Raw genomic sequence first — 57,469 nt, forward strand, 5'->3', positions numbered from 1 at the left:
TTCGACATTGCCGAATGTTTCAATCGCACCACCAATCGCTGCGTACTGGCGCCCGACTGCCATCTGAAATCCATCCTGAATGAAGCCAATCTGGCCTTTCTCGCGGTACTCGATCGCTATACCATCGCCGACACGATCGCCGATCAGGCACTGCTGGTGAACTTGCGACCGATGCCACGCTGAACAGCAGATCGCTGTCAAGCGATCCAAGTAACACGGGGATCCGCCCGACCAAAGCAGTCAGCCGAGCACGCCTTGCCGTTTCAGGAATTCCTGGATGATCTTCAGGCGCATCAGGCTATCGTTCATTTCCAGCAGATCCTGTTTCGCGCTGGCCTTGATCGGCAAACTTTCCGCCAGACGATATCCCAGCCAGACCGCCTGCTCCGGATGCATCGGATTGGAAAAACGCGTCGTGCCGAGTTCCTGCACGATAGTCTCGAACACAGTGCTGCACAGGCTGAACTCGTCGGTCACGAGCTGCGTGGCTTCAGCCGAAATCAGACTCACCTCGGCCGTGATCAGGCCGTCCTTGCCGGTCTCGCTGGATTCGATCAGAAACCGCTGGCCGCCCTGAGCCGTGATATTGAGAATGCCCAGTTGCGGCATATCCCAGTCGGCGATGTGCGCCAGCGTGCCTACGGAATGAGGGACGGCCGGCGCACCCACCTCTTCGCCGGCCTGAATCAGACACACGCCAAATGGCGCATTGTCTTTCAGACAGGTTTTGGCCATGTCCATATAACGCGTCTCAAAAATTTTCAGCGGCAGCAGACCGTCGGGATACAGCACGGTATGCATCGGAAAGATCGGGATGCTTAGATGGCGTACGTTATGCAGCCGGTCGAACATCAGGGGCAGGCTGCGTTTGAACCAGCTCATGCCTGTCCCCAGCGCGCCATCAGTTGATGCGGGATATGCAATTGATCCAGAATGCGTGCGACGACGAAATCCACCAGGTCCTCGATCGTTTGCGGATGATGATAGAAGCCGGGATTGGGCGGCAGGATCACCACGCCCAGACGCGCCAGTTTCAGCATGTTTTCCAGATGCAATGCCGAATAAGGCGTCTCGCGCGGCACCAGGATAAGCTTGCGCTGCTCCTTGATACTGACATCCGCGGCGCGCTCGATCAGGTTGTCGGACAAGCCTTGCGCGATGGCTGCCAGCGTGCCCATGGTACACGGACACACCACCATGGCATCTGCCGGATTGGATCCCGACGCTACCGGTGCAAACCACTCTTCACGTCCGAACACTTTCAGCTGGCCAGGACGAGCGCCGTATTGCGCCGTCAGCATTTCCTCAAGCTCATGTGTACGTCCCGGCAAGGCCAGATCCAGCTCCTGCCTGGCCACGATCTGCGCAGCACTGGAAACCAGCAGGTAGACGCTGACATCGGCAGCCAGCAGGTATTCCAGCAGGCGCATACCGTACGGCATGCCCGATGCCCCGGTCAACGCCAGGGTGACACTATGCGGCGGATTCATGTTGGCTATTTCCCTGCAGATTATCCTGATGATTATGTAACAGGTAAGCGGCAATGAGGCCATTGCTCAGGCCGAATACCCACGCTGCCGCTGCAAAAGCAGGGCTCAGATAGAATACGTTGACGCCGGGCATCAGCCACACCGACACAATGAGCAATTGCGCGCTGATATGCGCAAAAGCGGCCGAGACACTCAAACTGACAGCGCCAAAGTAACGCTCAGGCAAATGCTGCAGCAGCCATAACGCGGCCAGACTGGCAGCCGCCCCGCCCAGACTCAACATGAAACCCGGGGTAAGGAAACTGCCCAGCAAGATACTGCCCGCCACCACCCGCAGCCCCGCCACCCATATCGCAGTGCGCAAGCCGTATTGCTTCAGCACCAGCAGCGTCACGATATTGGCCAGGCCCGGCTTTACCCCGGGCAGCGGCGACGGCAATGCCGCTTCCATCAGCATCAGTGCGATAGCCAGTGCTGCCAGATAGGCGATGCGATGATCTTCGGCGGTAGGTTTAATAGTTAAGACTGTCATAGCGCCGCACCTGCCCCACGATTTCCACGCTCACCTGATTGGGCAAACAGATCGCAGCTTCACCCTCATGACTGATCCATCCCTGATGCACACACAGCTGCCGCGGACTGGGATCGCTACGCACCCGCGCCCGATGACCGGCCACTTCCACTTGCGTGACGCCCAGAGGGCCCGGCACATCGACACTGAATGCACGCGCCAGCGATGCCGTCAGAAACACATCGCCGCCGCGCTTGATGATGAGACGCTGTCCGCCCGGACTCATCCAGTAATGCATACCCAGCGCCAGGATCACCATCACTCCCAGCGTCAATACGGCCCAATCGCCGCTTTTTATCGTCGCCATGACCGAACTTGGGGTGCTCACATCAACTCGCGGTGCCGCACCAGTGTTTGCACGTCAGCCGAGAACTGCGCCGCCAGACGCTCGGTCATGTATACCGAGCGGTGCTGCCCGCCAGTGCAACCGATCGCCACGGTCAGGTAGGCGCGATTATCGCGCATGAAACATGGCAGCCATTTGCGCACGTACTGTTCGATATCGGACAACATCTCGCGCACTTCCGGGATGTTTTCGAGGAAACTGATGACATCCCGGTCACGTCCGGTCTGCGGACGTAGCACGGGGTCGTAATGCGGATTCGGCAGACAGCGCACATCGAATACCAGATCCGCATCCAGCGGTATGCCATGTTTGAAACCGAACGATGCAAACAGCAACGTCAGTTGGGCGCCTTCCAGTGCAATCATGTCCCTGATCCAGCTGCGCAAGGTATTGGCGGACAAGTCGCTGGTATCGATACGATGCGCCAGTTGCGCAATCGGGTCCAGCAAATCCCGCTCCATCGCAATGGCTTCCGGCAATGCGTGATGCTCATCGCTGAGCGGATGACGGCGTCGGGTTTCGGAAAACCGCCGCACCAGCGTTTCTGTTTTCGACTCCAGAAACAGCAAGCGGAAATTCAGTTGCTGCCGCAACTTTTGCACCAGTGCCGGCAGATGCTGGCAGGAATCGCCGCTGCGTGCATCGACGCTGATGGCCACCTGCTGGTAACCGTGGCTGGCCAGAAACTGTATGCTCTCTTCCAGCAAGTTGGCGGGCAGGTTGTCGATGCAATAATAGCCCACGTCTTCCAGCACGTTCAAGGCGATGCTTTTCCCCGAACCCGACAGGCCGCTGATCAACACCAACTGCATTTTGTTCAGCGCGATTTCCATGGTTATTCGTTTGCTTCCAGCAGTTTCTGCTGACGCGCAATGAATTCTTCCGCACTGTTGAAACCGCGCATGCGCAGAATATGATTGCGCGTTGCCACCTCGACCAGCACTGCCAGATTGCGCCCCACCGCGACAGGAATAAGGACTTTGGGAATTTTCACACCCAGAATCGTTTCTGACGAGGCGTGCATATCCAGCCGGGAGATGGACTCCTGTGCCGGATCGGCGGGTGCTTTCAGATGCACGATGAGCTTGAGATTCTTTTTGCTTTTGACCGACAGCTCGCCGAACAGGGTACGGATATTCAATATCCCCAGCCCGCGCACTTCGAGAAAGTCCTGCAACATCGGCGGGCATTGCGCTTCCAGCGTATCCGGCGACACCTTGAACAAATCAACCACATCGTCCGCAATCAGGCGATGGCCGCGCGTAATCAGCTCCAGTGCCAATTCGCTCTTGCCCGCCGAGGATTCGCCAGTCAGCATCACGCCGATGCCGTTCACTTCGAGCATGACGCCATGCACGTTGACCGATTCTGCCAGCACATTGGTCAGATAGTGTGACAGCACCGCCATCAGCTCCGGGCTGGCTTGCGGCGAAGTAAACAGCGGCGTATGCGTGCGTTCGGAAGCTTCCAGCAGCTGGGACGGCACCGGCTCGCCATTAGCCACCACCACCGCGGCCAGCTCTGTCGAAAACAGATTGGTTACCGCATTCTGCAAACCGGCTTCGCCTAATTGGCGCAAATAGTCCATTTCCGCGCATCCCAGCACCTGTACGCGATTGGGATGCACAAAATTCAAATGCCCGACCAGCGCCAGCGAAGGCTTCTGCACCGTATCGCCCACCAGTTGCTTATCACCGCCCTCCTGCCCGGAAACCCAGGTCAACGCCAGCGTCTGGGCAAGTGCGGCAAACATCTGGCTAACGGGGATGGAGTTTGTCATGGCTGCCAATTACGGATCAGATCAAGCACGCCTTCACTGTCGGTGCTGGTCAGCAGCGCATCGCGCAAGGCTTTGTTGCTGAACAGCTGCGCGAGTTCGCCGAGTATCTGCAAATGCAGGTCAGTCGCCTGCATGGGAACGAACAGCATGAAAACAAGTTTGACCGGGAGGTGATCGGGAGCATCGAAATCAATCGCCGGCTCAAGCCGAACCAGCACGCCTGTTGCGGATTTCAAACCTTTGATGCGCCCGTGCGGTATCGCGATACCTTGCCCCAATCCGGTAGAGCCAAGCTTTTCGCGGGCGATCAGACTATCGAGAATAACATTGGGTGCGACACCCACTTCACTGCCAAATAATTGCCCAACATATTCAAAGAGACGTTTTTTACTCCCCATCCCGATATCGAGAAGAATATGCGAAATGGGGAGCAGCGGAACTATCTGATTCATTGCGGCTTATTCTTGCTCAACCACCGCTTGATGTTTGATGCCGCCACTGGCCTGATGCGAAGCGATGTTTTTTTCCTTGTGCTTCATGACCTGGCGATCCAGCTTGTCAGCCAGGCTATCGATCGCTGCATACATGTCGGACTCTTCGACCTGCACAAAGATATCCTTGCCGCTGAGATGCACGCTGGCTTCGGCGATATGCTTCAGCTTTTCTACCGTGAGCACGACATTGACGTCGATAACATGGTCAAAATGACGTTTCATGCGATCGGTTTTTGATATCACATACTCGCGAATCGCAGGGGTGATTTCCAGATGATGACCGGTAACTGTTAGATTCATGACATTCCCTTTCACTTGCTGGTTATAGCGCTTTGCGCTGGTTGGCGGGCGGAATTTGCATGGATTCACGGTATTTTGCAATCGTTCGACGCGCTACTACGATACCTTGCTGACCGAGAACCTCAGCAATTTGCCCGTCGGATAAAGGTTTCCTGGTGTTTTCCGCACTGATCAGTTGCTTAATTAACGCACGAATTGCAGTCGCCGAGCAAGCCCCGCCGGCGTCAGTATTCACATGACTGCCAAAAAAGTATTTCAATTCAAAGATTCCGCGCGGGGTCATCATGAATTTCTGGGTGGTCACGCGCGATACCGTGGATTCGTGCAATTCCACGACTTCGGCGATTTCACGCAATACCAGCGGACGCATCGCCACTTCGCCATGTTCGAAGAAATGGCGCTGCCTGTCGACGATACTCTGCGTCACCCGCAATATGGTATCGAAACGCTGCATGATGTTCTTGATCAGCCATTTCGCTTCCTGCAATTGCCCGGCCAGCTGCTGGTGATTGACATCGCGATTGCGCGACAGAATGTCTGCATACAGTTGATTGATGCGCAATTTGGGCATGGCATCCGGGTTAAGACTGGCTACCCATAAGCCTTTGACTTTCTTGACGATCACATCGGGAATGATATAACGCGTATCGGATGCGCCAAACGCCTCGCCAGGACGCGGATTGAGATGGGTAATCAGCTCGCGGGCGGCACGCAACGCCTCGTCATCACAATGCAACTTGCGCTTCAGTCCTGCATAATCATGCGCGCCCAGCGCCGCAAGATCATGTTCAACGATACGCTGCGCCAACGCCAGATGTGGAGTGCATTTCGGCAGGGTCTGCAGCTGCAATGCCAGGCATTCTGCGAGGTTACGCGCACCGACGCCCGTTGGCTCAAGATTCTGCAAATGCTTGAGTGCAATTTGCAGCTCATCCATATCCACTTCCAGCTCATCCGGCAACATTTCCGCAATGTCTTCCAGGCTCTGGGTAAGATACCCGCTTTCATTCAGGGCATCGATCAGCAGCAGAACCAGACGCTTATCGCGCTCCAGCAACGGGGTGAGATTGAGCTGCCAGGCCAGATGATCGCGTAGACTGATAACGTCTTGCGACGATGTCTGCGGTTCAAAATCATCGTCATCATTGTCATCGCCGGAACCGTAATTGGCAGACTCGTTCCAGTCCAGCTCGGCCAGTTCCCGCGGGGCGGTTTCAACCGGGGCATCCACAGTCGTCTCCGTGCTGCCGGCTACGCTCGGCTCATACTCAGGGCTGCGCATGCTGCTATCGTCGATCGCATCCACCCGCTCGAGCAGCGGGTTCTCTTGCACCATCAGCTCCAGTTCCTGATTGAGCTCAAGCGTCGACAATTGCAGCAAACGGATGGATTGCTGCAATTGCGGCGTCAGCGTGAGGTGCTGGGATAGTTTAAGTTGTAAACCCTGTTTCATGATCTGTCGTTAGAGGCGGAAATGTTCGCCCAGGTAAACCTTGCGGACACTTTCATTATGAATGATTTCCTCAGGTTTACCAGCAGCCAGTACCGTACCATCGTTGATGATGTAGGCCCGGTCACAAATACCCAGGGTTTCGCGTACATTATGGTCGGTTATCAGAATACCGATGCCGCGCTCGGTCAGGAACCGTATCAGCTTCTGGATATCGATTACCGCAATAGGATCTATGCCGGCAAATGGCTCATCCAGCAACACGAACCGCGGATTCATCGCCAGGGCACGGGCAATTTCGACACGACGGCGTTCGCCGCCGGACAAGCTCATTGCTGCCGAATCACGCAAATGCTCGACGTGCAAATCCTCCAGCAAGTCGTTCAAATGCTGCTCGATCTCGGCTTCGCTATATTTTTTCAACTCCAGAATCGCGCGTATGTTCTGCTCTACCGTGAGCTTACGAAATATCGAGGCTTCCTGCGGCAAATAACTCAAACCCAATGCAGCGCGCTGATGTATCGGCATCATGCCCAGATCGTGGCCATCCATCTGAATTTCGCCTCCATCCAGCTTGACCAGGCCCACGATCATATAAAAACACGTCGTTTTGCCCGCGCCATTCGGCCCCAACAGACCGACGACTTCACCCGGGTTTACGCTGATCGACACGTCTTTGACTACCAGACGCGATTTATAACTTTTTTTCAGGTGCAGCGCCTTGAGCTCGCTCATTTCTACTTACTCGCGTCCGGATTCAGACTGCCTGCAGGTTGCAACGGTAACGGCGTGGCCGGCGGCTGTGCCCCTGCTTTCGGCTTGGGTCGGATTACCGCATGCACGCGGCTGGGAGATACTCCCGGCGATTTCGCGACATTCGGATCGTTTTTCACCTCGAAATATTCGGTTGCGGTGTTATAACTCATGGTATTGCCACGCAGCTCATCCGCACCTTTTTTCAGCCGCGCATTGCCGGTCAACAGCACGGTATTCTGCTTGGTATCCATATCCAGCCGGCTCGCATAACCTTCGATATACTCATCCGAGTTGTCCTGTTTTTGCCTGAAATACACGGGGTTACCGAAAGCCGTGGCCTTGTTGAATCCTTCGCCATCCTGATGCACCTCTATGCGATCAGCCTTCAACGTCATCGTCCCTTGCAGCAGGATGACATTACCCACATAAATACTGACCTTGTGCAGATCATCGACGGTAACGCTGTCCGCCTCGAGATTGACCGGCTTGGTACGATCAGCCTGTTCCGCCAATGCGAACGGCGCCGACAGCGAAAACAGGCAAGCGCCGATGATAATGGATTTATTAAATAGGTTCATAACGCGCTTTGACACGATGAGTAAGCTGTAAGATTTGAGTTTGATTGTTTAATTCTAACCCACCTGCGGTCATATTTATGGATTTACCTTGTACCAGCACCGGCCGATTGGTGCGCATCACGCGCTGATCGGGTATCGCTTCGAGGTACTCGGTAGTCAGCGTCAACGGCCCCTGCTGATCGTGCGCATCGCGCACCAGCACCACATGACCGATAAAATTCACCTGCTTGCCCTGTGCTGTAACGAATGCCCGGCTGGAACGGATATCGGCGCTGCCCTGCTGATCGTCATGTGCGACCAGATGCGGACGGGTTAAATGCGTCGTATCGTCATCCAGATAATGCTCGGCATGATCTGCATGCAACGTGTAGATCACCTGTCCCGCCAGATTGGTCCGCGACACTACGAAATTCTCGATCATATAATCGGCGACATGCCGTCCGTTCGACAGCAATCCCGGACTCGAGGTTTGCACGGCAAATTGCAGCCACGTAGTCAATGCGGCCAGCACGGCAATAATGGTCAGCGGAAACCAATACAGCGGCCGAGTGTTCATCGCAGATATTCTGCCAGCAAGGCGGCATAATGCCCTTGCGCCTTCATGATGAATTCGCAGGCCTCACGCACAGCGCCGTGCCCGCCCTCGCGCTGTGTGACCAGATGCGCATATTGCTGCACCTCACAGGGCGCTGCGGGCACGCTGATCGCCAAGCCGCAGCGCGTCATGATCGGCAAATCGATCACATCGTCGCCCATGTAGGCAGTCTGCACCATCTGCAACCCCAGTTTGTCCAGCAAATGCCGGTACGCATCGAGCTTGTTATCCACCCCTTGATAAACATGGTGGATACCCAGATTTTTCGCCCTGTGGGTCACCACTTGCGAATTGCGCCCGGTAATAATTGCGCTCTCGATCCCTGTCTGCCTGAGCATTTTCAGGCCATGCCCGTCCAGCGAATTAAACGCCTTGTATTCCTTACCGTCGTCGCAAAAGAATAGGCTGCCATCGGTCATGACGCCATCGACATCGAAAATGGCAAGTTTGACCGGAAGTGCGCGCTGATGTGCCTGATTCATGACCTGTCCATCCGCTTAAACGATCCCCGCCCGCAGTAGATCGAGCATGTTCAACGCGCCCACCAGCTTGCCCGCTTCGTCAACCACCAGCAAGCCATTGATATTGTGGCTCTGCATTTTCTCCACGGCAGCAACGGCCAGCTGGCCCTGACTGATGACACGCGGATTGACCGACATGACTTCGTGCGCCTTGGCCAGACGTACGTCAATCGATTTTTCCAATATCCGGCGCAAATCGCCGTCGGTAATAATACCCACCGCATGCTGCGCATCGTCGACGACGGCGGTCATGCCCAAGCCCTTACTCGTCATTTCCAGCAATGCCGCGGGCAGCAAGGCGGTTTGCGGTACGGCAGGCAGTTCGTTGCCGTAATGCATGATGTCGCGCACATGCACCAGCAAACGCCGCCCCAGCGAGCCGCCGGGATGGGTACGAGCAAAATCCTCCGAACCGAAACCGCGCGCTTCCAGCAACGCGATCGCCAGCGCATCGCCCAACGCCAATGCTGCCGTGGTACTCGCGGTAGGCGCCAGATTAAGTGGACAGGCTTCCTGTGCCACGCTGGCATCCAGATGCACATCCGCTTCGCGCGCGAGGGTTGACTGCGGGTTGCCGGTCATGGCGATCAGCCGCGCGCCGCGGCGCTTGATTAGCGGCACGATCGCAGTCAGCTCCGCGCTCTCGCCCGAATTGGACAAGGCGATACACACATCTTCGTGCGTTATCATGCCCAGATCACCGTGACTGGCCTCGCCCGGATGCACGAAAAACGCCGGAGTCCCCGTACTCGCCAGCGTTGCAGCGATCTTGCCGCCCACATGTCCGGATTTACCCATGCCGCTGACGACCACGCGGCCGCGGCAGCCCAGGATCAATGCCATCGCCTCGACAAATTGACCATCCAGGCGATCGCGCATCGCCATTACCGCTTCCGCTTCTATGGTCAGCACTCGTTGCGCCAAACTCAAGGCGGCATCCGCATCGAACTCGGCAGTAGGTAAATTAGACATAATCATTAAACTTCTTAATTAGAATGCTTATTTTACCCCGGATACTCCATAAGTTCACGCAATGATTGCGCAGGATGCGCCAGTTTGACGGTCGGTCACCGAGCCTGATTTGTCTGGCAGCGCCATTTTGCAAAGCGTTTCGGAGCAATATTCGTACCTGACATCACAAAATCCCCATACGAAACAAAAGGCCGCACCAGTCTTTTCAAGCCCGAGTCGCATCAGGACAAGCCTGCATCAGCGTCAAATGCTTGCAGCAACGGCCACTTGCCTCTAATCTTCCGGCTATGCACTCTACTCTTAGCCTCGTCATCCTGTTATTGGCCGCTGCCGTCGTGGTATCGGCGCTGTTTCGCGCCTGGCAATTGCCATCCATGCTGGGTTTCCTGCTGGTCGGCATTTTAATGGGGCCGCACACCCTCAATTGGCTTCCTGACAGCCCGGAAACCCGCCATCTGGCCGAATTCGGCGTTGTCTTCCTCATGTTCAGCATCGGCCTGGAATTCAGCCTGCCCAAACTCAAAGCCATCCGCACCACGGTATTCGGTTTCGGCGGCGCGCAGGTGTTGAGTTTCATTTTACTGGTCATCCTTATCGCCACCAGCGTTGGCCTTCCCTGGACCGCGGGCCTGGCCCTGGGTGGCGCATTAGCCATGTCGTCCACCGCCATCGTCAGCAAGATGCTGGCCGAACGATTGGCATTACAGTCCGAACATGGCCGACAGATGATCGCCGTATTGCTGTTCCAGGATCTGGCGGTCGTTCCCTTGCTGATTCTCACGCCGACACTGGCATCCGGCGGGGCGCAGCTCTGGGAATCGCTGATGATCGCGGGCGCCAAGGCGATACTGGTATTGATATTGTTATTGTTCGTCGGTCAGAAATTAATGCGCCCGTGGTTCAGCTGGGTTGCCGGCCACAAATCATCCGAGCTGTTCATGCTCAATGTGCTGCTCATCACGCTAGGACTGGCCTATCTTACCGATCAAGCCGGCCTGTCGCTGGCACTGGGCGCATTTCTGGCCGGCATGCTGATTTCCGAAACCGAATTTCGCTATCAGGTGGAAGACGACATCAAACCATTCCGCGACGTATTGCTGGGCCTGTTTTTCATCACCATCGGCATGCTGCTGGACTTGCATGAAGTATGGCACCACTGGATCTGGGTCAGCATCACCCTCATCGCGCTCATACTCAGCAAAACCGCCATCGTCTGGAGTATCGGGCGTGCTTTCGGCAATGAATCACCCGTGGCTACCCGCACCGCATTGGGTCTGGCCCAGGCAGGGGAATTCGGTTTCGTGTTACTGGCCCAGGCAGGCGGATTAGGACTGATCGGCGGCACGCCGTTACAGATAGTGCTCGCCGCGATGGTACTGTCGATGATGCTCGCCCCTATCATCATTCAGAACACGGACGCTCTCACCCGCCGCCTGTGCGGTGCAGAATGGGCCGGGCGGGCCCGCGATCTGCATGACATCGCCATCAAAAGCATGGGCGCGGATGGCCACCTGATCGTATGCGGTTACGGCCGCAGCGGGCAAAGTCTGGCCAGGCTGCTGGAATCGGAAGATATCGCCTATATCGCACTCGATGCAGACCCGTCCCGCGTCAAGGCTGCCTCGGCCGCAGGCGAGACCGTCGTATTCGGCGACGCCTCGCGCCGCGAAGTACTGATGGCCGCAGGACTCAACCGGGCGCGCGGCATGGTCGTCACCTTTGCCGACCTCCATGCTGCGATGAAGATTCTGAGTCTGGTGCAGGAAATCCGCCCGGATCTGCCCGTCATCGTGCGCACGCTGGATGAAACCGATCTCGACACGCTCAAACAGGCCGGCGCTGCCGCCGTGGTGCCTGAGGTTCTCGAAGGCTCGCTGATGCTGGCTTCGCATGCGCTGTTACTGCTCGGCGTGCCGTTGAGCCGCGTGCTGAAAAAGCTGCGGAATGTACGTGAACAACGCTATGGCTTGCTGCGCGGCTTCTTCCGCGGCGCCACGGACGAAGATGCGCAATTGAACGAAACCGCACAACCGCGTCTGCTCTCAGTGCTCATCACCGAGCAGGCGGCAGCGGCAGGCAAGACCATTGAGCAAACCGGACTGGCAGAACTGGGCGTGGAAGTACTGGTGGTGCGTCGCCGCAATATCCGCGGCCTCGACCCTCAGCCCGATATGCAGATACTTGCCGGTGACGTACTGGTATTGCGCGGCATCCCGGAAAATCTGGCTACCGCGGAAATACAGCTGTTGCAGGGTTAAATGTTCTTGCAGACCACGTACAGATTGGTTCCGTTATCTACATAATCAGTTGCGGCGGTATTCTGATCTACCGCCGGCGCGTTCGCCGTCCCTTGCGCACCCGCGCCAGCAACCGCAGCCCTGACTTGCCCGGTCGTGCCGACACCGTCATCAAACTGGCTGTCCACGGCCTGTGCGATTTTTGCCGGCAAATTTGATGAGCACACCACCAGACCCGACAAACCCATTGCACCGCTGTTTTGCACACCGGTAATGCCCGTCGCCGCATTTTGCGGGGGCGCAGTATCCGTTCCGGCCCCGGCAATAAGACCGCTCAAGCGTAAGTCCTGCCAGAAATAGGCGGTTTCACTTCTTCCCGCGATATCATAATAATTACCGCTGACTACGCCATTGCCGTCGCCGGAAGTCGCCTGAGGTTTCGTCCAGCGTGTCGCCGCATTGATATCATCCCCCGGTATCGCCCGATATCGATCCTGATAGGCGTAATAGGCTGCCGATGTGCCGTTAAAATCGTTCACCACATTGCGGATCTTGGCCTGGGTAATAAGCTCCTGCCCTTTGAGTATCCCGCCCAACAGCAAACCGACGATCACCAGGACAATGGCGATTTCTATCAACGTAAAACCACTTTGCCGCTTCGTGCTGACCATGATTTATTCTCCCGATATTTAGCGTTATTTTGTTATGTCAGCTTCAAAAGCAAGGATTGCACCAAATCCACAAACATCAACCAAGTACAAAAATACCATAAAACCTGCTCAAAAACACCCTCCCGGCAAGACCAAATCTCGCCATAAATGATGAAATTTCGATAATGTCTTTACAGATACGTTACTTTTGCACAGGCACAATAAAACACGATAAACTGGCACGATACGTGCGTAAGCATACTCGTCACCTTATCTGCGCACCTTTAAAATCATAACCCTAAAATAGATGAGACCTTTGCCTGCGTTTAACAGGATACCCACCGACCGCTGGCTGGGTATCATGCTGCTGACACTTCACGGCGCTATTGCGTTCGGTCTGGACAGCTATTGGTCGCGCGGGTTTCTGTTGTTGCACTACGCTGCCTTTCTGTACTGGCAACCCCTGTTTACCAGCATCAGATCCATTAATCCCCGTATCGTCATTCTGCCGATCGCCGCCGGGGGCATGCTGATACTACTGGACTGGTGGCTGATCGCGCTGTGGATTGCCGCGCTTATCGGCCTGATCGGCGCCAATGCGGTCGATATGCGCACCCGTCGTCAACGCTGGGTATATTCGCTGGCGCTGACCTATTTGCTGGCAATCCTCGCGGCATGGGTGATGCTGCAGATTTTTCACACCAATCAGCCTCCACCCATCTTGCGGTATACGGTACGCTTCCTGTTGCTGCTCTTGCCGCTCGCAGTATTACTGATCCGCCCCAGTCCAGCCAGTCTGCAATCCTTGAGCGTGGTCGATCTGTTTTACGGCTTGATGCTGTTTTTACTGGTACTGGTACTGGTACTGGGAAGTTTTACCGTCATCGCAGTAATGCGCATGCCATATTTACAGGCGCTGATGCTGACGCTGTTTACCCTCGCCTCGATCCTGATATTGCTCAGCTGGCTATGGAATCCCCATGCCGGATTCAGTGGCTTGGGGCAATTATTATCCCGCTATCTGCTTACTGTCGGATTGCCTTTCGAACAGTGGATCGCCCAACTGGCGCAATTCGCCGAGAACGAAACAGACCCCCAAGCGTTTATTCAGCAATCGGTAGACCATCTGGCTGCACTGCCCTGGCTGGCGGGCGTCGGCTGGCGCACCGATAAACAGCATGGCCTGATCGGATTATCCACATCGCATCAATTCAGTTACAGCCATCATCAACTGACGCTGAACTGGTATACCGCACGCCCACTCTCGCCAGCCTTGCAAATCCATGCTCGCTTGCTATCCGAGCTGCTGGGTTACTTTTATGAAGCCAAGTTACGGGAACAGGAACTGCGCAATCACGCCTATACCCAATGCATCCATGAAACCGGCGCGCGCCTGACGCACGACGTCAAAAATCTGCTGCAATCAATGAATGCGCTGGTTTCGGCCGCTCAAGGCAGCCGACCCGATCAGGCCGATGCGCTGCTGGCACTGATGCAACGCCAATTGCCGCAGATGACGCAGCGCTTGCAGAACACGCTCGACAAACTGCAAGCTCCACAACGCACTGACAACCGCCTAATCCGGGCAACGCAATGGTGGCAACACCTATGCGAGCGCTATGCCCATGCCACTATCAAATTCCATGCACCGCTGATTGCCTACGATTGTGAATTGCCGCAGGAATTATTTGATAGCGTGCTGGACAATCTGATCGCGAATGCGCTACGCAAACAACAGCAGGATCCGTCCATACAGATCACCGTGTATCTTGCCTGCGAAGCGCAAATCACCCTCAGCGTCTGCGATACCGGTGCGGCCGTAACCGACAATGTCGTGCTGTATTTGTTCGAAGCCCCGGTGGATTCGGCTCACGGTCTGGGAATCGGCCTGTATCAGGCGGCAAAACAGGCCCAACAGCATGGCTACAGCTTGAAGCTGGCAAATAATGCGGAAGGCATGGTCTGCTTCGCCTTGAATTCGATCAGTGAAGCTGCTGCTATAACAGCAAACCGCCCGCCGCGACAAGCATAGGCGGTAACGCCCCCGACAGCAGGCCGGCGGCGCCTATGGACTGGTCTGCAAACCCGTACTGGAGCAATGCCACACCTGCCGGGTTGGGTGCATTGGCAATGACCGTGAGACCACCGATCACCGCCCCGGCCACCAGCATATATTTGGCCGGATCGGACACCCCCCCCGATCAGCGATCCCAGATACGTCAAAGCCGCATTATCGATAATCGCCGAAGGCTACATGCTCTGAACATTCAAGCGCCGCAGCACGGCCTTTTCCGCTTCCACTGCGAGGAACTTGCCAAGCCCCAACGCGAGGATGACCAGCCAGGAAACTGCATCCAGCGCTGCGGTCTGAAACAACTGCTGCATCGGGGGCGCGTAGGTGAACAGGAGCTGGAAGCCGATCAACAGCGCGCTCATCCAGAAAGCCACCGGGTTGCCGGTAAAAATATCCCGGGTAAAGGCATGGGCGGTGAAGTGGCGTACGTTGAACAGGTAAACGAACTCGCCGACGACCAGCATATTCACTGCAGCCGTGCGCGCTACCTCAATGCTGCTTCCGCGCATGAGTTCCCATTCGAACACGGCAAAGGTCACCCCGATCATCAACAAGCTGACGTAGGCGATGCGGAAGGCCAGTACCCGCGTAATCAATGGTTCCGAGGGGCGGCGCGGCGGGCGGCGCATGACGCCCGGCTCGGCTGGCTCGAAAGCCAGCGCCAACGACAGCGTTACCGCCGTGACCGTGTTCACCCACAGAATCTGGCCGGCAGTGACCGGCAGCGCCAGTCCGGCGAAGACCGCCAGCAGGATCACACCGGCCTCGCCGCTGTTGGTTGGAAGCATGAAGAGCAATGACTTCTTGATATTGTCGAATACGACGCGGCCTTCGCGCACGGCCCGCGCGATAGTCGCGAAATTGTCATCGGTAAGCACCAGATCGGCGGCCTCACGCGCAGCATCCGTTCCCTTTTGTCCCATGGCCACGCCAATGTCGGCAGCCTTGAGCGCCGGCGCGTCATTGACACCGTCGCCGGTCATGGCGACCAGCTCACCCTGGGCCTGCAAAGCTGCCACCAGGCGCAGCTTGTGCTCGGGGCTGGCGCGGGCAAATACATCGGTTTCGAGGCTGGCGCGCCCAAGGGCCACGGCATCCATCGTCTGAACTGCTTCACCTGTGAGAGCGCGATCAGCCCGAAGCCCGAGTTGCCGTCCGATGGCCGCCGCCGTGACGACATGGTCACCTGTGATCATCTTGACACGCAGTCCGGCGCGTTGGCATTCGGCCACCGCTGCAATGGCTTCCTCCCGTGGCGGATCGATAAGACCAGTCAGTCCCAGCAAGGTGAAGCGCCGGGTGATGTCGGTCATGGAAAGTGCCGTCGTGCCGGCAGGCATCTCGCAGCGCGCCAGCGCCAATACACGCTGTCCGGCGCCGGCGGCGGCTTCCATGCTCGCTTCCCAGGCGCTGCGATCGAGTGGTTGGCCGGTGGCATCCTGCACGCACAGATCGAGCACGCGCTCCGGCGCACCCTTGAGCAACACGAAGGCGTGTCCCGCATGATCGTGATGTAACGTAGCCATGAAACGGTGTTCCGACTCGAAAGGAATTTCATCAATCCGGGGCATTGCCGCAGCAGTTTCGAGAGGATCAAGCCTGGCCTTGTGGGCAAGCGTCAGCAGAGCCCCTTCGGTAGGGTCGCCCACGAGCTGCCAGCCTGTCGCTTCATCATGCTTAAGCTGTGCATCGTTGCATAGCAAGGCGCAACGGGCCAGCCCTTGCAGCAAGTCATCCTGCACAAAGTCCACAGCCACACCGTCACGATGGAAGCCGCCCTCGGGCGCATAGCCGGTACCGCTCACTTCCAGAGTGAGGCTGGGTAGCATGACACGCACGGCGGTCATTTCATTTCGGGTGAGCGTACCGGTCTTGTCCGAGCAGATCACGGTAACCGAGCCCAGAGTCTCCACGGCCGGTAACCGCCGAATGACAGCGTTATTACGGGCCATGACGCGGGTGCCGATGGCCAGCACGATGGTTACGACAGCCGGCAATCCCTCGGGAATGGCCGCTACCGCCAATCCGACGACCGCCAGAAATATGTCGAGAACCGGCATCTGGCGCACGAAATGCCCGTAAAGAAACGTGATCAGACCTGCCGCCAGAATGAACAGCGTGATCTGTCGGGCGAATTGATCGAGCCTGCGGGTGAGCGGCGTAACCAGCGTCCGGACCTCGCCGACCAGCTGGCCGATGTGGCCCATCTCGGTCGCTGCGCCCGTACCAACCACCACGCCATGCGCCTGGCCGAAGCTGACCACCGTGCCGGCATAGGCCATGCAGGTACGATCACCGATAGATGCATCCTCGTCTGCCGGTTCCGTGACCTTGTCCACCGGAACCGACTCGCCGGTGAGGGCGGCTTCGTTGACGCGCAGGTTTTTCACGCGCACCAGACGCAGGTCGGCCGGCACTCGAACACCGGACTCCAGCAACACGATATCGCCCGGCACCAGCAGAGTGGCGTCGATCTCGTGCCGCTCACCCTCGCGCAGCACCGTGGCGTGACTGGCCAACATGGCGCTCACCGCTTCCAGCGCTTTCTCTGCCTTGCCTTCCTGAATGAAACCGATCACGGCGTTGATGAGCACCACACCCACGATTACCACTGTATCCACGTAGTCCTTAAGCCCAAACGTGATGGCACCGGCAACCAGCAGCACATAGATCAAGGGGTTGTGGAATTGCAAAGCCAGGCGCAGCCAGGGGCCGCGCCGCTTTGATGCCGGCAGGCTGTTGCGGCCGTATTGCTCAAGACGCCGTGCGGCCTCCTCGCAGCTTAGACCAGTGCTGGTCATGACGGACAGCGTATGCAACACCTCGTCCAGTGGCTGGGCGTGCCAAGCAGGCGACTCATCGGATGCCAAGGGATGTGCCGGGATCACTATCTTTGCTTCAGCCACAGGGGAATTTCTCATCGCAGCAAGCCCTCACAGATATTTGAATGCCAAGGCGGCAACCATGGTGGGTAACAAGGCCGCAAACAGCAAGCCCATCGGACTCACCGCTTCATCTTCAAAATGCCTGCGCAAGATAGAAATGCCGGCCGGATTGGGTGCGTTGGCGATGATGGTCAGACCGCCGCCAGTCACCGCTCCGGCGACCAGGGCATACTTGAAACTGTCAGACAGCCCTTCAACCAGGGAGCCGAGATAGGTTAGCGCCGCATTGTCGGTGAAAGCCGTCAGGGTGACCGCTCCGAAGAACACCGCATCACTGTTCATGCTCATCAGCACCGGTTGCAGCCACCACTGTTGCTGGCCACCCAATACCACCAGCCCGGCCAGAAAGAAGGCGACCAGCAGCCCTTCACGCAGGATCAGGCGGTCTTGATGGCGTTGGTAGGCACTGGCTACGCCGAGAAAAAAAAGGAACAGGCTCATGAAGATTGCCGGATGGTGTGCAAACATCACAACACCCACGAGAAAAACCAAATGAGCGATGACCAATGCAAGCGGCACCGGACCCACGCCGTTACTGCTGGTTGCTGGCGAGAGTCCGGCTAGCTCCTTGCGAAACAGCAGCGCCGCACCAAGAGCATTGATCACAACGGCGACAGCCGCTTTCCAGCCGAACACGGTCATCATGAAACTGATGTCCCAACCCCATTTGCCAGCCACCATCAGCACCGGCGGTGCAGCAAACGGTGTCAGCGTGCCGCCGATGGAGACATTCACAAACAACACGCCCAGCGTCACATACTTGAGGCGGGTCGAAATACCGCGCGAAAAAAAGCGGTCGGCCAGGATCAGTGCAGCCAGTGTCATGGCCGCAGGCTCAGTGATGAACGATCCCAACAAGGGTACAAATATCATCACCACGATGTAGGTACTCATACTGCCGGGTAATGGCATGGCATGCGCAGCAAGCCGCACAGCGGTCATTGCAGTCTGCAGAATCGGACGGGTGCCCGCGATGACCATAATGGCGAAGACGAACATCGGCTCGGTAAAGTTACGCGAGTCGATGTAATGCGTTGTAGCCGCTGCACCGTCGATGGCGAACATGGCCACGGCTAAAACCATGGCCCAGAAACCAAAAACCACTTCGACTTCGCCCAGCAGGTGCCACAGTCCCGCATGAGCCGGACGGGTGTGTGCCAAGTGCTCGAAGAACCTGGTCGAGAAGGTATGCAGGATGGCGACCGCAAACAGTACAGCACCGATTAATTGGATTGTAGTTGGTGCCACCCGCGCTTCTCCTTGCTGTGTCAGATTGAGGCATGCCCCCTATATCGTTCTAGGGCAGTTGTCCTGCGTTAACCATCTGCCCATACAAAATATTGGGCGATAGCCATATTACCATATCATCAAATTCTCCCGTTTGTGCACCTGCCGGCATAGGCGTGTGACTGACGAATACGGGGTTGTTATCCAGATTGGCGGCTTCATCCGCACTCGCGCTGCCAGCCGCCCCGTTTTTACCCAATGAAAATATCACTGCAGGAGGTGCGTTATTAGTCGCGGAAGTCAATGCCGGTGCCGAACCGCAACCTGCCGAAGTGGTACCTGTCGCCGATGCGCACACTGCCAGTTCCGATTGCAATACGGCCAGACCGGCATTTTTCATGCCATTTGCAGTAGTAAATGCCGAACTATTCGCTTTAGCCACAGCATAACGTACCCGATTCCCCCAGGCATCGAGCAGGTAGCCTTGCACATCAAGGTGGCCCAATCCCAGACTCACCGCGGGTACATAGCCATCATAGGGATTGGTACACATCCCGCCGCCTTGCGGACTTTCGCTACCGTTACTTGCCGCCGAAGCCGGACACGGCAACCGCCCGTTGCGGATGGCAAAACCCAGCAGGGCATCGTTGACTTCATTCAGCAGCTGCGTGGTTTCAGCCTGCCGGCGCTGTTCGATCTGCGCATTGAGCGGCACCAGCGCGCCGCCGAGCGCCAGCGTCAGGATCACCAGCACCAGTGCAAGTTCCATCAGCGAAAAACCGGCCTGCGCCTTAGCCACAATGCACCACCATAGTTTTGTTCAGCGCCATGTTTCCGCCACAGTACTCAAGATTGATTTGTACATTATCCTGCGCCGCAGAAACAATGTAAGGCTGCACTTGCGGCAAAGGCGGCGAGGACGGCGGCAATATCAGCTGCAGCCAGCCATTCAGCACCAGCGCGTTGCCGGGTGCGAATGACAGCGTATTATAGGGAATGTAACCGGCCAGCTGATTGGGCTGGGCATTACCGGACTGATCGCCGGCAAATGGATAAGCATGATACTGCGCCGCATACTGGGCCAGATTCGCTGCGATCTGCTGCAATACCAGCCGCTCGACATTGCGGAACATCTCCGCACTGGAAACGCTCATCACCCTGTCGTCAAACGCCGGGTCTGGTGCCGTTTTGGCCACATACGCATTATCCCCATCCGCGTTACCGTCCTCCAGATAATTGCCGACGGCAAGCTGTTGCGTCAGCGTACCGCGCTGTTGAGGGTCAATGGCAACGCCCGGTGAAAACAATACGGCAACCATATTCACATTGCCGTTAACCTGCAACAATCCGGTTGTCGCCTGACTATTTATAATCTGGGACGGGGTGTCGCCCGTGTCGCGGGACAGCGCATACCATAAGCGTTCGCCATCGCCATCGCGGATATCGCTCAACCCCAGGGTGCGCCAGGGCAGACGGCCAATATAGCTGGGGCATTGCGTACCGCTTAATAAATCGGCAACACCGTCATTGTTGGCATCCGGGCACGGCAAACTGCCGGGGCGATTAGCATCAACTACGGCACGGCCTATCAGCGCAATTCGCGCTACTGCCAGCGCTCCGGCAGTAACCGCATCGGCGGCATGCCGATTCGCCGCCCGCCCATACAGCCAGCCCAGCGTCACCATGCTCATGATGATCGCCAGCACCAGCAGCACCGTCCCGCGCTGGCGGTAATCAGTGCACCGCAACATTATCAGCCTGCACTGCCGCATCATTCCCGTCGTCGGCAAGCGGCGATGGCAGCGGTACAGCCGGAATGGCCGGCCGTTCCGCCGGCGTGGCAATTTCATACGGCTCCAGCACTCGCCCTGCCTGCCTGTCAAACGCCTGCCCCGGTTTCAATACCGGCGTGGCAGGCAGTTTCAGGCGCGCAGGATTATTCGCAGCATGATCGACATAGCGGGTCTGACCATTTACCCATAACGTATTTATGCCATCGCTGCGTATGACGTAACCGTTATAATGCGTGTCCCCATACACAATAGCTGCTGCATGATGAACTCGCGGCTTATGCTGCATGTCGAGCTGCAGGCGCTGTTGCGGCGTATAAAACAACCTCCCCACAGGCTGGGCCGCCAGCGTATTGGCTGCAAGCAGCCAGCCCGCCACGAGGGCGATGCCGTAATATTTCATGACACGCCTCCCTGCATCAGGGTATGCCACTCGAACACGCATCGGGTCTGCAACGGCAGCGTCTCGGCTGCATGAAGCAGTGTGCATTCGCGTACCGTAAAGATGCCGTGTCCCTGGCTGCGCAAATCCTCCAGCAACCGGGCAAAAACGCCCTCATGCGCAATGTCAGCGGTGAACTGCACCGGGGTATCCATCAATTTGAATGCCCCGCCCGGCTCAGGATGATGAGGCTGCTGCGGGGCGATATCGAAACTCACTGCCGTCAGGCCCAGACTGGCACTCGCGGACATCAACTCCTGATTCCACTCCAGACGCTGATCGTCACCTATAAAGCCGTTACGCTGCAAGCGGCGATATTCGTCCAGATAACGCGCTACCCATTGCTTATCCATTGCGGACTGGGCGATGCGCTGATTCACCGCAGCCAATTCAGCCTGCGCCTGCTGCTGTTGCAACTGCACGCTCTCGACCATCTGCATGCGCTGATAAACCCATCCGGCAGCGACGCCCAGCGCCATAAGCAGACTGAGGAAAGGCAATATCAGACGGGAAGTTATCAGTATATGTTTCATGATGCCGCTCGCAATACCAGTTTCAGCTTGAACGCAGCGCGCGTCATCTGCGTTTGCGTAGACTGATGCAGCGACAATTTTGGATCCCGGTTAATGGGCATGCTGATCACATCCACCGCCTCAACACGCGGATGGCGCCGCAGCTCGGCAACCAGGCCATCAATATCCGTCAGCGCCGCACGATAGTCTCCCGCGAACGGATGCACTTCGCCATCGACATACAATGCCTGGCCGCCATCCCGGCGACGATCAACCTCCTGCGCCTGCCATGACAGCCGTGTCACAGCGATGCGGGGGCGCTGCGCCAGTGCGTCGCTTAACACCGCGAAACCGGTCATCGGTTGTGGCGCGCTGTACAGTGTCTGCGCGGCTTCCACCGCTGTCTTCAATTCAACGGGCGCAACCGGCGTAGCCGGCATTGCTGCCAATATTTCGTGATAACGCTGCTGTTGCCGACCCAGCTCTGACTGCGTTTGCTGTACCGTCGCAGCAAGCTGATCACGCTGATAGGACAGATAGCCGCCCGCTAGCCCGGCGGCAGCCAGACACGCCACAGCAGCCATATACAAACCGCGCCGCCATTGCATTTGCCGATACCCCAGCGTCATCGCCGGCGTGGCCAGATTGACTGCCGTCGAATAGCGTCCGAGCGCCGCCAGATGCAGGCTGTCTTTGTAACGGTGCAAATCGCTGGCATTTACCCGCAGCCGTTGCGCCAGAACATCGCTGGCACGTACCTGACAGGTCAAATCCAGACCGGTATCCTGATTCAGTATCTGGCATAAGCGTTCATAATCCTGCTGCGTATCCAGCACGGCGACAGCCAGCGGACTTTGATGCGGCAAATACTGGTGACTGGTCAGATAATAACGCGTCTTGATGATTTCCTCAGCCAGCTTATCCGCTGTCTGACTGGATTCCGGCGTGCACAGCCGCGAAAACAGCAAACGGTTATGACTGAAAAACGACAACCGTGTACCGCCGCTTTGCTGCGTCACCCAGAGCAATGGCGCAGATTCCGGCGACAAATAACGTACCAGCGCATGGCTCACCAGCGGCACGGTGGTCAGCAGCGCAAGATGAACAGCATGCTGCGCCAGCAGGTCCAGCCACGCTTGCGCCCATTCCAGCGTATTCAGCGATACGAACAGGTAGCGGTCATCGCGCCGTCCATCGTCTTCACGTCCCTGATACCAGACGACGGCATAAGCGCTATCCCGGCTTACCTGGCGCAAGCGCCGCGCCAGCATTTGCGCACGCGCAGCGCCAAACACATGCGGCAGGCTTTCAGCATGATATTGCTCATCCACCCCATCCACCAGGATGGAAAGTTTGGCATGCCTGAATCGCCCCAAAGCTTCGAAAAATGCCTGGTAACCCTCCTCATCTGCAACGAACTCGCCGATGAAATGGAATTTCCCGCGCCGCTGGCAAGCCAGGCTGACGCCCTGCACGCTCAGATAGACCAGCAAGTGCGGAGAAATCAGATTCAGAACGGCATTCATAATTTGACCGTTCCTAACACGTCGTACATGGGCAACAATACCGAACCGACGATCAAAGCCATGATCGAACCGAGAATAAGCGTCAATGCGGGTTCCAGCAATTTCAGCGCGCGCTCGGTGGATTCCCTGACTTCACGACTATAGAAATAATTGACGTTTTCCAGCGCCGTATCCAGCGCGCCCGTCGTTTCGCCCACACGCAGCATGCGTATCACCAACGGCGGAAACACGCTTGAGCTTTGAAAACTCTCGCTCAGACTCTCGCCATTGCCGATGCGTACCCGCGCACGCTGGATAGCATCCGCCACGACGCGATTCACCGCCAGGGTTTCGCCCACGGCGAGCGCATCCAGTATGCTGATACCGGAGCGATACATCAGTGCAAAAAAATTGGCAAAACGGGCCAGCGCGATCTTATACAAGATGCTGCCGACTACCGGCAGATGCAATTTGACGTCGTCCGCCCAGAATCTGGCGCGCTCGCTGCGCCGCAATATCCATAAACCCGTCATGCCGGCCACGACCGGGACGATCAGCAGCAGCGGCCAGATTATTTTCAGCATCTGCGATAACCACAGCAGCACCCTCGTCTGTATCGGCAATGCCAACCCCATGCCCTGCATCAGTTGCACGATCTGCGGCACCAGGAACAGCAGTAACAATACAATGATTACACCCACCAGCCCCAATACCATGCCGGGGTAAATCAGCAAGCGCTGGGTCTGTGCCGCAAGTTCGTCCTGCCGCTTCAAGGTATCGCCCAAACTGGCGAACACCTCTCGCATCAGGCCGGTATGTTCGCCGGTTTTCACCAGGCTGATCATCAGGGTATCGAATACCGCCGGATGCGCCGCCATCGCTTGCGACATCAACTTGCCGCCCTCCATATCTTCCAGCAATGCGGTAAGAATATCGCGGAAACGCGTATTGTCCGTGCTATCCCGCAAGTCGCGGATGCCGTCGAGAATGGGTATGCCGGCTCGGCTGATTTGCTCCAGATGGAAACAGAAAGCGATCAGATCGCGTCGGCTCGCTGCACCGCGGGCAAAGTCGCTGGCTCGGCTATCCAGTATCCGCAATGTAATCAAATCAAGGCCGGTTCGTGCCAGACGCAATTCCAGGTCGACCTCGTTTGCGGCTGATAAGCGCCCGCGATGGCTGCGGCCCTGCTGATCCATGGCATGGTAACTGAAATAGGGCATAAATCAGGCGCGGCGGGTCAAGTCGACCACGCGCGCCACCTCCAGCAAACTGGTTTTACCGTCCAGCACAGCCGCGATACCTTCGTCTGCCAAAGTGCGATAGCCGCGCGACAATGCCAGGGTACGTATCTCCCCCTGGCTCGCCCGCCGCGCCACCAGCTCGTCCAGCTCGTTATCCAGCGGCAATAACTCCATCAGCGCCATGCGCCCGCGGTAGCCCTTGCCTTTGCACACAGGACAACCTGCCGCGCGATAAATCGGCGGATGGGTAGCGCGATTCCAGCCCAGCAACTGCTGCTCGTCAGCTTCCGGCACATAAGCCACCCGGCAGGTCGAGCACAATACCCGTACCAGCCGTTGGGCGATGACACCGATGATATTGCCGGCCATGATATCCGGCACGATGCCGATATCCAGCAATCGGGGGAATACGCCCAGCGCCGAGTTCGTATGCAGGGTGGTGAAAACCTGATGCCCGGTCATCGCTGCGCGAAACGCCATTTGCGCGGTATCCTGATCGCGTATCTCGCCCACCAGAATGATATCCGGGTCCTGACGCATGATGGAGCGGATACCGTTTGCAAAATCGAGCTTGATCGTCTCGTTCACCGAAGTTTGCCGCATCAGATCGACCGGATATTCGACCGGATCCTCCAGCGTCATGATATTGACGGTCTCGTGATTGACGTGATTGAGCAGCGAATACAGCGTAGTGGTTTTTCCCGACCCGGTCGGCCCGGTCACAATGACGACCCCTTCCGGGCGCGCCAGCATCAGCAACAGCAATGTCATGGTGTCGGCGGGCAGATTCATTTGCATCAGCGGCATGATCGCGCGTTCGCGATCCAGTATGCGCAGCACGATGTTCTCGCCATGTATGGTCGGCTGCACCGAAGCCCGGAAATCAATCGGGCGCCCATGCAAGGTAAGGGAAAACCGCCCATCCTGCGGTGCCCGGTTCTCGGCAATGTTCATCCCCGACATCACCTTCAGGCGCACTGCCATTGCCGGCCAGTAACTGTGATGCAGCGCGCGTATCTGCTCCAGCACGCCGTCAATGCGATAACGGATACGCAAAAATGCCTGTTCGGGCTCGAAATGGATATCCGATGCGCCATGTTTGACCGCGTCTACCAGCAAGGCTTCGATCAGCCTTACCACCGGCTGGGTGTAATTATCGGTATTGAGCGCCATACTCTGATAATCGATTTCGCCGGTTTCGATTTCGTGGAGTATGCCGCCCACCGACAGTTCGAACCCATAAAACTTGTCCACCGCTTCGAGCAACTGTGCTTCGCTTGCCAGCACCAGCTCGATTTCGATATGAGTACCGATTAACGCCCGCAACTGATCCAGCGCCACCACGTTGAACATGTCGGTAATGGCGATAGTCAGGGTTTGCGATTCGCCGTTGAAGGCGATCGGCAATACATAATGTCTGCGCGCGAACGCTTTCGGCACCAGATCCAGCGCTTCGGCATCCGCAATCACATTGCCCAGATCGATACTGATGTGGCCGCTGGTATTGGCCAGCTGGTCGCGTATCACCGCTTCCGTGACAAAGCCCAGCTGTATCAGCTGGCGCCCTATCGGCACGCCATTGTCCTGCTGTTCCTTGATAGCGATGCGTAACTGGTCCGGGGTGATGGCGCCCTGTTGCACCAGAATCTCGCCCAAACGGGTCGTCTTGGTCACGTTCATCGGGACTGGCTCACTGCATCCTGCAATTGACGGATACGGTTATTCAAACGTAATTCATCACCATGCCCACCTCCGCCTGACGCCAGCTCCCGAGCCTTCAGATAATAGTTCAGCGCGACCGGATACAGCCGCAAATAATCCAGACTCACCGCCAGATTATAAGCATAGTCGGCATTACGGGTATTCGCCTGATAACTCTCAAAATACGCGGCTTCGGCTTCTCGCCAGCGGCGTTGTCCGGCGTACAAATTACCGAGACTGAACTGCAAAGCGGCTGATGGCTGCTGCTCCAGCAGCTGCCTGATTTGTGCTTCGGTATCGGCGACATGCAGCTCATCGCCTGACGCGGCCAATCCGGCTAGCGCAGTCACATTACGTGGGTCCAGCATTAATGCCCGTTGAAAATGCTGTCGCGCCTGCTCGCTCTGATTTTGCCGCAAAGCGATGACGGCCAGACCTAGCTGCACATCCACATTGTCGTCCCCGCCCAGCACCTGCTCATAATACTCGTGCGCCAGACTGTATTCGCCTGCTTGATAAGCATGCCAGGCCTTATCGAGCATCGATGTCAGTGAAACGGCGGAGCCGGCGGCATGTTTCGGAGGCGGCGCAGGATGCGATGTTTTCGAAGCTGCCGCACCTCGTCTGTCTTTTTGCAGCACGCCTTGTCCCCAGCGCAAACCGGTCGTTGCTGCTGCCGCTTGACTGCTGGCCGCAACGGAAACAATTAATGGTTTGCCTGGCGCTGACGGCGCCTGTTCAAACAGGGCTGCGTTGGCAGCAGGCAGCTGAGGCGCCGCATCTGCCTGACCAAACAGTCCGCCCGCCAGTACGATTAAGGCGGCAAACCCACCCCGACGAGAGGAACTCGCACTTTGTCTGGGCTGATTATCTGCGCACAATAAGTTCATGGCTGTGGCATCGATGAATTACGACTGTCCAATTGGCCTAATTCCTGATCCGGCTTAGGCAAGTAACGCTTGAATGACTTCAGTTCGTCGCTCTCGAGCGACGGGGTAGCAATCACCGTGGGCCGCAAGAAAATCACCAATTCGGTTTGTTGCACATTGCGCTCGTGCTGGCCGAACAATGCACCGATGCCTTCCTGACGCGACAGACCCGGGATGCCGTCGCGGGCACGGTTAGTGTCATCCTGCATCAATCCGCCCAGAATCACCGTTTGCCCGCTGCCGACTTGCAGCACCGATTCCATTTCGCGCACCTGGATCACCGGTACTTTATTGGTAAGCGGCGCAATGATGCTGGGATTGGGATCGACCACATCGCCCACCTTGCGTGAAATGGTTGGGCGCACATTCAAGGTCACCATGCCATTCTCCGAAATCTGCGGAGTCAGACTCATCACCAGACCGACGGGCACGGTTTGCGGCGTGGTCGTGTAGGTAGTCACCGGTGCCGTATTGTTGGAAGTCACCGTATCGGCCTTGACCGTAAAATACACCAGGTTATCGACCACCTTGAGCAAGGCGGTCTGATTGTTGATCGCCATCAATTTAGGACTGGAAAGCACGCGCAAATTGCCAAACGATTCCAGCAGATTCAGCGTCGCTGTGTATTTCTGATCCTTGAATCCGCCGCTGAAGAACGGCGTGAGCGTATTCGCCAGATTGGTGCTGGCGGCACCATTGGTACTGAAGAACCAGCCTGCGCCGCCGCTTTCAACCACACGCTGCCAGTCTATCCCCATTTTGTACTGATCCTTCAGCGTCACCTCGACGATGGTTGCCTCGATCAATACCTGGCGCTGACTGGCCTGATTCACGCTACTCAGATAATTCTGTATCAGACGCTGCTGGCGTTCGGTGCCAACCACGCTCACCGTGCCCGTTACCGGATTTACCACGACATCGTTCTTCGACAGCATCTCGGCTTGCGGGGAATACAGCGAACTCCCGAATACCTCTTTATACAGCCCGGGAGCTGCTGCCCCAGCACGTGCTACGGCTTGTGCCTGCAACAAGCGTTCGCTGCGTACATTGCGTTCGGCATCGACGCGCTGCTGCTTGTCTTCCTGTCGCTGGCTGGCCAAACGGGTAGAAATGAGTATGGCGCGCAGATTGTCGGTCAGCACGTCCCAGAAATTGTTATTCGACTTGCTGGCCACCGTGGTCGCAGAACTATTGCCATCCTGATCGCCGTCCTTGCCGACCCCGCCACCAGTACTGGCAATCTTGGCTGCGACGCCAATAGTGGAATCGGTATTGCGCGACAGGTTCACATAATTGATCCGGTAAGTCTGCATATAAGGCGTATCTGGCATGATGGAAAGCGTCTTGCCTTCCATTTTGTAACGGATATTGGCTTGGCGGGCCACCCGTTCCAGTATTGCAGGCAGCGATTCGTTGACTGCATTCAGCGTCACTGTACCGGTAATGCCAGGACTGATGTCAATGTTGTATCGCGTATCGCGCGCGAGGGAAAACAGCAGCTCCTTGACCGGCACGTTGTCCACCACAACAGTATAAAGCGGCGCATATTGCTGAGGTTTTGGCCGGAGCAGGTCCGGCAGCGTTCTGACCAGAGGCGGAATGTCCGTCTCTGCGGGCGCAGGCGCTGCGCTCGCCTGGATATGTCCCGCTGATTGCCTGATCGTATTGGGAGGCACGCATCCGGACAATGCCGATACCAGCAGCACTCCCCAGCCTGCATTTGTAGTTATTGAACGCATCACCCCTGCCACCCTATATTAATTATCTGATTCGATTCCAAATGCCACCACAGTGCACAGCACAAAAATAAATTTGCGCCGGACTACGCCAGTTCGGCAGACTCGCCTTCCTGACGATAATTCTGCATGCGGCTATAGAGCGTTGTACGGTTGATACCAAGCATTTTCGCTGCCTTCGACAGATTGCCGTGCGTCAATGCCAGTGCGGCATCCACATAGCTCTTTTCCCATTCCTTCAGGGTCAGGTCGAGGTGGAAGTTCGCCATGGTCTGCAAATGCTTGCGCGCCAGCTCATACAAGGCCTTGCCGTCGCCCGGCAGCAAAATATCGTTGGCTGGCGCGACATCCGTATCCAGCTCGGCTTCGAGCTGCCCGACCCCCACCTGCTGACCGGGATATTTGGTCGTCAGGCGGATGACGATGTTGCGCAATTCACGCACATTGCCGGGGAAATGATAATCCATCCACAATTCGGCAGCTGCTGCATCCAGAATGAAGGCAGCCATCTCGGCTTCACGCGCATAGAACATGCGGAAATACTTGAGCAATTCGAGCCTGTCCGTCCCCAGTTCGCGTAACGGCGGAACGCGAATCTCGAAGACCGAGAGGCGGTGATACAAATCCGCCCGGAATCGCCCGGCTTTGATCTCCTGACGCAAATCGCGATTCGTCGCGGCAACCACGCGCGCATGAGAAATACGTGACTGAGTTTCACCTACACGTTGATACTCGCCATTTTCCAGCACGCGCAATAATTTGGCTTGCAGCTCCAAAGGCAATTCGCCGATCTCATCCAGAAACAGCGTGCCCTCGCTCGCTTCTTCAAAATAGCCGGCGCGATTGTTAACGGCGCCGGTAAATGCGCCTTTACAATAACCGAACAAAGTGGGTTCGACCAGCGTCGGCGAGATCGCGGCACAATTCAGCGCAAGGTAGGGTTTATGAGCGCGATTCGCCTGCTGATGTAGGCCGGCGGCTACCAGCTCCTTGCCGCTGCCGGACTCGCCTTCGATCAACACCGGAAACGGCGCATTGGCATATTGATTTACCTGTTGCCGCAGCTTTTCCAGCTTGTAACTCATACCGACAATACAGCACTGCACCGCTGGCGCTTCGGTTACCGCTTCGCGTTCAACATCCTGGATTTTTAATGCACTGAATAACAGCGCCTTGATTTGCTGAGGTTCACAGGGTTTGCCGACAAAATCGATTGCCCCCAGCGCTCGGGCATGGCGGGCATTTACTTCGTCATTCTGCCCTGACAGCACCAGTATCTTGATATTGGGAGCGACTCCCAGCAAATCGCTGATCAAATGAAATCCTTCATCCGGCTTATGCGGCATCGGCGGCAATCCCAAATCGATCAAAGCCAGCTGCGGTGGCGTGCCCAGCTGGGTCAGCAAACTTTTAACCTGCGCCCGCGAGTCTGCGACGAATACCTCGAAATCACGCGACAACACGAAACTCAACGTGTCGGTGATCAACGGATCATCATCTACGATTAACAAACTGGGCTTATTGGACTGCAAAACCGCTCCCCTTAACAATTAAATTAATTCTTATATGTACGACAAATTTTATCCTACAAGAATAAACCAGTTGGAATCATAGAGCAAACATCTCTCTATGGTAAAATTGTCTGTTTTTTAATTTTCAGCCTCCCCAGACACCATGAAAGATTTTATTCGCCACCTTGCCGAGCAGAGCCGGCTGGATGCAGTGCCCGTCAATACCGCGCTGAACGACGCATTGACCCATTTGGACAATATGCTGGCAGGGATAGCCGCGGCATTGCAAGTAGAGTACATAGGGCCCTATGTCGGTGTGGAAACACTGAACGCGCATGCGATGGTAGTACGCGCACATGAATGGCAGATTCACCAGCCCAGCTGGAGCATGAAAATCTGCTCCGCCATTCCCGAAGCCAATTACCGCGCGGAATGGCCGGCCCAGGGCGCCAGCCGCTTACGTAAGCGCCTGATCGTCAAAGCCTTGCCGGCATTTTTTGCAGGTTACGCCGAAGCCGTGCGTCAGGCAGGCAAAGCCGATACGGCTGCCGGCCAGCGCGTCATCGCTCTGGAACAGCAATTTAACCATGCCTAAACCGCCGGTCGAATTGCTCGCGGGCACCGCCACTGCCAGCATCATAATGCTGCATGGACTGGGTGCTGACGGCTTCGATCTGGCGCCTGTTGCCCAAGCGCTGGATCTGCCCGATGTCCGTTTCATCCTGCCTCATGCCGAGCCGCGACCGGTCACCATTAACGGCGGTTATGTCATGCCGGCCTGGTACGACATATGCCAGCCCGATCTGAGCCGGGAACAGGATGACGCAGGATTTGCACAGGCAAGAGAGATCGTCGCTAACTTGATCCGGCATGAAATAGCGCGGGATATCAGCAGCACAAGAATAATATTGGCGGGTTTTTCACAGGGAGGAGCGGTTGCACTGTATAGCGGCCTGACTCTGGGCCTGCCGCTGGCGGGGATTGCAGCATTATCGGCTTACCTGCCCCAATTACCGGCGGCAGTCAATCAAACGCTGCCGATATGGGCTGCACACGGCACCCGGGACGATGTTATTCCACTAAGTCTGAGCCAGGCGAGTTACGCCCGACTGGCGGAATCGCAGCTGGAAATGCACCTTTATCCGATGGCGCATGAAATCAGCATGAACGAGATAGCCGATCTGCGCGCATGGCTGCAAACACAGATCGGCTAAAGCACCGCGATCAGGCTTTCTGTCCGGTCAGGTGCAGATAACGATCCATCAGTTGATCATGCGTCTCTTCGATTCCGACCGGAATACAATCTACCGGACAGACTTCGACACATTGGGGCGCATCATAGTGGCCGACGCATTCCGTGCATTTATTGGGATCGATTTCATAAATCGAATCGCCCTGAGAAATCGCTTCGTTAGGACATTCCGGCTCACACACATCACAATTGATGCATTCATCAGTAATCATTAGCGACATACAACTTCCTTCTTGGTAATTAATCTAAACCGACATTTTCTGCTGTAGCCGAGCCAGTACCGCGGGATGGACAAACGGGCTGACATCGCCGCCGAGCACAGCGATTTCCCGTACCATGCTGGCGGAAACAAACATGAATTGCTCGGCTGGCGTCATGAACACCGTTTCAATTTGCGGATTGAGGTTACGATTCATTCCCGCCAACTGGAACTCATACTCGAAATCCGATACCGCCCGCAAGCCCCGCAATACAATATGCGCCCGCTGTGCCGCAACAAAATCCATCAGCAGGCCCGAAAAACCGAGTACGCGCACATTCGGCATATCGGCGAACACCAGCTCCGCCATCGCCACCCGTTCATCCAGCTCGAAAAACGGACACTTATGCCCTGCCAGCGCCACTGCAACCACGATCTCGTCGAATATCCGCGTCGCGCGCCGAACCAGATCTTCGTGGCCGCATGTCACTGGATCGAACGTACCGGGGTAAACCGCAATTTTATGCATACCCATTACCCATCATATTGAGCCTGTTGCAGCAAATTAAAGTACGCCAGACCCGCTCGCCCTTCGCGCCAGACCACCCAGCCGTCCGGCAGCTGCAGACTGCCGTCATGCTCGACGTAAACATAGGCCCCCGGATTCAGCAAAGGCGGCAACATCGCCAGCACCGCAGCTTGCAGACCTAATTTGAACGGCGGATCTATCAGCACCAGATCAAATTTGTGCTGCGTCAACAGCGGCGCAGACTGAGAGAGCAATTTTACCCCATCGGCGCATTCAAGAATAATATTGTTTACATTTAACATGGTCTGATTCGCCCGCAACGCTATACAGGCCGCCCGGTTGCTTTCCACCATGACCACACGCGCCGCGCCGCGCGAAGCCGCTTCAAACCCCAGCGCGCCACTCCCCGCAAACAGATCCAGACAATGCCAGCCGGGCAAATCCTGCCCCAGCCAGTTAAACAACTTCTCCCGCACTGCATCAGCCGTGGGCCGCAAACCTTCGACATCGGGAAAGCTCAGCAGACGACGGCGCCATTGCCCGCCGATGATGCGCACACGATTGCGCTGCGCTGTTTTCATATGCGCCTTTTATCTTTCATTTGCCTGTCACCGGACTCCCTACCACCACAGTTACCATTTTATCAGGGTGGATGTGGCGTGCAAATGCAGTACGGATCTGCTCGGCCGTAACCTCGGCCACATGCTTTGGAAAATCATCCAGATAAGTCAGCGGCAGGTGATAAAAGCCGATGACTGCCAGATATTCCAGGATTTCCTTGTTGCTATCTATGCGCAACGGGAATCCGCCGATGATATTGTTTTTCGCCTGGGTCAATTCATCCTCTGTCACCCCTTGGGCCAGGAAATCCGCCAGTGTCTGGCGCACTACCTGCAGAGCCTGATCGGTCTGATCTGCCCGGGTTTGCAAGCCGATCTGGAACGCACCGGCCTGGCGCATAGGCATGAAATAGCTGTACACGCTATAAGCCAGTCCGCGTTTTTGCCGGACTTCGTTCATCAGCCGCGAATCGAATCCGCCGCCGCCGAGAATATAGTTCCCCACATACAGCGCATAATAATCCAGCGCACCGCGCTCCACACCCGGCTGCCCGATCAGTATCTGACTTTGTTTGGCCGGGAACGGGATAGACCGCACTACCGCCGACGTCAATGCCGGCACCGGCGGAATCGCTGTACTCGCGGCTCCTTTCGCAGCGGGAAGCGCATGGGTCAATTGCCGGGCGACCGCATCGGCCTGCTCGCGGGTAATATCACCCATCAGCGCCACCACGGCACCTGCCGCGCTGTAATGACTGCGATAAAATGCCTGCAAATCGGCTGCATTGAGTTTACTGACGCTGTCAATCTCACCCGATTCGCGGTGCCCATAAGGATGATTCATGAATACGGCACGCTGAAATGCGCGCCCGGCAATACTCGCAGGCTGCCCCTCGGATTCTCTCAATTCCGCAATCACGCGTGTCTTCTCCCGCTCCACGATGGGGGCAGCAAAAGCGGGCTGGCTCAGCACCCGCGCCAGCATCGCCAATGCGGCCCCGCGCTCCGCCGGACTGCTCAAGGTGCGCAACACCACACCCGCCCGATCTGCATCCAGGCGTCCACCCAGCTCCGCGCCCACATCCGCCAGACCGTTGGCGATCTGGTTGTCGCTCAGGCCGCCTGCGCCCTGATCCAGCAAACGGTGGGTCAGGCTGGCCAAGCCGTCTTTTCCCGCCGGGTCGAACGCACTGCCCGCAGGAAAATCCACACTTACATCCAGCATCGGCAGGTCATGGCTTTCCACGAAATAGACCTGGGCGCCGTTCGCCAGTTGCCAGTGCTGAATGGGCAAACTTGCATGGGCCAACGCAGTAACGCAGAAACTCAGTAATACTATCCAGATACGCATTAAATTTACCTCAATTCAAATGACGTGAAGCCCCGACCGGGAGCTGTGCAGGCTGTTTATCAGCAGCGAGCGGTTGCGGATCCAGCGTCGCCACCGTCAGTTCGTCGTCGATCAGATACTTGCGCGCCACCGCCTGCACCTGCGCTGCGCTGATCGCCTGCACCTTGGCCACCTGTTCAGCTACCGCGGACACGGGCAAACCGGCGGTCACGTATTCACCCAGCTGCATCGCCTGATAAAACGCCGAATCGCGCTGATAGACATTGGTTGCAATCACCTGCGCCTTCACCCGCTTGAGCTCATCGGAACTTATCCCGTCGCGGATAATGGATTGCACCTGGGCACGCAACGCCGCTTCCAGATCGGCAACGGTTTTCCCCTGCGCGGGCGTGCCGTCCAGCATGAACAATCCCGGCCCGCGCGCTACCATGTCATAGCTGGCGCCAGCCTCGGTCGCGATGCGCTGCTCGCGCACCACGAAGCGCCCGAGCCGGGCGGCATCATTGCCGTCCAGCACCCCTGCCAGTACGGCCAGTGCATACGGCTCCCAATCGTGTTCGGGATCGCGCAATTCCGGCGCATGATAGGCCATCAACAGATAAGGCACTTTTGCCGGCGCCTTGACATTGACCCGCCTGATCCCGGTCTGCGCCGGTTCTGTTTGCGGTTTGCGGTCAGGCAGGGCCTTGGCGGGGATAACCCCGAAATAGCGTGCAGCCAGCTCCTTCACTGCATCTGCATTCACATCGCCGACCACCACCAGCGTTGCATTATTGGGGGCATACCAGCGCTGATACCAGTCACGCGCATCATTCACCGTCATGTGTTCCAGATCATTCATCCAGCCGATAACCGGGCGCCGGTACGGGTTTTCCTGAAAAGCCACAGACATCATGTTTTCGTACACCAGCGCTTGCGGCTGATCTTCGGTACGCATGCGCCGCTCTTCCCTGACTACCTGATTTTCCTTGACGAAGTTATCCGCCGATAAATTCAGGTTATGCATACGATCAGCTTCCAGTTTCAGCGCCAATTCCAGTCTGTCTTTCTGCAATTGCTCGAAGTAAACCGTATTATCAAGACCGGTGAATGCGTTCTCGCGGCCGCCTGCGGCCGCAATCAGCTTGGAGAACTGCCCGTCGGGCACCTCTTTGGTGCCTTTGAACATCAGATGTTCCAGCATGTGCGCCACGCCGGTGGTGCCGTTAAATTCATCCATGCTGCCGGCCCGGTACCACAGCTGCGACACCACTATCGGCGCACGGTGATCCTCCTGTACGATCACCTTCAATCCGTTATCCAGCTGAAACTGCTGCACCGCCGCCGCTGCCGGCAATGCACACCACAACAAGCCTGTTGCTATCCACCGTCTCATCTTTTACCCTTCATTCAGATACTGCCATCACGATTGATGGAGCATGATAAAATAATCCTGCTCGAATATTACCTAAATCCGGCGCAACCAGCGCATGGATTTAAGCATATTTCGCCCCTTATTATCCTAATTTGTTTAACTGTTGAAAGACTATCCTTATCGTGTTTAGTTTCTTCAAAAAATCCGGCGACAAATCCGCACCCCCTGTCACGGAATCCGCGCCAGCAGCCGTACCAGCTGTTCCTGAAATCGAGGCTCCCAAGCTTTCCTGGGCGCAGCGCCTGAAGCAGGGGCTGAGTCGTACCCGCGAGCAGCTCGGCAAACAGCTGACGGGCTTGTTCAGCCTGGGCGGAAAAATCGACGAGGCGCTGTTCGAGGAACTGGAAACCATCCTGCTTACCGCCGACGTAGGTGTGGAAGCGACGCAAGCCCTGCTCGACCAGCTGCGTACCCGCGTGCGCAAAGACAAGTTTACCGACGCGCATCAGCTTCAATCCGCGCTGCGCGATGCATTGATAACGCTGCTCGCCCCGCTGGAGGCACCACTCGACGTCAGTACGCACAAGCCTTTCGTCATCATGATGGCAGGCGTAAACGGCGCCGGCAAAACCACCACCATAGGCAAACTGGCCAAATATTATCAGGCGCAGGGGAAATCGGTATTGCTGGCCGCCGGCGACACTTTCCGCGCGGCCGCCCGCGAACAGCTCATGGTATGGGGCGAACGCAATGGCGTCACCGTGATCGCCCAGGAAGGCGGCGATTCTGCGGCAGTCATCTTTGACGCCATCGCGGCTGCACGCGCCCGCAACATCGACATCGTGCTGGCCGACACCGCCGGGCGCCTGCCGACCCAGATGCACCTGATGGAAGAGATTCGCAAGGTCAAACGCGTCATCCAAAAGACCGACCCGCAAGCTCCCCATGAAGTGTTGCTGGTGCTGGATGCCAACACCGGACAAAATGCCGTCACCCAGGTCAAAACCTTTGACGATGCGCTGGATGTGACAGGACTGGTACTGACCAAACTGGACGGCACTGCCAAAGGCGGTGTCATCGCTGCCATTGCCAAGACCCGGCCGCGACCGATACGCTTTATCGGCGTTGGCGAAAGCCTGGACGATTTGCGCCCCTTCGTCGCCAGCGATTTCGTTGACGCCCTATTTGAGGATAATGCCGCATGATACGTTTCGATCGTGTCACCAAACGTTACCCCGGCGGTTATGAAGCACTGAAGGAAGTGAGTCTGGAAATTGCTGCCGGGGAAATGGTGTTCCTCACCGGCCACTCCGGCGCCGGGAAAAGCACGCTGTTGAAACTGATTGCCGCCATCGAACGCCCGACTTCGGGCTCGGTGGTCGTCAACCAGCAAAACGTCGGCAAAATGCGGCGCGCGGCCATCCCTTACCTGCGCCGCAATATCGGGCTGATTTTTCAGGATCACAAACTGCTGTTCGACCGCAGTGTCATGCAAAATGTACTGCTACCGCTGCAGATCGCCGGTTTCTCGCGCCATGATGCCGCATCCCGCGCACGTGCCGCACTCGATAAAGTCGGTCTGCTGCATCGCGAGAAAACCAATCCCATCGCGTTATCCGGCGGCGAACAGCAACGCGTCTGCATCGCTCGCGCGGTAGTCTCGCGCCCGGCCCTGCTGCTGGCCGACGAACCCACCGGCAATCTGGATAGCGAATATGCCAGCGAAATCATGATCATGTTCAAGGCATTCCATCAGGCCGGCACCACCGTAGTTATTTCCACCCATGACCATGCCGCCGTACTCAGCGGCGACAGCCGCATTATTCGGCTCGACCATGGGAGCATGCAGACATGAAAATCTGGTTGATGCACCATCGCCGTGCCATTTTCGCCACACTGGCAAACATGGCAGCCACCCCAGTCGCCAGCCTGTTTACCCTGTTTGCAATAGGCGTTGCATTAAGTCTGCCTGCCGGCATGTACGCACTGCTGGATAACGCGACCCAGATTGCAGGCACTTTGCCGAACCAGGCAGAAATCACCGTATTCATGCGTGACGATGCCGGCTCCGCGGATATTGCCAGATTGCAGCAACGGCTCGGCGGTATGCAGGGCTTGTCCGACAAGCGCTTCGTCTCCAGACAGGACGCTTTGCAGACATTATCGAAACAAATGGGCATGGCAGAACTGGCAACCGAATTGCCGAAGAATCCGTTACCCGATGCCTGGATCGTCACCCCGGCAACCGCGGACGCAGATACCGTCAGCCGGCTGGTCACCCAGCTGCGCCAGCTGCCCGGGGTGGCGACCGTGCAGGCCGATCATCAATGGGTGCAACGCCTTGATGCGTTGCTGGATCTGGGCCGCAACATGATCGGCATGCTGGCCGTTATTCTCGGTGTTGCGCTGATCGCCATTTCCGGTAATACCATACGCCTGCAAATCATTACCCGTCATGCCGAGATTGAAGTCAGCCGTTTAATCGGCGCCACCGATCGTTTTATCCGCCGGCCGTTTTTATATTTTGGCGTAATCCAAGGACTTATGGGCGGCATCATCGCATGGGGCATCGTCAGCCTGAGCATTGCCCTGCTGGCACCACAAGTCAGCCTCCTGGGCAAGCTCTACGCCAGCAATATCCGACTGCACAATCTGGATTTCATGCACACCCTCATCCTGCTTGGCAGCGCCGGCATTCTCGGCTGGGTCGGCGCTTACATCGCAGTGGGGCGCACCCTGTCGCAGATAGAAAAAAATCCTTGATCACGGTATGGAACTTTCCGACATTAGCACTCTCTGAAATAGAGTGCTAAAATTATCGCAAAGGAGGTAATCACTAAATGTCATTGACTATGAGTTTACCCGCATTAAGCAACAATGCGACCAGTCTGGAAAGCTATATCCACACTGTAAACAGTTATCCCATGCTTACGCCTGAGGAAGAAACCAGCCTGGCTACCCGTCTGCGCGATCACAATGACGTTGATGCCGCAGGACGGCTGGTGCTGTCGCATTTGCGCGTTGTGGTCAGCATCGCTCGTAAATACATAGGCTATGGACTGCCACAGGCTGATTTGATCCAGGAAGGCAATATCGGCCTGATGAAAGCGGTCAAACGTTTCGACCCCGATCGCGGTGTTCGCCTGGTTTCATTTGCCATGCACTGGATCAAGGCCGAGATGCATGAATATATCTTGCGCAACTGGCGCATGGTCAAGATCGCCACGACCAAAGGCCAGCGCAAGCTGTTCTTCAATCTGCGCAGCCTGAAAACGGGCTCTAACAGCCTGACAACCGGCGAGGCTGATGCAATGGCCAAAACGCTGGGAGTGAAGCGGGAAGAGGTTCTGGAAATGGAAACCCGTTTCAACGGCCAGGATGTGACACTGGAACCGCAGAGTGAAGACGGCGAAGAAACTTATGGGCCACTGGCTTATTTAACCGATACCGAAGCCGAACCTTCGCAGATTCTGGCACGCGAAGAACAGGAACGGCTCTCCAGCACCGGGCTGGTGGATGCACTCGACTCGCTCGATCCGCGTAGCCGCCATATTGTCGAAGCCCGCTGGCTGCGTGAAGATAACCCGGCGACTTTGCACGACCTCGCTGCGGAGTATGACATTTCCGCCGAGCGCGTACGCCAGATTGAGCAAAAAGCCATGCAGAAAATGAAGCTGGCGCTGGCTGCTTGACAGCACCTCAGCCTTTACTCCAAATAAAAACCCCGCTCTGGCGGGGTTTTTATTTGGCAATTCTTGAGAGCAACCTAGCCAAATATGATGACCGAAAAAAAACTCAACCAAGCAGTAACGATCAAACTAACCACAACGGTCATTGGTAAATTGGTCTTATGAAAAATCCCTTGAGACATGCCAGCACTCCTTCAAACATTTATTAATTGGTTAATTGTAAACCATTTCAGTTCATTACTGCAATTCTGACTTGCGCCGTTCCTCATTCTGTTCAGTTTGATTCGACGGTAGCATAGGATCATCCTCATCCATCAGAATACGCTGTGCCGGCCCTTCCAAATCTTCAAATTGCCCGCTTTTAATCGCCCAGAATGCACCCAGAGCCATGACGAGGATAAAAACCGCCGTCAGCGCCAGCAGAAAAACCAATGTAGAGACAGTCATTTAACGCAACCTTAGTGCATTCAATACTACAATTAACGAACTAATCGACATACCCAAGGCCGCCGCCCAAGGCGAGACATAACCCAGCGCCGCAAACGGCAAGGCGGTGAAATTATAAATGGCAGCCCACAATAAATTCTGCCGCATGACTTTCAACGTGCTTTTACCGGTATCCAGCGCGGCGGCAACGTCATGCAATTTGCTGGACAACAGCACGATGTCGCTTGTTTGACTCGCAACATCGGTTCCCGTTCCCATCGCAAACGAAACTTGCGCACCCGCCAACACGGGCGCGTCATTGATGCCGTCACCCACCATGGCAACCACATCGCCGCGCGCTTGCAATGCCTGTAATACGGTTAATTTATCCTGGGGTTTCTGCTGTCCATGATAGTTTTTCACACCTAATTGCGCGGCCACGTGGGCTACCGCCGCAGCACTATCGCCCGACAATATGCTCACGCCAATACCTCGTGTCTGCAGCGTATCGACGGCAGCCTTTGCATCGGCACGCAACGGATCAGCCAGCACAAATACCGCCTGTACGCTTTGCATATCGCATAACCAGACGAGTGTTGCTCCAGGAAACTCCGCCTGAATTTCGGCCTCATTTTGCCCGCGACTTGGCTGTGCAAAGTCTCGGTTACCCAATGTATATGCCACGCCGCCGATTTCACCGGAAACACCTTCCCCCGGAAAATTACGCGCACCTGTTGCTTCAAGCAACAATCCGGCATCCACCCTGCGCACAAAAGCCTGCGCCAGAGGATGCTCGGAAGCCCGTTCCAGACTGGCTGCGATGCGACTGCAATAGTCTTCATCTGCCACTCCGAGCTTGATTACCGCGACAATCTCAGGCCTGCCAATAGTCAGCGTGCCGGTTTTATCGAATACCACATGATTGACTTGGGCAAGTGTCTCCAGCGCGTGACCACGCATGACCAGAATGCCGCGTTTGATGAGATGCGAGCCTGCCGCCGCCAACGCCGCGGGCACTGCCAGCGACAGCGCGCATGGGCAGGTAACCACCAGTACTGACAAGACGATCTCGAATGCACGACTGCTATCCACCCGCAACCAGGCCAGCACGACGATCACAGCGAATATCAGCAAGCCTAGGGTAAACCATGCTGCAACACGGTCAGCGAGCATAGCGATTTTTGGCTTTTCCGCCTGAGCCTTATCGACCAGGCGTACTATTCCAGCCAGAATCGTATTCTCGCCCACCCCGGTAACCTTAAGCGTTAACGGGCCTTCCAGATTCACGCTACCGGCAATCACATTATCACCGATGCGCTTCGCCACAGCCATGGATTCCCCTGTCAGCAACGATTCATCAACACTGGATATGCCTTCCACGACGACGGCATCGGCAGCAATCGTTTCGCCAGGCTTGGTTAAAATATGATCACCGAGCAGCAGATCGAGTACCGGCACATACTCCTGCTGGCCATTCTGCAGCCGCATTGCCATTGCCGGCTGCAATTTCAACAGATTTTCCGCCGCCTCGACTGATTTTTCCCGTGCCCCTGTTTCCAGCAGACGGGTTGCCAGCAGGAACAGGGTAAACATGCCGATGGTGTCGTAATACACATGCGTGCCGCCCATCACGGTTACCCATACGCTACCGGAAAATGCAGTCAATATGGCCAATGCGACCGGCACATCCATGTTCAAATGCCCGGTCTTCAGCCCGCTCCATGCCGAACGGTAAAATGGCCACGCAGCGAATACGACAACCGGCACCGTCAGCAGCAAACTAAACCAGCGCAGCAAGCGCACCATATTCGCATCGATGCCGTACCAGGAACCGGCATACAATCCCACAGCCAGCATCATCACCTGCGCGGCAGCGATGCCTGCGATTGCAATACGCTGCAAATCCTTTTTACGCTGGCTTTTGCGCAACTGATCCGCCTGGCGCGCATTGTATGGATGGGCGTTATAGCCCAGCAATTGGATTTCCTGCAGGATTCTGGACAGACCGATCTTGCGCTCATCCCACGAAACGCGCGCGCGATGACTGGCATAATTGACGTCGATGGACAGCACGCCATCCAGCTGTTTAAGGTGACGTTCATTTAGCCATATGCAGGCAGCACAGGTAATTCCTTCCAGAATCAGCACGGCTTCCTTGCAATGCTCTCCCGCATCAATCACGAAACTGCGCTGTATCTCCGGATGGTCGTACAAGGCGAGTTTTTTGATCTCGTCAGGCAATACTTCCTGACCGCTCGCCGGCATGGCAGTGCGGCTGCGATAATATTCGACCAGCCCGTTATCGACTATGGATTGGGCAACCGCCTGACAGCCACGGCAGCACATCCCCCGATCAACATGATCGATGTGAACACGATAATTATATCCCGCGGGAACCGGTTGCCCGCAGTGATAACAAAGCTCCGCCATTTCACTCATCGTTATAGTCAAGAATGCGTTTTGACACTCACGTCGCGGTCTGCTTCTATGCGCTTTCCTTCCGCTTCTATGGTCGTACGCATGACCCAGCTGCCGCCATCCGGAATACTGAATTGACCAGAGTAATTACCCCCCCCCACATCATCCAGACGCGTCTGCGCCAAAGCCTCGACATTACCCGGACGGAAAAAGCGCACTTGAACGTCAGCATTCCCGATTGGTTGGGATGTTTTGTCATGTAACTGCACACTTATCGCATTGGTATAAGCATTTCCGGCTACCAACGAATTTGCGCCTGCTATCTCGATGCGCCAACCCAATTCGCGCAAACTGGATAATTGTTTCAAATGCTGGTTTTCCGCATTCGCGGCTTGTTCATTATGCTCGGTAACGCCTGAAAAACCTGTATATACAGGTTTTTCTTTCGCTCGCGGCAGGAACAAGCTGGCCACATAAGTGGATACACCCTTGGTTGAAATGGAAACGAAAGCGCCGTCAACGACAAACAGAATCAAAAAGAAACCCACAAATATTTTCGGTATCCAGTGCAAACCTTTTCCGGATCGCTGCCCCGGCTGGCCAAGCAGCGTCATCGCTGTTGCCGTGGTGAAAAAAACCGCCAAATGCACAGAAACGATATCCAGACTCAAGTCATTTATCAGGCTGTAACTCAAGATCGCTATGCTGACAACAGCAGCGGAAATAACCCCTCTCCAGTAATTCCCGATACCGAAACGCCCAAGCAACCAATGTATAAATACAACCGCTACTACACCACCAAACAAGGTTTGCACCAAAGTCATCATTCTGCCTTTTCACTATAGAAACTAGCCGCTTCCACGGCACGATCAGTCGGGTTATTGAGCGACTGAATTACAAATTCGAAGTGTTCATATTTTTTCGTCTGATTGGGTTGCAGCTTGACACTGGCCTGCACGATAACGCTCTTGCCACTATGCACCGTCACATTTTGCATTTCACCTAGGTCAAGTGCGCCGGACGGCAAATCTTTTGCGGTGATCCTGTACTGCACATCACGATCCGATTTGTTAGTCAGACGGATCTGATAGCGATTACGAATTTCACCGCTCGACAACACCACAAACAGAGGTTGCCTGATCTGCTGCACGCTATGTTCAAAGTCGGTACGCTGGTTAATGCTGTAAATCAGCCCTGCAGACATGCCGACTATGGCCAGCACGTAGCCCAAAAGCTTCCACCGCTTCCAGTCTATGTACGGAGCCTTGGGCACAGAAGCCGCCAGATTGGCTTCCGAATCATAGCGTATCAAACCACGCGGATATCCCATCGAGTCCATGATGTTGTTGCAGGCATCTATGCAAAGACCGCATGAGATACAGCGATATTGCAACCCGTCTCTGATATCTATCCCTGCCGGGCATACCTGTACGCAAAAACCGCAATCGATGCAATCGCCGTGCCCTTGGTTCAGACGGGTTTGCCTGTCCTTCAGCTCACCCTTCGGGGATATACGACCCCTATCGCCTTCTCCACGCCGCACATCATAAGCCACAGCCAGCGTTTCCGGATCGTACATTACACTCTGAAAGCGCCCGTAGGGGCATACATACGCACAGATCTGCTCCCGCATGAATCCGGCAGCGAGGTAAGTCGTCAGCGTTAATCCGATAACACCTACATAGGCGGCATAGGCGGCATGCCCGATGAAGAAGCGATGCAGCAAATCCGGTGCATAGCCGAAATACAGTATGAATGTCATCCCGGTCCAGAAAGCCACCAATAACCAGATCAAATGAGTAGATCCGATTTTAATAACCTTTTCAGCATTCCATGGCTGCTTAAGCAGGCGCAGACGCGCGGGGCGTTCGCCCTGGATCAGATGCTCTACCCAGATAAACAGATCGGTCCATAAAGTCTGAAAGCAAAAATAACCACAGAACGCCCGGCCTATCAAGGAAGTTGCAAAGAACAGGATGACTGCCGAAATAAATAGCAACAAAGCCAGCCAAAACACGTTCTGAGGGTAAACCACCAGATTGAAGATAAAGAAGCGCCGACCGTCCATATCAAACATCACGGCTTGCGAGGCCGCGTCATGCCTGGACCAGGGCAGCCATGGCAATACAAAATATACGCTATACGCCAGCAACAGTATGGCAGATTTCAAATTCCGAAAACGGCCTTTTACGGATCTCGTCACCACGGGAATCCGTTTTTCATAAAGCTTGACAGGCTGTTCGATTCCAGTATTCATCTAGACTCCGCAATGCAAAACCCCCGCACAGAGCGGGGGCTTTGACGTTCAGCAATTATAAAAGTCAATAGCTTGCACTATGCTTACTTACCACCACCCAATTCATGTACATAAACAGCCAACAGCTTGATTTGGTCTGCCGATAAACGATCTTTCCATTCAGGCATTACGCCTTTGTTAAGACCATTTCGGATCACGTTCTTGACAGCTTCTTCTTTACCGGCAATCGTATCTGCACCTGGCACGTTAGCCCACAGCCATATTTTGTCCGTCAAATTTGCCGAACCGATTTCCTGACGGCCTTTTGCATTCGCACCATGACAGTAATAACACGCTGCGGTTTCAGAATGAAACAGCACATCGCCAGCTTGCGCACTTGCAGGATTAACCGCAATTTTTGACAAACTTAATACGTAATCAGCCAGCTGCGACACTTGCGTATCAGTCAGCACCTCGGCAAATGGTGGCATGTAACCATGGCGACCGCCGGTAATGGTTTGCTGAATATTCGCAAAATGGCCGCCGTACAACCAGTCATCATCCGTTAGATTGGGAGCAAATCCAATTTTTCCCGCCCCGCCCTGCTGATGGCACGGCGCACAGTTATCCGAAAAAATCTGTTTACCTGCCGAGACCACAAAGCTGTTTAACTCAGGGTCTTTGGTAATTTGTTCAAACGGCGTATTGGCCACCTTGGTGTAATAAGGTTTTTGCGCAGCAACCGCTTCATTGGTTTCTGCCATCAATAACGCACGCGTATTCCAATGCGTCGTTTTGGTTATCCCTTTATCATTCACATAGGTGATCGTATTAAAGCCTTTGGTGAAACTTCCGCCAATTGGCCACGCCGGGTATATAAACCAATAAATCACAGCCGATGCAACACTAATGTAAAACGCGTACAGCCACCAATTAGGGATGGGATTGTTGTATTCCTGCAAATCACCGTCCCAGGCGTGACCAGTTGTCTGTGGTCCCTGCGTTTGCTTATTATCCTGACTCATTTTTTATCTTCCTTGGTTTCAGATTCATCATCAAGAAATGGCATATTTTTGTAGCTTTCCAGCCGTTCGCTTCGTTTTTTGCTGCCAAACACATAAAACAATATCAGCACAAATAAAACAAACAGAATCACGAGTGCGACAGGTTTAGTGTTTTCAAACGATGCGAACCAATTTAGCCATTCCATGATGAGTAGCCTAGATTAACGATATTTGACGAATGCATCATCGTCGTATTTGCGGAAATCAACCATCGTTCCCAGCACTTGGAGATACGCTACGAGAGCATCCATTTCGGAAATACTGCTCCGATCACCGTCATAGTTACCTTGCTGCGCTTGCTCAATCAGGTTTTTACGAGCATCAGCAATGTTCAACATTTTCGCGGTTTCTTTACCGAATTTCTTAACGTTTGCTTCATATTCGTCTTTATTCAGCGAATAAGGCACACCAACTTCACGTAACGCCTTCATACGATCTGTTATGTCAGAAATATCCAGCTCAGTCGTCAATAACCATGGGAAGTTTGGCATCACGGATTCCGGCACCATAGAGCGCGGGCTAACCAGATGTGCAACCTGCCATTCATTCGAGTACTTTTTACCAACACGCGCCAGATCAGGGCCTGTTCGCTTGGAACCCCACTGGAAAGGGTGGTCATATTGGGATTCAGCAGCCAATGAATAATGCCCGTAGCGCAATGCTTCGTCACGGAACGGACGAATCATTTGCGAATGACACAGATAGCAGCCTTCGCGCTGATATATATCACGCCCACGTAATTCCAGCGGTGTGTAAGGGCGCACGCCATCAACCTTCTCTACCGTGTCCTTGATGAAGAACAATGGCGCAATTTCCACCAAACCACCAATACTGATCGCCAACATCGTTAACACCAGTAACAAACCGATGTTGGTTTCAATCCACTCATGCTTAAAGTTAAACATTTAATTATATCCCTTCGGTTATGCGCTAGCCATGCCGGTCATTTTGCCATGTGAAGCAGCATGTAATTTGGCTGCTTCACGCTTACCTTGACGAATAGTCATCATTACGTTGATGAACATCAGGCTCATACCGGTCACGAAGAACATACCGCCGATAGCACGCATTGCATAGAATGGATGCATAGCTGCAACAGATTCAACAAACGAGTATTGCAAATTGCCGAATTGATCAAATGCACGCCACATCAAACCTTGGGTAATACCGGATATCCACATTGCAGTGATATACAGCAGCACGCCGATAGTCGCGAACCAGAAGTGGACTTCAATCAGTTTCTGACTCCACATCTTGGTATTCCACAATTTGGGAATCATGTGATAGAGCGAACCGAAACTTACCATCGCCACCCAACCCAATGCACCCGAGTGCACATGACCGACCGTCCAGTCCGTGTAGTGGGACAGTGCATTCACATCTTTCAGAGCCATTAACGGACCTTCGAAAGTGGACATGCCGTAGAAGGACAGCGCCACGATCAGGAAGCGCATGATAGGATCGGTACGTAATTTATCCCAGGCACCTGACAAGGTCATAATGCCGTTAATCATGCCGCCCCAGGATGGCAGCAACAACATGATGGAGAAAGTCGCGGCCAAAGTGGAAGTCCAGTCAGGCAACGCGGTCCAGTGCAGGTGATGCGCACCTACCCACATGTACAGGAAGGACAATGCCCAGAAGTGAACGATGGACAAGCGATACGAAAAAATCGGACGGCCGGCTTGCTTGGGCACGAAATAGTACATCATCCCCAGGAACGCTGCTGTCAGGAAGAAACCCACAGCATTATGGCCATACCACCATTGGGTCATCGCATCTTGAGTACCCGAGAACAGGCTGTACGACTTCATCGAGAATAGGCTGATAGGCACTGCCAGATTGTTGAAAGTATGCAGCAATGCTGTTGCCAGAATAAACGCGAGGAAGAACCAGTTGGCAACGTAGATATGCGGCTGCTTGCGACGCATGATCGTCCCCACGAACACCGCCAGATATGTCACCCAGACCACTTCAATCAGGATATCTATCGGCCATTCCATTTCCGCATATTCGCGGCTTTGGGTATAGCCAAGCATATAGCTGATATCGGCCAGAAAAATAGCGGCCTGCCAACCCCAGAAGGTAAAGCTGGCCATGCCGTCACTGATCAGCCGGGCCTGGCAAGTACGCTGCACCACGTAATACGATGTAGCGAAGAGCGCGCTACCGCCAAAACCAAAAATCACACTACTCGTGTGTGCTGGACGCAAGCGCCCGAAGGTAATGTAAGGAATATCAAAATTCAGAAACGGCCAAGCCAGTTCGGATGCAATATATACGCCTATTGCCATTCCGATCAAGCCCCAAACCACCGCCATGATTGAAAATTTCTTAACAATCTCGAAATTGTACTGCTCTGAACCGCTAACTGTCGTAGCCGCCATGGGAGTCTCCTGCGCCGCTAAGTCTATAAAAAAGGGAATATGCTTAATCGAGCATTTTACCCGCGTCAATATGCCGCACGCAAGCTTTCTGCTTAACTATTACGAGAATAGTTCCCTAAAATTTCCAACTCCGCAATTATTAAAGACATTTTTATCTCAATATTTGACGCAGGTCGCTGGCGATATTTTCCGGCGTTTCCGCGAATGGCATTTTCAGACGCAAACGCCCTGCCGTGTCATAGACGTAAGTGAACGCACTATGGTCTACTGCGTAGCGTCCAGCCGAATCAGGCGCATGTTTGTGATAGTAAATATGGAATTTTTTTGCAGTAAGCGCGGTTTTGGCAGGGTCGGCATACAGTCCCATGAAAGTCGGGTTAAATGTAGGCACATATTGCCCCAGCACAGCCGGCGTATCCCGTTCGGGATCTACAGTTACGAATAATACCTGTACCCTGGCCGCATCAGCACCCAGCATTTTCATGGCGACCGAAAAATCATACAGTGTCGTGGGGCATACATCCGGACAATGCGTATAACCAAAAAAGACAGCAACCGCTTTGCCTCGAAAATCGTGCAATTGCCGATGCTGACCATTATGATCGATCAAGTCGAAATCCTGCGCATAATCTGCGCCGGTAATGTCTTCCGCAACCACGTTGGTCAGCGGGGGCGGTGGTTTTTGCTCACACCCGCACAACGTTATTGCAAGTGCATAGGCTGCCAGCAAACCGATACTTCGCATTTACGGCTCTGTTGGTAGCGCCGCTATGGGCATGTCCGCCAAACGATAACGTCCGCTTTGCACCGCCGTAGCCAAATCCGCCAGAGACATCTGATTCAGCATTTCGATTACCTTTTCCTTGATAGGCAACCAGCGCGCATGCACAGGACATGCCGTCTCATCGCTACAGCGCTTCAAACCCAACAAACAGCTTTGCGTAAAATCAGCACCTTCGGTCAATTGCAGCAACTGCATCAAGGACACCTGCGCGGCCTCTTCGCGCAGACAAAAGCCGCCTAAACGTCCACGGAAGGAATATAACAAACCGCCCTTGCTCAAGCTTTGCAATATCTTCGCCAGATAAGGCGCGGGCACGTTTAACCGCGCCGCTATATCCTTGTTAAGCACAGGCGCGCCAGGCGGCTGGGTTGCCATATAAATCATCGCTTGGACGGCGTATTGACTGGTTCGAGAAAGAATCACAATATCACCTTATGCCATATATAATCCAACATCAACCCGGCAAATACAGCCGCACCAAGCCAATGGTTATGCAGGAATGCACGAAAACATTTCTCCGGCTCACGCCCGCGTATCAATCCGTAATGATAAAGCGCAATGCCTGCAGCCACAACCAGCCCGGAAAAATAGGCAAGGCCTCGCTGATCCTGCCATCCCACCCAGGCCAGCAATCCTAACGCCATGGCGTAACACAACATGACCGCGAACACATCAAAACGACCGAAGGTAATCGCCGAGGTTTTAATTCCTATCTTTAAATCATCCACCTTGTCTACCATGGCATACTCGGTATCATACGCCACCGCCCAGAACACATTCGCCAGCAGCAGCATCCAGGCTTGTCCAGGCACAATGCCTTGCACTGCAGCATAAGCCATAGGGATACCGAACCCGAACGCGATTCCCAGGTAGGCTTGCGGGATGGCTAGAAAGCGCTTGGTATAAGGATAGCTCGCCGCCAGCAATAACGCGGGAACGGACAATAGCATCACCAGCTTATTGAGCGGCAAGATTAGCAAAAACGCCAGTAGTGACAAAACCACTGCCAGCAATAACGCTTCTTTGCCGGATATCCGCCCAGCCGCCAGCGGTCGGTCTTTGGTACGCGCCACATGCGGATCAAATTCACGGTCCGCATAATCGTTGACGACACAACCGGCCGAACGCATCAACACGGTACCAAGCATGAATATCCATACGACCAGCCAGGCCGGATGTCCTGCCGAGGCAAACCACATCCCCCATAGCGTAGGCCATAGCAATAACAGAATACCGATAGGCTTATCCAGGCGCATCAGCTTTTCATACTGTTCCAATCGTTCAGTCAGGATCATAAAGTCAGAATATCCGGTAAAAACACTTCGGTCACGAGTATACGTCGCGTCGTCAATGCAAATAAGGAACGCCGCGCCCACAAACTGGGCGGTGGCCGAGAAATTGCCGCAGCAGCCTGCGCGTACAGCGGATGACGCGCATCTATTTTCCTGAACTGCATGCATTCGCGGCGCACTTGCGGGTCGGCGAATAAAGCCGCACCCAAGGGATGATTCCCCAATCGCCCCAGCTTCGCCCACCGTCCGACCAGACTCGGGTAAGGCAGTACACTGTGCGCGAACACCATCGGCATTGCGCCGCAGGACAAATACACCTCGCGCAACAAAGCATGCTGCTTGATACCAAGCCCCGTGATTCGAACTTCATCCAGCAACGGAGGCGCATCACGCTGACCTATTTCATGCACCGTAAAATCTGCGCATCGGCCGCAAATGCGCTGTGTGAGCGAACCTGGATCGAGCAACCACGCCCGCATTGAGTCCGGTACCCCGCACAAGGCCTCATGCCATCCTGACAAGCCCATCACGCCTGCATACCGCCCACCGCCATTATTTGGTTCCGATATAAGCCATCATTGCCTTGTATTGCATCATATCCACCGGCTCAAAATCAGGGAAACCTGCACCGCGGAAACTTTGCATTGCATTCGCATCCTTGCTGGCATTCAGCAACGCCTGCGTAATTTTTTGCTTGAAAGCAGCCGGATAGTCACCACGCACCGCAAAAGTCAAATGCGGCGCACCCTCGCTTTGCATGATCAGATTCAAGTCCATGCCGCCGCTATTGTTCCATGAGTTGTACACAATCGAATTCGCCACGCCCACGTCGATCAAATGGTATTTGAACGCGGTATAAACACCATCTATATCATGATAATAACTCACGCTTTTGAAATAGGTAGCCGGATTGATTTTCATCTCCCGCAACTTCGCCAATGCCAGCAACGTGATCATCGAATTCCTGTCGGTAAAGCCGATACGCTTGCCTTTCATGTCTTCAGGAAACGCAATACCGGATGATGCCGGTGCCGCAAACGCAGCGGCCAGTTGGCCCGGCACTCGCGCCACCGGCTCATATCCGGCAACTGCATTGGCTTCCATAATCATGGAAGCGGGCGCAAACATCAAACCGAACCGCTTCTGTTTCGCCTCGGCGATCAACTTGTCGTGTTCACGTATGGTCTCCACCTTGACCGGCATACCCAGCACTCGCGACAAATACGCGGTGAAACCGCGTGAATCCTGAGCCGCTTGGATTGGGCTGCGGTTATAATCCTGAAATCCGATAAACATCGTTTCTGCCGCAGTTGCCGACATGGCATACAGCCACAAACCCATCACCCACAATTTCTTCATTGTCATCGTCCCTTAATTATTATTTAAATCAACTAAATTCTAACACGCATCAATGGATTGTAACCGCAACGCAACATTATGCCTTGCCAAATTCCTGGCGTCCGCTCAGCCAGCGCGACAAATGCGATGCCACCGCTGCCGGATATTTATCCAGCATGATATCAGCAGCCTGTTGCGCCCTGTCCAGCAAATCCGCATCCTCCGCCAGGTCTGCAAAACGCAGCATCGGCGCTCCCGATTGCCGCGCCCCCAAGAACTCGCCCGGACCGCGCAAATTAAGGTCTTCGCTGGCAATATAAAACCCGTCGGCGCTCTCGAATATGATTTTAAGTCGTGCCCGCGCCAACGCGGACAACGGCTGCTGATACAACAGCACGCATACGCTTTTCGCCGCACCACGCCCCACCCGGCCGCGCAATTGATGCAATTGCGCCAGCCCCATGCGTTCGGCGTGTTCGATCACCATTAACGAAGCGTTGGGCACATCCACCCCCACTTCGATCACCGTGGTCGCCACCAGCAAGCCCACCTGACCGGCAGCGAATTTCGCCATCACCGCCGCTTTATCGGCACTGTTCATGCGGCCATGCACCAGATCCACCCGCACACCGGGCAACGCTGCCGATAACGCGGTAAACGTATCGACCGCCGTCTGCAATTGCAGTTTTTCCGATTCCTCAATCAGCGGGCACACCCAATACACCTGCGCCCCTGAGTAGCACTTATCCCGCACCAGCCCGATCAACTCCTCGCGCCGGTTATCGGCCACCAGCTTGGTCACAATCGGTGTGCGCCCCGGCGGCAACTCGTCAATTACCGACACATCCAGATCGGCGTAATAACTCATCGACAACGTGCGCGGTATCGGCGTCGCGCTCATCATCAGCTGATGCGGCTGCGCCCCTTTTTGCCGCAAAGCCAGACGCTGCGCCACGCCAAAACGGTGTTGCTCGTCAATCACCGCCAAACCCAGACGCACGAACGCCACCTGCTCCTGAAACAGCGCATGGGTCCCCGCCGCCAGCATCGCCTCGCCGCTTACGAGTTTGTCCATGGCAGTCTGCCGGGCCTTTTTCGCCAGACTGCCTGTCAGCCACACCACCTCTACGCCCAGCGGCTCGAACCAGGAACGCAATTTATAGAAATGCTGTTCTGCCAGGATCTCGGTCGGTGCCATGAAAGCTGCCTGATAGCCTCCGCCAATGGCCTGGGCTGCGGCCAGCGCCGCAATCACGGTCTTGCCGCTGCCGACATCGCCCTGCAACAGCCGTTGCATGGGATAGGGCTCGGTCATATCGCGACCGATTTCCTGCCACACACGCTGCTGCGCTGCAGTCAGCGCAAACGGCAAGTTCGCCAGCAATTGCGCCGCCAGCTTGCCGTCTCCGCCGATTACGGGTGCACCCAACGCCCGCCGCGTTTGCCGCGCCAGGCGTAACGACAGCTGTTGAGCCAGCAATTCATCAAATTTGATGCGTTGCCAGGCCGGATGCACACGATCCGCCAGCGCCGCTAATGACGCCTCGGGAGCTGGACGATGCAAAGCCAGCACGCTCTCGCCGAAGCGCATTAACCGGTATTGCTCACGCAACGGCTCCGGCAAGCTATCCGTCAAATCCGCCTGTGCCAGCATCATCGCAATGTGCTTGCGCAACAGCGTTTGCGACACGCCGGCTGCTGCCGGATAAACCGGCGTCAGACTGTCCGGCAACGGCGTATCCGCACTCACTACGCGGCAGCGAGGATGCACCATTTCCACACCGAAGAATCCGCCGCGCGCCTCACCTACCGCACGAATCACATTGCCTGGCGTGAATTGCCTGGTCTGGCTGCCGTAAAAATGCAAAAACCGCAAACTCAGTTCGCCGTCCGCATCAGCGATACGGACAACCAACTGTTTTCGCGGTTTATATTGCACGTCACTGTGCGTCACCACCCCCTGCACCTGCGCCAGCTCGCCATGCAACACGTTGGCGATAGGCGTAATCCGGGTTTCATCCTCATAGCGCAATGGCAAGTGCAATAGCAGATCAGCATAAGTCGTCAGACCCAGCTTGGCGAAAGCTGCGGGCAAGGGTGCGGCCATATCCAGGCCAGCCACTTTATCGGCGGTGGCCATGTTGATATTAACCCAGCACCATCACTCCATCCGCCTCGACTTCGGCGCCGCGCGGCAATGCCGCCACACCGACCGCCGCTCGCGCAGGATAAGGCGCTACGAAATACTCGGCCATGATCTCGTTAACCTTGGCAAAATGGCTCAAGTCGGTGAGGAACACATTGAGTTTGACTATGTCCGCCAGACTGCCGCCGGAAGCCGTTGCCACCGCCCGCAGGTTCTGGAACACCTGATGAATCTGCGCGACAATACCGTCAGCCAGTTGCATGCTCGCCGGATTCAAGCCGATCTGCCCTGACAGGTAAACGGTATCGCCAACCTTGACTGCCTGCGAATAAGTGCCGATTGCTGCGGGTGCATCGGCAGTGCTGATAATTTGCCTGGTCATGAGCTAACCTTTTCAGAATAACAAAAAACAAATTGTCTCACACTGCCATCACCACTGCATCAATGCCGGCACTACTGTCAGCAGTGATGACTCGCATCGCTTCAGAACATGGCCCGGATGATATTCCACATGTGGCCGAACCAGCCCGCTTTCTCAACCGCCTGCAGCGACACCAGCGGCACGCGGGCAACTTCTTTGCCATCCGCACTCAGAATGAGCGAACCCACATGCTGGCCGCGTTTCAGCGGCAATGGCATTTGCTGGAACAGACTCACGCTGGATTTGAGTTGCGCATAGCGCCCGCGCGGCACCGTAACCCAGACATCACCCAGGCTACCGATGGTTATCGTGGCCGGACTTGCCTGATTATTCCGCACCGTACTGATAACCTGACCCGCACTGTATGCGCGTCGTGTCTCGAAAAAGCTGTAACCGTAATTGAGCAGCGCCTCGGCGGCCTTGGCGCTGCCTGTCCGCGAAGCAGAACCGAGCACTACGGCAAGCAAATGGCGGCCATTACGGGTAGCCGTTGCATCCAGGCAATATCCGGCCTCTTCGGTATGACCGGTTTTCATGCCGGTCACCGTAGCGTCGCTGAATACCAGCGGATTCCAGTTCGCTTGCGTGACTTTGTTATAAGTGAACGACTTCTCGCCGAAATAATGCAGGTACTGCGGAAACTGGCGAATAATATCTTCGGTCAGGATCGCAATGTCGCGGGCGCTGACACGATGGGTTGGCGTTGGCAAGCCATCCACATTATCGAAATGGCTATGCGTCATGCCCAGCTGGGCGGCAGTCATATTCATCATCTGCACGAAGCTGTCGGTATTACCGGCGATAGCTTCCGCCAGGGCCACGGCCGCATCGTTGCCGGACACCACCACCATCCCCTGAATCATCTGTTCCACGGTGGCGGGCAGACCGGGTTGCAAAAACATGGTCGAACCACCCGCCTTCCACGCGGCGACGCTGACCGGCACCACCTGATCGAGCTTGAGCCTGCCTTGTTGCAGCGCCTGCAAAGTCAGATACGCGGTCATCAGCTTGGTCAGACTGGCCGGCGGCACTTTCTGCTCGGCCTCGCGGGCGGCCAATACCTGTCCGGAAGCCGGATCCACCAGCACATAATTGCGTGCATCCACATCAGGTGCATCGGGGATAACCGGGAGGGGAACTGCTGCGGCACTGGTTTCCAGCAACACACCAAGGAAGAACGCGCCAATGACACGCGACAAAGACAATAACTGCATGAACAACTCCTGCAAAGGGATTAAACCAGCTATTCGTGTTAGCTGGCATGGGAATGGTAACGATATCAGACCCGCATGCAACGGCAGTCAAATCCCGGAGCCTCTCCTGATTTGAAGCAATCAAATACGCCTGCCCGATATCAGGCATTACGAAATATTCACAGTCCGCGATATGTAATAAGCACACCGCAGAAACGTACGGCAATACAGCCGTCATTCAATCCTTGTTCAACCACTTGAAAAACCAGTACATCAATATCATTGATATGATGAAACCTATCACATAACCGATATAAATCATCATTTTTCATTTCTCCACTGATGGCAATTGAGTATCTCCGGTTCTGGCGCACATTGACGCCATATGTCAGAGAATGTGTACCTGATTCCGTTCCCGGCTTGCGATAAAACAAGCCATTGGCGCACGCTTCCGGCCTGTCAATACAATCTTTATCCCGTATTTTACCCGTTCAGGCTGTCATCGCGATGACATATGCTTGCGCCAGCATCAATGCGGGTGCCGATGGTGAGCATCCGGAAAATGTGCATGCGTGTGCGATAACGGCTCATGCCGGTGCAAGTGGCTATGCCTGCCGTCCGCTGGCAACGGATAATCATGGGTGTGCTGGTGATGTTCATCATGCACATGCTCGTGCTCATGTTCCATGGCTTCGTGGTCATGGCTGTGCTCATGGCGTTCGGTCAAATGCAGCCAGACGCCCAACGCCATCAATAGCCCGGCAACGATTAACGGCAAGTTAAGCGGCTCGCCCATCAGCACGGCAAGCAGCGCACCGAAAAACGGCGCGACGGAAAAATACGCGCCGGTACGCGCCGTCCCCAGATAACGCAACGCGACCACGAACAGCGTCAGACTCACGCCATAAGCAAACAGTCCCACCACCATTGCCCCGGCTAGGGCAGGTAATGCAGGCATAACCGCCCCCAGCCAGAAAGCCAGCGTCAGGTTGACCGCGCCGGACATCAGGCCTTTCACCGCAGCGATCCAGGTTGCGTCGGTAAGCGACACCTTGCGCGTCAGATTATTGTCGACACCCCATGCCAGACATGCGCCCAGCACAGCCAGCATCGACCATAGCGGCACGACGCCCGCCTGTGCAGGCCAGCTCAGCACCAGCGCACCGGCGACGATCGCCAGCATGCCCAGCGCAATGCGCCGGTCAAAATTTTCCCTGAACACGAACCACGCCAGCAATGCGGTAAATACGCTTTCCGCATTCAGCAGCAATGAGACTCCAGCCGCCTCCATGCCGGCCAGCCCGGCCATCAGCAGCACCGGCGCAATGATCCCGCCAGCCAGTATCGCCCCGGCCAGCCAAGGCAATTCCCGGCGCGGCAGGTTAACAGCAGGCGCATGACTCAGATAGCGGTACAGTGTCAGGCCGACTCCGGAACCCAGATAGAGCAGGCCCGCCAACAGCCATGGATCAATCGCGCCCAGCAGCCATTTCGCCAGAGGCGTACCGGCGCCAAACAACAAGGCCGCGCCTAACGCAGGTACGACGCCAGGTCGTTGCAAACCTTCAATCCAGTTCATTTTTCTGTTTCCCAGTCATAGAGTTCAGCCATGCGCCTTCCCGGCGCTCGCCAAAGGCACACGCCACCTGATCAGCGCGACCTTCAGTGCATCATTGACGATCAAGCACGACGCCATTGCATAAACGAAAATCATCAATATCTGCGGCCACGGCAACGGCATCAGACCCGGCAAACCGACGAAAGTCAGCGCCGTACCGGTCAGCACATCCGCCGTCAGGGCGGCAACCAGCATTTTACCGGGCAGCGTCTTCCAGAACCAGCGCCGCTCGCGCACTGACACGATGGAGAATGCTGCCATATATAGCAAGGTCAGAAAGCTGAAGGTATGGAGTGCATTATCGTCGTTTGCCAGACCGAAATACACCCAGCCTGCCCATAGCAGCGCCAGCGACTCCACCACCATCGCGATGCCGAGCACCACCGCCACGACGACGAAACCACCGATCTGCCAGGTCTCAGGGTGAGCGGACGGGCGCACACGGTCGGCGGCGAGTGCAATCTTGGCAAAATCCGTCATGAATACCAGCAGTAGCATCGCAAAGGCGGAAACCACGAATCTGCCGGTCAGCACAAAGGCGATCGCCACGAATCCGGCCTTGAGTATGGTACGGCTGATCTTGTTGACGATCCACGTCAGAATGCGCTGATAGATGGCGCGACCCTGCTCGACCAGCGCCACGATATTGACCAGACCGGGTTCGGTCAGCACCACACTCGCAGCGCCCTTGGCGACGTCAGTCGCGCTGCTGACGGCAATGCCGACTTCCGCCTGACGCAATGCGGGTGCATCGTTGACCCCGTCACCGGTCATGCCGGTGACATGTCCGGCGGCTTGCAGGTGCTGCACCACGATGTATTTGTCTTCCGGATAGACTTCCGCGTAACCGTCAACG

At 55.6% G+C, this 57,469-nt stretch carries 59 protein-coding genes and 1 pseudogene (2 of these 60 cut by a window edge); 9 read left to right on the forward strand and 51 right to left on the reverse strand.

The annotated features are described in order from the left end of the window. Positions 1-183: the 3' portion of an Rrf2 family transcriptional regulator gene (locus tag CAP31_RS13220; RefSeq protein ID WP_087447968.1), read on the forward strand. It extends 255 nt beyond the left edge of the window; only the last 183 of its 438 coding nucleotides appear in the window; its start codon lies off the left edge, out of view; the stop codon is at positions 181-183. A 57-nt stretch (positions 184-240) separates the two neighbouring features. Here the strand turns inward: CAP31_RS13220 and CAP31_RS13225 are convergent, their stop codons facing one another. Genes CAP31_RS13225 through CAP31_RS13290 form a run of 14 tightly spaced genes read right to left on the reverse strand, consistent with a single transcriptional unit; the run spans position 241 to position 9,853 of the window. Beyond that, positions 241-882, reverse strand: a complete 642-nt coding sequence (locus tag CAP31_RS13225; protein ID WP_223247287.1) for an LON peptidase substrate-binding domain-containing protein — start codon at positions 880-882, stop codon at positions 241-243. Continuing rightward, on the reverse strand, positions 879-1,490 hold the full coding sequence (locus tag CAP31_RS13230; protein ID WP_087447969.1) for a flavin prenyltransferase UbiX: 612 nt from the start codon (positions 1,488-1,490) through the stop codon (positions 879-881). Before CAP31_RS13230 ends, CAP31_RS13225 begins: the two co-directional genes overlap by 4 nt. Then, positions 1,474-2,022, reverse strand: coding sequence for a Gx transporter family protein (locus tag CAP31_RS13235; protein WP_087447970.1), 549 nt, complete (start codon positions 2,020-2,022; stop codon positions 1,474-1,476). The genes CAP31_RS13230 and CAP31_RS13235 overlap by 17 nt, the downstream gene beginning before the upstream one ends. Beyond that, positions 2,003-2,389 (reverse strand): NusG domain II-containing protein, encoded by a 387-nt coding sequence (locus tag CAP31_RS13240; protein ID WP_157662758.1) that lies wholly within the window; start codon positions 2,387-2,389, stop codon positions 2,003-2,005. The genes CAP31_RS13235 and CAP31_RS13240 overlap by 20 nt, the downstream gene beginning before the upstream one ends. Then, positions 2,386-3,219, reverse strand: a complete 834-nt coding sequence (gene rapZ, locus CAP31_RS13245; protein ID WP_087448396.1) for an RNase adapter RapZ — start codon at positions 3,217-3,219, stop codon at positions 2,386-2,388. The genes CAP31_RS13240 and rapZ overlap by 4 nt, the downstream gene beginning before the upstream one ends. 23 nt (positions 3,220-3,242) lie before the next feature. Further along, positions 3,243-4,187, reverse strand: a complete 945-nt coding sequence (gene hprK / locus CAP31_RS13250; RefSeq protein WP_087447972.1) for an HPr(Ser) kinase/phosphatase — start codon at positions 4,185-4,187, stop codon at positions 3,243-3,245. Beyond that, positions 4,184-4,639, reverse strand: a complete 456-nt coding sequence (locus CAP31_RS13255) for a PTS sugar transporter subunit IIA (protein WP_087447973.1) — start codon at positions 4,637-4,639, stop codon at positions 4,184-4,186. Before CAP31_RS13255 ends, hprK begins: the two co-directional genes overlap by 4 nt. Before the next feature lie 6 nt (positions 4,640-4,645). Then, the gene (gene hpf / locus CAP31_RS13260) at positions 4,646-4,981 is read right to left on the reverse strand and encodes a ribosome hibernation-promoting factor, HPF/YfiA family (RefSeq protein WP_087447974.1); all 336 of its coding nucleotides are present in this window, start codon (positions 4,979-4,981) and stop codon (positions 4,646-4,648) included. Between the two features lie 22 nt (positions 4,982-5,003). Next, positions 5,004-6,434, reverse strand: coding sequence for an RNA polymerase factor sigma-54 (locus CAP31_RS13265; protein ID WP_087447975.1), 1,431 nt, complete (start codon positions 6,432-6,434; stop codon positions 5,004-5,006). A gap of 9 nt (positions 6,435-6,443) precedes the next feature. After that, entirely contained in the window at positions 6,444-7,166 is a 723-nt protein-coding gene (gene lptB, locus CAP31_RS13270; RefSeq protein ID WP_087447976.1) for an LPS export ABC transporter ATP-binding protein, read from the reverse strand. 2 nt (positions 7,167-7,168) lie between these two features. Further along, on the reverse strand, positions 7,169-7,765 hold the full coding sequence (lptA, locus tag CAP31_RS13275) for a lipopolysaccharide transport periplasmic protein LptA (protein WP_087447977.1): 597 nt from the start codon (positions 7,763-7,765) through the stop codon (positions 7,169-7,171). After that, positions 7,752-8,321 carry an LPS export ABC transporter periplasmic protein LptC gene (gene lptC, locus CAP31_RS13280; protein WP_087447978.1) on the reverse strand — a complete coding sequence of 190 codons (570 nt, stop codon included), beginning with the start codon at positions 8,319-8,321 and terminating at the stop codon, positions 7,752-7,754. The genes lptA and lptC overlap by 14 nt, the downstream gene beginning before the upstream one ends. Continuing rightward, entirely contained in the window at positions 8,318-8,842 is a 525-nt protein-coding gene (locus CAP31_RS13285) for an HAD family hydrolase (protein WP_087447979.1), read from the reverse strand. Before CAP31_RS13285 ends, lptC begins: the two co-directional genes overlap by 4 nt. A gap of 15 nt (positions 8,843-8,857) precedes the next feature. Beyond that, the gene (locus CAP31_RS13290; protein WP_087448397.1) at positions 8,858-9,853 is read right to left on the reverse strand and encodes an SIS domain-containing protein; all 996 of its coding nucleotides are present in this window, start codon (positions 9,851-9,853) and stop codon (positions 8,858-8,860) included. 287 nt (positions 9,854-10,140) lie between these two features. On the opposite strand from CAP31_RS13290, the gene CAP31_RS13295 reads away from it, so the two are divergent. After that, positions 10,141-12,111 (forward strand): monovalent cation:proton antiporter family protein, encoded by a 1,971-nt coding sequence (locus CAP31_RS13295; RefSeq protein ID WP_087447980.1) that lies wholly within the window; start codon positions 10,141-10,143, stop codon positions 12,109-12,111. Here the strand turns inward: CAP31_RS13295 and CAP31_RS13300 are convergent. Next, positions 12,108-12,761 (reverse strand): prepilin-type N-terminal cleavage/methylation domain-containing protein, encoded by a 654-nt coding sequence (locus tag CAP31_RS13300; protein ID WP_087447981.1) that lies wholly within the window; start codon positions 12,759-12,761, stop codon positions 12,108-12,110. The genes CAP31_RS13295 and CAP31_RS13300 overlap by 4 nt on opposite strands. A 340-nt stretch (positions 12,762-13,101) precedes the next feature. Here CAP31_RS13300 and CAP31_RS13305 point away from each other — a divergent pair, with 340 nt between their 5' ends. Next, entirely contained in the window at positions 13,102-14,772 is a 1,671-nt protein-coding gene (locus tag CAP31_RS13305; RefSeq protein ID WP_087447982.1) for a HAMP domain-containing sensor histidine kinase, read from the forward strand. Here CAP31_RS13305 and CAP31_RS13310 read toward each other — a convergent pair. The 13 genes and pseudogenes from CAP31_RS13310 to CAP31_RS13370 form a co-directional block, all read right to left on the reverse strand. Next, positions 14,738-14,987: pseudogene (locus CAP31_RS13310) on the reverse strand (putative Na+/H+ antiporter); the annotation flags it as partial. The gene CAP31_RS13305 and the pseudogene CAP31_RS13310 sit on opposite strands and share 35 nt — an antisense overlap. Positions 14,988-14,990: 3 nt before the next feature. Next, complete coding sequence (locus CAP31_RS13315) at positions 14,991-17,735, reverse strand: HAD-IC family P-type ATPase (RefSeq protein ID WP_087447983.1); 2,745 nt, start codon at positions 17,733-17,735, stop codon at positions 14,991-14,993. A 12-nt stretch (positions 17,736-17,747) separates the two neighbouring features. Continuing rightward, a complete protein-coding gene (locus CAP31_RS13320; RefSeq protein ID WP_087447984.1) occupies positions 17,748-19,007 on the reverse strand; it encodes a putative Na+/H+ antiporter in 1,260 nt (419 codons plus the stop codon). A 49-nt stretch (positions 19,008-19,056) separates the two neighbouring features. Then, positions 19,057-19,785: a type II secretion system protein gene (locus CAP31_RS13325; protein WP_223247289.1), complete on the reverse strand. Its 729-nt coding sequence runs from the start codon at positions 19,783-19,785 to the stop codon at positions 19,057-19,059. After that, positions 19,778-20,737 (reverse strand): hypothetical protein, encoded by a 960-nt coding sequence (locus CAP31_RS13330; protein ID WP_087447985.1) that lies wholly within the window; start codon positions 20,735-20,737, stop codon positions 19,778-19,780. Before CAP31_RS13330 ends, CAP31_RS13325 begins: the two co-directional genes overlap by 8 nt. Then, a complete protein-coding gene (locus CAP31_RS13335) occupies positions 20,721-21,179 on the reverse strand; it encodes a hypothetical protein (protein WP_087447986.1) in 459 nt (152 codons plus the stop codon). The genes CAP31_RS13330 and CAP31_RS13335 overlap by 17 nt, the downstream gene beginning before the upstream one ends. Then, positions 21,176-21,751, reverse strand: a complete 576-nt coding sequence (locus CAP31_RS13340; RefSeq protein WP_087447987.1) for a hypothetical protein — start codon at positions 21,749-21,751, stop codon at positions 21,176-21,178. Before CAP31_RS13340 ends, CAP31_RS13335 begins: the two co-directional genes overlap by 4 nt. Then, positions 21,748-23,256, reverse strand: a complete 1,509-nt coding sequence (locus CAP31_RS13345; protein WP_087447988.1) for a hypothetical protein — start codon at positions 23,254-23,256, stop codon at positions 21,748-21,750. The genes CAP31_RS13340 and CAP31_RS13345 overlap by 4 nt, the downstream gene beginning before the upstream one ends. Continuing rightward, the gene (locus tag CAP31_RS13350; RefSeq protein WP_087447989.1) at positions 23,253-24,458 is read right to left on the reverse strand and encodes a type II secretion system F family protein; all 1,206 of its coding nucleotides are present in this window, start codon (positions 24,456-24,458) and stop codon (positions 23,253-23,255) included. Before CAP31_RS13350 ends, CAP31_RS13345 begins: the two co-directional genes overlap by 4 nt. 3 nt (positions 24,459-24,461) lie before the next feature. Beyond that, the gene (locus tag CAP31_RS13355) at positions 24,462-26,159 is read right to left on the reverse strand and encodes a GspE/PulE family protein (protein ID WP_087447990.1); all 1,698 of its coding nucleotides are present in this window, start codon (positions 26,157-26,159) and stop codon (positions 24,462-24,464) included. After that, entirely contained in the window at positions 26,156-27,070 is a 915-nt protein-coding gene (locus CAP31_RS13360) for a tetratricopeptide repeat protein (protein WP_087447991.1), read from the reverse strand. The genes CAP31_RS13355 and CAP31_RS13360 overlap by 4 nt, the downstream gene beginning before the upstream one ends. Further along, the gene (locus CAP31_RS13365; protein ID WP_087447992.1) at positions 27,067-28,848 is read right to left on the reverse strand and encodes a secretin and TonB N-terminal domain-containing protein; all 1,782 of its coding nucleotides are present in this window, start codon (positions 28,846-28,848) and stop codon (positions 27,067-27,069) included. Before CAP31_RS13365 ends, CAP31_RS13360 begins: the two co-directional genes overlap by 4 nt. Before the next feature lie 83 nt (positions 28,849-28,931). Beyond that, a complete protein-coding gene (locus CAP31_RS13370) occupies positions 28,932-30,356 on the reverse strand; it encodes a sigma-54-dependent transcriptional regulator (RefSeq protein ID WP_369802413.1) in 1,425 nt (474 codons plus the stop codon). A gap of 163 nt (positions 30,357-30,519) precedes the next feature. On the opposite strand from CAP31_RS13370, the gene CAP31_RS13375 reads away from it, so the two are divergent. Then, positions 30,520-30,951 (forward strand): hypothetical protein, encoded by a 432-nt coding sequence (locus CAP31_RS13375; RefSeq protein ID WP_087447994.1) that lies wholly within the window; start codon positions 30,520-30,522, stop codon positions 30,949-30,951. Then, positions 30,944-31,570, forward strand: coding sequence for an alpha/beta hydrolase (locus tag CAP31_RS13380; protein ID WP_087447995.1), 627 nt, complete (start codon positions 30,944-30,946; stop codon positions 31,568-31,570). The genes CAP31_RS13375 and CAP31_RS13380 overlap by 8 nt, the downstream gene beginning before the upstream one ends. Positions 31,571-31,580: 10 nt before the next feature. Here CAP31_RS13380 and CAP31_RS13385 read toward each other — a convergent pair whose 3' ends face one another. From CAP31_RS13385 to CAP31_RS13405, 5 genes are read right to left on the reverse strand one after another with little or no spacing between them, the layout of a single operon-like run. Beyond that, entirely contained in the window at positions 31,581-31,829 is a 249-nt protein-coding gene (locus CAP31_RS13385) for a YfhL family 4Fe-4S dicluster ferredoxin (RefSeq protein WP_087447996.1), read from the reverse strand. Positions 31,830-31,853: 24 nt separating this feature from the next. Continuing rightward, the gene (gene coaD / locus CAP31_RS13390; RefSeq protein WP_087448399.1) at positions 31,854-32,336 is read right to left on the reverse strand and encodes a pantetheine-phosphate adenylyltransferase; all 483 of its coding nucleotides are present in this window, start codon (positions 32,334-32,336) and stop codon (positions 31,854-31,856) included. A 5-nt stretch (positions 32,337-32,341) separates the two neighbouring features. Next, a complete protein-coding gene (gene rsmD / locus CAP31_RS13395) occupies positions 32,342-32,917 on the reverse strand; it encodes a 16S rRNA (guanine(966)-N(2))-methyltransferase RsmD (protein ID WP_087447997.1) in 576 nt (191 codons plus the stop codon). A 16-nt stretch (positions 32,918-32,933) separates the two neighbouring features. After that, complete coding sequence (locus CAP31_RS13400; protein WP_087447998.1) at positions 32,934-34,247, reverse strand: pitrilysin family protein; 1,314 nt, start codon at positions 34,245-34,247, stop codon at positions 32,934-32,936. 10 nt (positions 34,248-34,257) lie between these two features. Next, entirely contained in the window at positions 34,258-35,622 is a 1,365-nt protein-coding gene (locus tag CAP31_RS13405; protein WP_087447999.1) for a pitrilysin family protein, read from the reverse strand. Positions 35,623-35,783: 161 nt separating this feature from the next. Between CAP31_RS13405 and ftsY the strand changes: the two genes are divergently transcribed. The 4 genes from ftsY (at position 35,784) to rpoH (ending at position 39,293) form a co-directional block, all read left to right on the forward strand. Beyond that, positions 35,784-36,806 (forward strand): signal recognition particle-docking protein FtsY, encoded by a 1,023-nt coding sequence (gene ftsY, locus CAP31_RS13410; RefSeq protein ID WP_087448000.1) that lies wholly within the window; start codon positions 35,784-35,786, stop codon positions 36,804-36,806. Continuing rightward, complete coding sequence (ftsE, locus tag CAP31_RS13415) at positions 36,803-37,456, forward strand: cell division ATP-binding protein FtsE (protein ID WP_087448001.1); 654 nt, start codon at positions 36,803-36,805, stop codon at positions 37,454-37,456. The genes ftsY and ftsE overlap by 4 nt, the downstream gene beginning before the upstream one ends. After that, positions 37,453-38,364, forward strand: a complete 912-nt coding sequence (gene ftsX / locus CAP31_RS13420; RefSeq protein WP_087448002.1) for a permease-like cell division protein FtsX — start codon at positions 37,453-37,455, stop codon at positions 38,362-38,364. The genes ftsE and ftsX overlap by 4 nt, the downstream gene beginning before the upstream one ends. Positions 38,365-38,441: 77 nt before the next feature. Continuing rightward, positions 38,442-39,293, forward strand: a complete 852-nt coding sequence (rpoH, locus tag CAP31_RS13425) for an RNA polymerase sigma factor RpoH (RefSeq protein WP_087448003.1) — start codon at positions 38,442-38,444, stop codon at positions 39,291-39,293. 234 nt (positions 39,294-39,527) lie between these two features. Here rpoH and ccoS read toward each other — a convergent pair whose 3' ends face one another. The 18 genes from ccoS to CAP31_RS13515 all read right to left on the reverse strand — a co-directional run. After that, the gene (gene ccoS / locus CAP31_RS13430; protein ID WP_087448004.1) at positions 39,528-39,737 is read right to left on the reverse strand and encodes a cbb3-type cytochrome oxidase assembly protein CcoS; all 210 of its coding nucleotides are present in this window, start codon (positions 39,735-39,737) and stop codon (positions 39,528-39,530) included. Beyond that, positions 39,738-42,155 (reverse strand): heavy metal translocating P-type ATPase, encoded by a 2,418-nt coding sequence (locus CAP31_RS13435; RefSeq protein ID WP_087448005.1) that lies wholly within the window; start codon positions 42,153-42,155, stop codon positions 39,738-39,740. It abuts the gene before it with no gap. A gap of 8 nt (positions 42,156-42,163) precedes the next feature. Beyond that, on the reverse strand, positions 42,164-42,961 hold the full coding sequence (locus CAP31_RS13440) for a FixH family protein (protein WP_087448006.1): 798 nt from the start codon (positions 42,959-42,961) through the stop codon (positions 42,164-42,166). Beyond that, complete coding sequence (gene ccoG, locus CAP31_RS13445; protein WP_087448007.1) at positions 42,958-44,391, reverse strand: cytochrome c oxidase accessory protein CcoG; 1,434 nt, start codon at positions 44,389-44,391, stop codon at positions 42,958-42,960. The genes CAP31_RS13440 and ccoG overlap by 4 nt, the downstream gene beginning before the upstream one ends. A gap of 83 nt (positions 44,392-44,474) precedes the next feature. After that, the gene (gene ccoP / locus CAP31_RS13450; RefSeq protein ID WP_087448008.1) at positions 44,475-45,395 is read right to left on the reverse strand and encodes a cytochrome-c oxidase, cbb3-type subunit III; all 921 of its coding nucleotides are present in this window, start codon (positions 45,393-45,395) and stop codon (positions 44,475-44,477) included. Then, entirely contained in the window at positions 45,392-45,580 is a 189-nt protein-coding gene (locus CAP31_RS13455) for a cbb3-type cytochrome c oxidase subunit 3 (protein ID WP_087448009.1), read from the reverse strand. The genes ccoP and CAP31_RS13455 overlap by 4 nt, the downstream gene beginning before the upstream one ends. A 15-nt stretch (positions 45,581-45,595) precedes the next feature. Further along, the gene (ccoO, locus tag CAP31_RS13460) at positions 45,596-46,339 is read right to left on the reverse strand and encodes a cytochrome-c oxidase, cbb3-type subunit II (RefSeq protein WP_087448010.1); all 744 of its coding nucleotides are present in this window, start codon (positions 46,337-46,339) and stop codon (positions 45,596-45,598) included. An 18-nt stretch (positions 46,340-46,357) separates the two neighbouring features. After that, positions 46,358-47,821, reverse strand: coding sequence for a cytochrome-c oxidase, cbb3-type subunit I (ccoN, locus tag CAP31_RS13465; RefSeq protein ID WP_087448011.1), 1,464 nt, complete (start codon positions 47,819-47,821; stop codon positions 46,358-46,360). Positions 47,822-47,972: 151 nt separating this feature from the next. Then, the gene (locus tag CAP31_RS13470) at positions 47,973-48,566 is read right to left on the reverse strand and encodes an SCO family protein (RefSeq protein WP_087448012.1); all 594 of its coding nucleotides are present in this window, start codon (positions 48,564-48,566) and stop codon (positions 47,973-47,975) included. Beyond that, on the reverse strand, positions 48,567-49,028 hold the full coding sequence (locus CAP31_RS13475; protein WP_087448013.1) for an Rrf2 family transcriptional regulator: 462 nt from the start codon (positions 49,026-49,028) through the stop codon (positions 48,567-48,569). Next, a complete protein-coding gene (ubiA, locus tag CAP31_RS13480) occupies positions 49,025-49,900 on the reverse strand; it encodes a 4-hydroxybenzoate octaprenyltransferase (RefSeq protein WP_087448014.1) in 876 nt (291 codons plus the stop codon). Before ubiA ends, CAP31_RS13475 begins: the two co-directional genes overlap by 4 nt. Continuing rightward, complete coding sequence (locus CAP31_RS13485; RefSeq protein ID WP_087448015.1) at positions 49,897-50,424, reverse strand: chorismate lyase; 528 nt, start codon at positions 50,422-50,424, stop codon at positions 49,897-49,899. The genes ubiA and CAP31_RS13485 overlap by 4 nt, the downstream gene beginning before the upstream one ends. 25 nt (positions 50,425-50,449) lie before the next feature. Continuing rightward, positions 50,450-51,256, reverse strand: coding sequence for a phosphate/phosphite/phosphonate ABC transporter substrate-binding protein (locus tag CAP31_RS13490; protein ID WP_157662759.1), 807 nt, complete (start codon positions 51,254-51,256; stop codon positions 50,450-50,452). Positions 51,257-51,332: 76 nt separating this feature from the next. Beyond that, positions 51,333-53,375 carry an ATP-dependent DNA helicase RecG gene (recG, locus tag CAP31_RS13495; RefSeq protein WP_087448017.1) on the reverse strand — a complete coding sequence of 681 codons (2,043 nt, stop codon included), beginning with the start codon at positions 53,373-53,375 and terminating at the stop codon, positions 51,333-51,335. Between the two features lie 7 nt (positions 53,376-53,382). Next, positions 53,383-53,763, reverse strand: coding sequence for a RidA family protein (locus tag CAP31_RS13500; RefSeq protein ID WP_087448018.1), 381 nt, complete (start codon positions 53,761-53,763; stop codon positions 53,383-53,385). Between the two features lie 101 nt (positions 53,764-53,864). Then, positions 53,865-55,016: a D-alanyl-D-alanine carboxypeptidase family protein gene (locus CAP31_RS13505; protein WP_087448019.1), complete on the reverse strand. Its 1,152-nt coding sequence runs from the start codon at positions 55,014-55,016 to the stop codon at positions 53,865-53,867. A 508-nt stretch (positions 55,017-55,524) separates the two neighbouring features. After that, positions 55,525-56,574: a DMT family transporter gene (locus CAP31_RS13510; RefSeq protein WP_087448020.1), complete on the reverse strand. Its 1,050-nt coding sequence runs from the start codon at positions 56,572-56,574 to the stop codon at positions 55,525-55,527. Positions 56,575-56,598: 24 nt separating this feature from the next. Continuing rightward, on the reverse strand, positions 56,599-57,469 hold the final stretch of the coding sequence (locus CAP31_RS13515) for a plasma-membrane proton-efflux P-type ATPase (RefSeq protein WP_223247290.1). Its footprint extends 1,631 nt past the window's final position; the window shows 871 of its 2,502 coding nt (coding positions 1,632-2,502); the start codon falls outside the window, past its right edge; its stop codon occupies positions 56,599-56,601.

Origin of the sequence: Sulfuriferula sp. AH1 (genome assembly GCF_002162035.1) — a bacterium.
Taxonomy (GTDB): Bacteria; Pseudomonadota; Gammaproteobacteria; order Burkholderiales; family Sulfuriferulaceae; genus Sulfuriferula.

What these genes read in the sequence shown, in the direction of transcription:
- CAP31_RS13225 (WP_223247287.1), bottom strand. Translation starts at nt 882, where the DNA reads ATGAGCTGGTTCAAACGCAGCCTGCCCCTGATGTTCGACCGGCTGCAT.
- CAP31_RS13230 (WP_087447969.1), bottom strand. Translation starts at nt 1,490, where the DNA reads ATGAATCCGCCGCATAGTGTCACCCTGGCGTTGACCGGGGCATCGGGC.
- CAP31_RS13235 (WP_087447970.1), bottom strand. Translation starts at nt 2,022, where the DNA reads ATGACAGTCTTAACTATTAAACCTACCGCCGAAGATCATCGCATCGCC.
- rapZ (WP_087448396.1), bottom strand. Translation starts at nt 3,219, where the DNA reads ATGCAGTTGGTGTTGATCAGCGGCCTGTCGGGTTCGGGGAAAAGCATC.
- hprK (WP_087447972.1), bottom strand. Translation starts at nt 4,187, where the DNA reads ATGACAAACTCCATCCCCGTTAGCCAGATGTTTGCCGCACTTGCCCAG.
- CAP31_RS13255 (WP_087447973.1), bottom strand. Translation starts at nt 4,639, where the DNA reads ATGAATCAGATAGTTCCGCTGCTCCCCATTTCGCATATTCTTCTCGAT.
- hpf (WP_087447974.1), bottom strand. Translation starts at nt 4,981, where the DNA reads ATGAATCTAACAGTTACCGGTCATCATCTGGAAATCACCCCTGCGATT.
- CAP31_RS13265 (WP_087447975.1), bottom strand. Translation starts at nt 6,434, where the DNA reads ATGAAACAGGGTTTACAACTTAAACTATCCCAGCACCTCACGCTGACG.
- lptB (WP_087447976.1), bottom strand. Translation starts at nt 7,166, where the DNA reads ATGAGCGAGCTCAAGGCGCTGCACCTGAAAAAAAGTTATAAATCGCGT.
- lptA (WP_087447977.1), bottom strand. Translation starts at nt 7,765, where the DNA reads ATGAACCTATTTAATAAATCCATTATCATCGGCGCTTGCCTGTTTTCG.
- lptC (WP_087447978.1), bottom strand. Translation starts at nt 8,321, where the DNA reads ATGAACACTCGGCCGCTGTATTGGTTTCCGCTGACCATTATTGCCGTG.
- CAP31_RS13285 (WP_087447979.1), bottom strand. Translation starts at nt 8,842, where the DNA reads ATGAATCAGGCACATCAGCGCGCACTTCCGGTCAAACTTGCCATTTTC.
- CAP31_RS13290 (WP_087448397.1), bottom strand. Translation starts at nt 9,853, where the DNA reads ATGTCTAATTTACCTACTGCCGAGTTCGATGCGGATGCCGCCTTGAGT.
- CAP31_RS13295 (WP_087447980.1), top strand. Translation starts at nt 10,141, where the DNA reads ATGCACTCTACTCTTAGCCTCGTCATCCTGTTATTGGCCGCTGCCGTC.
- CAP31_RS13300 (WP_087447981.1), bottom strand. Translation starts at nt 12,761, where the DNA reads ATGGTCAGCACGAAGCGGCAAAGTGGTTTTACGTTGATAGAAATCGCC.
- CAP31_RS13305 (WP_087447982.1), top strand. Translation starts at nt 13,102, where the DNA reads ATGCTGCTGACACTTCACGGCGCTATTGCGTTCGGTCTGGACAGCTAT.
- CAP31_RS13315 (WP_087447983.1), bottom strand. Translation starts at nt 17,735, where the DNA reads ATGAGAAATTCCCCTGTGGCTGAAGCAAAGATAGTGATCCCGGCACAT.
- CAP31_RS13330 (WP_087447985.1), bottom strand. Translation starts at nt 20,737, where the DNA reads ATGTTGCGGTGCACTGATTACCGCCAGCGCGGGACGGTGCTGCTGGTG.
- CAP31_RS13335 (WP_087447986.1), bottom strand. Translation starts at nt 21,179, where the DNA reads ATGAAATATTACGGCATCGCCCTCGTGGCGGGCTGGCTGCTTGCAGCC.
- CAP31_RS13340 (WP_087447987.1), bottom strand. Translation starts at nt 21,751, where the DNA reads ATGAAACATATACTGATAACTTCCCGTCTGATATTGCCTTTCCTCAGT.
- CAP31_RS13345 (WP_087447988.1), bottom strand. Translation starts at nt 23,256, where the DNA reads ATGAATGCCGTTCTGAATCTGATTTCTCCGCACTTGCTGGTCTATCTG.
- CAP31_RS13350 (WP_087447989.1), bottom strand. Translation starts at nt 24,458, where the DNA reads ATGCCCTATTTCAGTTACCATGCCATGGATCAGCAGGGCCGCAGCCAT.
- CAP31_RS13355 (WP_087447990.1), bottom strand. Translation starts at nt 26,159, where the DNA reads ATGAACGTGACCAAGACGACCCGTTTGGGCGAGATTCTGGTGCAACAG.
- CAP31_RS13360 (WP_087447991.1), bottom strand. Translation starts at nt 27,070, where the DNA reads ATGAACTTATTGTGCGCAGATAATCAGCCCAGACAAAGTGCGAGTTCC.
- CAP31_RS13365 (WP_087447992.1), bottom strand. Translation starts at nt 28,848, where the DNA reads ATGCGTTCAATAACTACAAATGCAGGCTGGGGAGTGCTGCTGGTATCG.
- CAP31_RS13375 (WP_087447994.1), top strand. Translation starts at nt 30,520, where the DNA reads ATGAAAGATTTTATTCGCCACCTTGCCGAGCAGAGCCGGCTGGATGCA.
- CAP31_RS13380 (WP_087447995.1), top strand. Translation starts at nt 30,944, where the DNA reads ATGCCTAAACCGCCGGTCGAATTGCTCGCGGGCACCGCCACTGCCAGC.
- CAP31_RS13385 (WP_087447996.1), bottom strand. Translation starts at nt 31,829, where the DNA reads ATGTCGCTAATGATTACTGATGAATGCATCAATTGTGATGTGTGTGAG.
- coaD (WP_087448399.1), bottom strand. Translation starts at nt 32,336, where the DNA reads ATGCATAAAATTGCGGTTTACCCCGGTACGTTCGATCCAGTGACATGC.
- rsmD (WP_087447997.1), bottom strand. Translation starts at nt 32,917, where the DNA reads ATGAAAACAGCGCAGCGCAATCGTGTGCGCATCATCGGCGGGCAATGG.
- CAP31_RS13400 (WP_087447998.1), bottom strand. Translation starts at nt 34,247, where the DNA reads ATGCGTATCTGGATAGTATTACTGAGTTTCTGCGTTACTGCGTTGGCC.
- CAP31_RS13405 (WP_087447999.1), bottom strand. Translation starts at nt 35,622, where the DNA reads ATGAGACGGTGGATAGCAACAGGCTTGTTGTGGTGTGCATTGCCGGCA.
- ftsE (WP_087448001.1), top strand. Translation starts at nt 36,803, where the DNA reads ATGATACGTTTCGATCGTGTCACCAAACGTTACCCCGGCGGTTATGAA.
- ftsX (WP_087448002.1), top strand. Translation starts at nt 37,453, where the DNA reads ATGAAAATCTGGTTGATGCACCATCGCCGTGCCATTTTCGCCACACTG.
- rpoH (WP_087448003.1), top strand. Translation starts at nt 38,442, where the DNA reads ATGTCATTGACTATGAGTTTACCCGCATTAAGCAACAATGCGACCAGT.
- ccoS (WP_087448004.1), bottom strand. Translation starts at nt 39,737, where the DNA reads ATGACTGTCTCTACATTGGTTTTTCTGCTGGCGCTGACGGCGGTTTTT.
- CAP31_RS13435 (WP_087448005.1), bottom strand. Translation starts at nt 42,155, where the DNA reads ATGAGTGAAATGGCGGAGCTTTGTTATCACTGCGGGCAACCGGTTCCC.
- CAP31_RS13440 (WP_087448006.1), bottom strand. Translation starts at nt 42,961, where the DNA reads ATGATGACTTTGGTGCAAACCTTGTTTGGTGGTGTAGTAGCGGTTGTA.
- ccoG (WP_087448007.1), bottom strand. Translation starts at nt 44,391, where the DNA reads ATGAATACTGGAATCGAACAGCCTGTCAAGCTTTATGAAAAACGGATT.
- ccoP (WP_087448008.1), bottom strand. Translation starts at nt 45,395, where the DNA reads ATGAGTCAGGATAATAAGCAAACGCAGGGACCACAGACAACTGGTCAC.
- CAP31_RS13455 (WP_087448009.1), bottom strand. Translation starts at nt 45,580, where the DNA reads ATGGAATGGCTAAATTGGTTCGCATCGTTTGAAAACACTAAACCTGTC.
- ccoO (WP_087448010.1), bottom strand. Translation starts at nt 46,339, where the DNA reads ATGTTTAACTTTAAGCATGAGTGGATTGAAACCAACATCGGTTTGTTA.
- ccoN (WP_087448011.1), bottom strand. Translation starts at nt 47,821, where the DNA reads ATGGCGGCTACGACAGTTAGCGGTTCAGAGCAGTACAATTTCGAGATT.
- CAP31_RS13470 (WP_087448012.1), bottom strand. Translation starts at nt 48,566, where the DNA reads ATGCGAAGTATCGGTTTGCTGGCAGCCTATGCACTTGCAATAACGTTG.
- ubiA (WP_087448014.1), bottom strand. Translation starts at nt 49,900, where the DNA reads ATGATCCTGACTGAACGATTGGAACAGTATGAAAAGCTGATGCGCCTG.
- CAP31_RS13485 (WP_087448015.1), bottom strand. Translation starts at nt 50,424, where the DNA reads ATGGGCTTGTCAGGATGGCATGAGGCCTTGTGCGGGGTACCGGACTCA.
- CAP31_RS13490 (WP_157662759.1), bottom strand. Translation starts at nt 51,256, where the DNA reads ATGAAGAAATTGTGGGTGATGGGTTTGTGGCTGTATGCCATGTCGGCA.
- recG (WP_087448017.1), bottom strand. Translation starts at nt 53,375, where the DNA reads ATGGCCACCGCCGATAAAGTGGCTGGCCTGGATATGGCCGCACCCTTG.
- CAP31_RS13500 (WP_087448018.1), bottom strand. Translation starts at nt 53,763, where the DNA reads ATGACCAGGCAAATTATCAGCACTGCCGATGCACCCGCAGCAATCGGC.
- CAP31_RS13505 (WP_087448019.1), bottom strand. Translation starts at nt 55,016, where the DNA reads ATGCAGTTATTGTCTTTGTCGCGTGTCATTGGCGCGTTCTTCCTTGGT.
- CAP31_RS13510 (WP_087448020.1), bottom strand. Translation starts at nt 56,574, where the DNA reads ATGAACTGGATTGAAGGTTTGCAACGACCTGGCGTCGTACCTGCGTTA.